Here is a 57,671-nt window from a genome sequence, read left to right on the forward strand (position 1 = left end):
ACTACTTTAGAAGCTTGTTTTAAACGGATGATGAGTGTTTACGATGACAATTGTATCGTTAAAACTTGTTTATATCCTGGCATTGCGGAACTTCTTACAGAACTGCAAAAAAGAGATATTAAAATTGGAGTATTCTCGAATAAAGCAAATGAATTAACTCAAAAGGTTGCGAAAGTCTTGCTTGCCGACTGGCCTATTGAAATGGTAATTGGTGCTGGTGGAGATATTCCCAAAAAACCGAATCCAAAAGGTGCAATACTAATTAGTACCAAAATGCGTATTTCCCCTGAAGAATTAATTTATGTTGGTGATTCGGGTATAGATATGCAAACTGCAGAAAATTCGGGCATGTATGCTGCAGGTGTATTGTGGGGGTTTCGCGACATGGAAGAATTACTTGAGAACGGAGCAAATGTTCTCGTTGAAAACCCAATGGATTTATTGGAATCATTCAATTAAAATAGCAGTTAAAACGGGAAAGAAAATAAACTAATGAATGTGTTTTCTTTCCTGACTTACTAAACTCTCATCTTCGCAAACCCCACTTAACTCAGGTTGAATAGTTACATGGTTAATTTCAAATTGATCATGCAGCAAATGCTCCAATTTGTGCAATACCCTATTCACTTCACTCAGTACAAGATCCTCTTTAAAACTAATGTGAGCTTCGAAATTGATTTGCTTATCATCCAATTGCCAAACATGAACATGATGCATGTTTTGTATTTCCTTCAGCTCTTTAACTTTCGTATGAATTTCCTCCAAATTGATTTGAACAGGAGTAAACTGCATTAGAATACGAACACTCTCCTTTACCAAACCCCAACTTGAGTAAACCAAATAAAGAGCAATTAAAATAGAAAGCACACTATCGATCCATGGAATTTCCCACAAATACATTGCCAATCCTCCCAAAACTATCGCAATTGATGAAACCATATCCGATAATAAATGCAAATACGCAGATCGCATATTAATATTATCAGCAGCATCATTTTTTACCAGCAATACACTAAGACCATTCAAAACAATTGACAATCCACCCAAAATCATCACCAAACCCGATTCTATATCCTGAGGTTCTGAAATCCGCTGGACGGCCTCTTTCAACAAAAAGAATGCAATTACAACTAAAGATATTGCATTAAATAAAGCTGCTAATATTTCTGCTCTCTTATAACCAAAAGTCTGTCTGCTGGTTTGTTTTCTTCCTGATAGCTTACTTGCAAACCAACTTATAATCAGCGCTAAAACATCACTGAAATTATGCATCGCATCGGACAAAAGAGCCAAACTACCCGATACAATTCCACCTATAACCTGCGCCACTGTAATTCCAACATTCAATAGAATTGCAATACCTAAATTTCGTCCTTTTAATTCACCGTGATCGTGATGCGCATGTGCATGATGTCCTTTCCCCATTTACTTTTACTATTAATCAGACTATAAATATAACAAGGAATTCTTTTTTTCTTAATCAAACTAATTCTAAATAACAGAATTAATTTCGGGTTTATTGAAAAAGAAGAATACAATCGTTTCCATTTTAAATCCTATAAAATTACAGGCTTTCCGAACACATAAACTTACTATACCATAAGCCGCTTTTCCATCTTCTTCCAAATCTTCACACATACACATTTGTAGATTCATTAATATTAATACCTTTACCTTTAAAATAAAGTGATCTCCGAGTTTAGTATTTCTAAACCATTACAAATGGAACGAATTCTAAACCGATGGGTAAATTGGGAAACGAATTTGCCTCCCGTTGGGTGTAAACCCTAAATTTGGAAAGGAGTGTTTTTGTGATTTAGAGGATACCGACAGTTAAGTTATTGTGCTTTACCTTAGCAACTTACATACTATCGGGACTAAATACATAAGCCTCCTATTCAGTTCAGAATTGGAGGCTTTTTACTTTTAATTATGCACGCTGGAAGAAAGAACATATTACTAATTGCAGGAACCGGCAGAAATGTTGGCAAAACCCTATTTGCATGCCGATTAATTGAAACATTGGATTGTAAAAATAAGCTTGTATGTATTAAAGTATCGCCTCATTTTCATAATTTAAACGAAGAATTGGAAATTGTTTTAAAAACCGAAAATTTCGTAATAACAAAAGAGAATAACAAAACTGGCAGTAAGGATAGCAATCGATTATATCGAGCTGGAAGCAACAAAGTGTATTACGTTCAGAGCAAAGATGATTTTCTTACAGAGATACTCTCTTATTTTGAAAAAATACTGCCTCCAGAAACCCCAATAATCTGCGAATCGGGAGGATTAAGAGACTTAATTGTACCTGGACTTTTTTTAATGATCAACAAAAAATACAATAACAACATAAAACCCAGAGCTATTGGCTACAAGAAACTAGCAGACAAATGGATAGAATTTAATGGTGAGAATTTTAATTTTGCTGCAAATAAAATTGTTTTTACAACTAATGGCTGGGAAATAAAAAACTAACAATATGATTACGTTTAACGAGGCTTTACAAACGGTTAAAAATGCCACTAAAAAATTAGACACTGAAATAATTCATCTATCTGATTGTTTGAACCGGGTTCTGGCAGAAGATATTCTCTCGGATATGTCGATTCCCCCATTTAATAAATCGGCCATGGATGGATATGCCTGCAAACAGGCTGACTTAGCTAATCAACTTGAAGTTTTAGAGGTAATTGCTGCAGGAACCGCTCCCACTAAACTTATTGGAGACAATCAATGTTCTAAAATAATGACCGGAGCTATGGTGCCTGAAGGAGCCGATACGGTGATTATGATTGAACACACCGAAGAAATTGATGCGAACCATATCCGGTTCACGAAAGAAAAAACAAAATCGAATATTTGTCTTAAAGGAGAAGATATTCTTGAGAATGAAGTGGTTCTGAAAAGAGGAACCCGATTAAAAGCACAACACATTTCGGTTCTTGCCACTGTTGGATGTACAAATCCTCTTGTTTTTAAACAACCAAAAGTTGCTAGTATTGCTACGGGAAGTGAATTGGTGGAACCAGATCAAAAACCAAAATTATCTCAAATTAGAAACGTTAACTCATGGCAATTACAAGCACAATTACAAAAAATGGGCATTAAAGGCAATAGTTTAGGCATTGTTTCGGATTCGAAAGAAGCTACGAAAAAAGCCATGATTACTTGTCTGGAAGAAAATGATGTTCTTATTATTTCGGGTGGCGTTTCGGTTGGTGATTTCGATTTTATTCCTCAAATACTAAAAGAACTTGGCTTTAACATCTGGTTTCATACCCTTATGGTTAAGCCTGGAAAACACACCGTATTTGCAACCTGCAAAGGAAAATATGTCTTAGGATTACCTGGCAACCCAGTCTCCTCGTTTGTGCAATTCGAATTACTCGGCAAACCATTGCTTTACCGACTTATGGGACATGATTACAACGCGCCAATGGTAAAAATGCCAATTGCTTCGGATTACCAACGAAAAAGAGCCGACCGGCTTGAATTTTTGCCTGTTCGCTTTAATGCTGATAATCAGATTGTACCAATTAAATATCATGGATCGGCGCACATTAACGCTTTTACATTAGCAAATGGAATTATGGCCGTTCCGAAAGATGTTGATGAATTTACAGAAGGAGAATTTGTTTATGTTAGACAATTATAATAGGAATATAAATTACCTGCGAATCTCGGTTACAGACCGTTGTAATCTTCGCTGTACTTATTGTATGCCCGAAGAAGGCATTGATTTAATGGCTCACGAGGAAATATTGAGTTTCGAGCAAATTATTGATTTTGTTAAAGAAGCTGTTGCCAGCGGGATTAATAAAATAAGATTGACAGGTGGTGAGCCTTTGGTTCGAAAAGGAATTGTTGATTTGGTGAAACGACTGTCGGGCATTCCAGGAATTGAAGAAATTGCCATGACTACCAATGGCATATTACTTGAAAAATTTGCAGCTCAATTGGCCAAAGCAGGCTTAAAAAGAGTAAATATCAGTTTGGATACTCTTCAACCTGAAAAATACCGGGCAATAACTCGCTTAGGGAATATCGAAGATGTTTTTAAAGGAATTAAAGCTGCTCAAAAAGCTGGTTTGCATCCTATAAAAATAAACTGTGTTCGAATGCCGGATGCAGATTTGGATGATTTGGAAAATTTACGGCAATTTTGTAAAAACAATAAGCTAGAATTACGATTTATTAAACAAATGGATTTGGCCAGCGGCGAATTCTCGGTTGTAGAAGGTGGCAAAGGTGGAAACTGTTTGGAATGCAACCGGATTAGACTTACCGCCAACGGAAAAGTAAAACCTTGTTTGTTTAATGCCAGCGAATTCGACATTAAAGAATTAGGAAATAAACAGGCAATCGATCAATCAATCAATCAAAAACCGGAGGCCGGGACAAAAAATAAAAATGGTAGCTTTTACGGTATTGGTGGATGATTGTAACAGGGAACAGTTCGCTGTAAACACTTATCAGTAAAGAAATTTTAAATTTATGGAAGAATTTAGTCATATAGGGAAAGATGGGAAGGCCAATATGGTTGATGTGGGCAATAAAACTCCACAAATACGAGAAGCCAAGGCATATGGTATCATTAAATTAGAGCCTCGCACCATTGAATTAATACAGGAAAATGCATTAAAAAAAGGTGATGTGTTAACTATCGCTGAAATAGCAGGCATTCAGGCAGCTAAACGCACAAGTGATTTAATTCCTTTGTGCCATACGCTTCAAATTACTAAAGTGGATGTAAAATGCGACCTTATTAAAACTGGTGTGCAAGTAAATACACGCGTTAAATGCATTGGACAAACAGGAGTGGAAATGGAGGCTTTAACTGCGGCAAGCATAGCCTTACTTACCATTTATGATATGTGTAAAGCTGTTGATAAATCAATGACAATAAGCAATATAACACTAAAGGAAAAAACTAAAACTGATTTGAAGTGAAAATAGATTATTAGAATTAAGATGTGAGATATTAGACTAATAACAATTAATTCACCCTTAATAAATTTGAAATGAGCAATAAACCAGTCACCGTACTCTCTGTAAATATATCCGAAAAAAAAGGAGTAATAAAAAGACCTGTAGCCTCTATAGAATTAAATTCCTTAGGCGTATTAAATGATGCACATTCAGGAAACTGGCATCGACAAGTTAGCCTGTTAGCAAAAGAAAGTATTGATAAATTTTCGAAACAAGCTACTCGTAAAATCGATTTTGGAGAATTCGCCGAAAATATAACTACAGAAGGTCTTCTGCTACATCACACCGCTCCCTTAGACCGTTTTATTATGGGAGATTTGGTATTGGAAGTGACACAAATAGGTAAAAAATGTCATGGTGACAGCTGTAGTATTTTTCGCGAAATAGGTAACTGTGTAATGCCTAAAGAAGGTATTTTTTGCCGTGTTTTAAAAGCTGGCAGCTTAAAAGCTGGCGATATTCTTTCTTATCACCCACGAATTATCAAAACAATGATCATTACGCTTAGCGATAGAGCTAGCCGTGGTGAATACGAAGATAAAAGTGGTCCGTTACTAGAAAAATTAGCCGAAGAATTCTTTCAATCTAAAAATCGACATTACAAAATAGAGAAAAATATTATTCCTGATCAGGAGGAAGATCTTACTAAATTATTGGAAAGGGCAAAAAAAGAAAATTTCGACCTTGTTTTCACTACTGGTGGAACTGGAATAGGACCTAAAGATATTACTCCTGATGTAGTGAAAAAGCATCTTACCAAAGAGATAAGTGGAATTATGGAATTAATTCGAATAAAATACGGTATGGAAAAACCAAATGCATTGGTTAGTAGAGGAATTGCCGGTGTAATGAATAAAACTTTAGTTTACACCATGCCTGGCAGTCCAAAAGCAGTAAATGAATACTGCACCGAAATTTTCAAGACCATTGAACACTCTCTTTACATGATGAACGAACTGGATATTCATGGGTAATTAAAATTAATTGAATTGAAGATCAGATCATTTCAAATTAATTACTCTCTGAAGTAAAATAATGCTTGGACGTAAGTATTTTTTGCCATATATTTGCACCCGTTATCGAAAGAGATAGCAGAGCAAGCGTTGAAAAACAAAGCTCGTTTAATTACTGGAGAGATGGCAGAGTGGTCGAATGCGGTAGTCTTGAAAACTATTGTGCGGCAACGTACCGGGGGTTCGAATCCCTCTCTCTCCGCCATGCAGAAATGCAATAGAAGGAAAAGCCTTGTAAACTTAACGTTTACAAGGCTTTCTTCATTTAGTGCCAAGGCAATCTAAACACCTAAAACAGCAATAAACAAGGTGTAGAATTCGGTGTAGATTTTAAGGCTTAATTTTGCTGCACCTCAAACTGGCACTAATGCACTGCTATTCAATGTTTTACTCCGCTAAAAAATCACTCGTTTGCTAGTTTTTACAAATCGTTTTAAAACATTCAAAAACTAGTAAAAATGAGACAAACTACTTCTATTTTATTTTTTGGTAAGTATGATTATTATAAATGAAAACTTTATCTTGTGCCAAATTTTTCATTTTTACTCAAACAAAAAGGCAGCTTTTGCGATTTATGAACTATAAGATATTGACCTTAGGCCTATTGTGTAATTTACATCTATACGCCGTTTCACAAACACCTGATACATTAAATATCATCGTAAATGCTGGCCAAACGGACTCTATTTACAGTTTACATAAAGAATTGCCAGTGGATTCATTGATTTTGATGGATGATATGCTGTATCAAAACAACTGGAATCAGGCGCAGATTAACTATCCGGCCAATCTTAGCAGACCTAAGGATGAAATACTTGTGATTAAATTGGTGAGTAATCAAGATAATCCATTTACAATTCCGCACAAAGGCAAAGTAATTTCAAAATTTGGTATACGCAACAGAAGATTGCACACCGGCACCGACATAAGACTTAACTCAGGCGATACGGTTGTATGTGCTTTTGATGGCAGAGTGCGAATGGCAAAAATATCTAGTGGTTATGGAAATATGGTAGTCGTGCGTCACAAAAACGGATTGGAAACCCTATACAGTCACTTAAAAACGATTTGCGTACAGGTGAATGACACGATTTTATCCGGCGAATTAATTGGACTTGGTGGACGTACTGGTCATGCCACCTGCAACCACCTTCACTTCGAAACCCGTCTGTTAGGACAAGCCTTCGACTCGGACAAATATATTGATTTTGAGACCTCTACACTCAAAAGCAATCTATTATATTACAAAAACAGGCAATTTGAAATTGATTTTGCAAAATTAAAAGTCCCGGCATCCAAAAATCAACATTCGATTTCCGCTCCAAATAATCCCGATGGCATTTACATGATACAAAAAGGGGATACTCTTTGGAACATAGCCAAAAAGCATAATACTTCAGTAAGCAAAATTTGTACCGATAATCGCATTGCAGCACGCACCATACTTAAAATTGGTGACGCACTAAAAATAAACTAATTCAAGACTAAATTCTGTTTTTTTTCAATTAAGAATTGCTATCCTATTTCACTTTTAAAGCATCGTGTAACTAATTTTAGCAAAATGGCTTAAGGCTAACTTTTTAGTTGATAAACACCCTGAAACTAAACAAACTTATGATTTATTACAATCTCTTCGAACCATCTTTTCTACTACCAAAGAAAAAGGCATTGCCTATGCAAAATTAGCTAGATGGTCTCGATTTAGTTGAGAAAATAGGATTGAAATCTTTTCGTATTGTTTCCAACACCATACAAACTCACTTTCTAAAATCCTTCACAAACCACACGAAAGATTCGTACGGGAGCGGGGGGTTATCAGTGGGAGATGATTATAATGTTTTCAACTCAAGTTTCTGTATGCTACAGATTTTATTGATCTCGTCAATCACCTTGTTAAGATCCTCCTCAATTTCATTATTGGTAAAACGGATTATTTTAATTCCCCAATGATTTATTTCTGCTTCCCGACCAATATCATATTCCTTTTGTTCTGAAGATTGATGTATCCCACCATCCACCTCAATTACCAATTTTAATGGGTAACAATAAAAGTCGGCAATGAAAATATCTATTGGATGTTGAGCTCTAAAACGCAAGTTTTGTACTTGTTTTTCTTTCAATAAATCCCATAACTTTAATTCAGCCAAAGTCATATTTTCTCTCAGATACTTTGCCTTCTCAAAAATGTGTGGCTTCGCATTATAAAACATTGAAACTTGATCACTCATTGCCATTTTATTATTCTTTTTTCCTTTTTATTTTCACCCCTACCTCCTCCACCCCTAAATCCCCTAAAGGGGACTTTCTCAAACGGACTACTCTCTTAAGCCCCTTTAGGGGTTTGGGGTAATGCAAAACTTACTTCGACTTCACTGCTTACTACCCTTCATATCTACTATCCCTTCTATCCTTTACCCCTAAATCCCCTAAAGGGGACTTTCCCAAACCGCACCAACAATTCTTTTGAGATATATCTAAGCACAAAGGACTCAAAGTACATTCACAAAGAACTCAAAGTCTAAATTCTAATTCATAACTGTCTTATTTTTAGGCTTTCCTATCCCTCATCTCTTACCCCTAAATCCCCTAAAGGGGACTTTCCCAAACCGCACCAATAAGCTACCTTAAGGGTATTGGGGTAAGAGAGATAAAATTTATAATTACGACTCATCTTATAATTTACTCTAAACAATTAATCATTAATACCTAATTACATTACCTACCACATATCTTTCACAAACCACACGATACTATCGTACGAGGGAGTACGGTTGCTTTCTTATTTCTTATTTCTTGTTCCTCATCTCATCTCATCTCGTCTACCCCTAAATCCCCTGAAGGGGACTTCCCAAAACCGCACCAACAATTCTTTTGAGATATATCTAAGCACAAAGGACTCAAAGTACATTCACAAAGAACTCAAAGTCTAAATTCTAATTCATAACTGTCTTATTTTTAGGCTTTCCTATCCCTCATCTCTTACCCCTATATCCCCTAAAGGGGACTTTTTCAAACCAACTACCCTTTTTAAGCCCCTTTAGGGGTTTGGGGTAATAGGGATAAAATTTATAATTACCACACCTATCCGAATTTACTCTAAACAGTTAATAATTAGTTGCTTACTACATATTTTTAACAAGCCACACGAAAGATTCGTGCGGGAGCGGGGAGTTATTTGGGTAGGCTATGGACATATTCTCCTTTATAATAATACTTATAGTTTTTAGCTCTACTAATTTCGTCCGAACTAGGAAAATAATTTAATACATCATATTGGCCTGGAAATTTTATAGATTCAATAAAAAGGACTGTATCTCCATTAAATAATCTTTTTTGTACATTACCTAGGATGTGGTCTACAATTATTTTTTTGTTTTTTAAAACTTGAAAAGTTCCTTCGCAACCAGACTTTCCCATATGATTCTTGTGAACTAAAACTGTAATATTTACATTTCCTCCTAATTCTCGATTGCTTCTATGTCTAATTTCTTTATTAATGAAAAAGCTAATGAGAATTAGAATTAACCAAAGAGCAGAAGCCAAATATAAGTTGTACTTTTTATATTTCGTTTTAGAAATAAATACAAAAGTCAAAATAAAAGTTATACCTCTAATAACAACCCTCATAATCCAATTAACTTCAATATCTAAAAAAAGATTTTGAATAGTTAAAACCCAAGAAATAATACTTAAAACAATTAAGATTACTAGTAGCTTATTAATTTTTTTCATATCCTTTTATAAATTCTATTCCACTATCGATGGATTTAATTATGATAATCTTACCAACAACTTCAATCCCATCTTTAACTAATATTAAAACCCCAATATTTGATAGTTCATGAAATTTACTAATATATCTATATTTAGTTCCTACTTCGTGATAATAACCGTATGCATCGTCAATATCATTAAAGAATTCAGAAAATTTCATCTTCTTCCCTGAGATAGTAATTGTACCAGCAAACATTTTCGGATCATTTGAGACTTTTTCTATAAATCTCATATATTCACCTAATGTTTCTCCTGAGTTCTCCATCACAGATAACATACGATTCACATCTTTCGAACCTGTAAAAAAGTCTCTAAATTGCTTATCAACTCCATACTTATCAATAACATTGGTAAGTCTTTGAAAATTCTCTGCAGATAGTCTGTTAATATCAAATTTAACATCTGCTAAAAAATCAAATGCTTTCGCACCTTTAGCTGTTGACAGTATGTTTGACATTACATCTTTATATTTTATTCCTCTTTTTTCTAATTTATCAATACCACACAACTCAAATATATATTTCCCTTTGTCTTTAATACCAAACTTTTCAATAAAATTCAAAACTCTAATCAACTTAAAGCTTTTCATATTGAAAAACTTCCCTGCTTTATTAGATGCTATCTTAAAAACAGGCCCTGAAACTGCAGGAATAACACATTGAATTCCTAAATCAAGAAAATCAATATTTTGATCATTTTCTATTTTACTTAGTAAATCAAAGATGTCAATTCCAATTATACAATCTACAGCCATCTCAGCGTATAGTTTTTCAGGAGTATATACTTCTTTTAATCCTGAACTAACCATATCTAGGATCAATTCGGGTATTTTCATTTCAATTCCAAAGGCTTCTTCTGCGATATACTGTGATGCAAATTCAATTGACGCACCTTTAAGGAATTTACTTGTAGCATCTTCTGAGACACTTTTTAAGTATTGCTTCAAAATCTCCGGACCAAACCTATATGCCATATAGGCTTTCATAGGTGCTTCGGCTACAGAGGATGCATATTTAGTAAAACCGAACAAGGCTGAATCTGAACCATATCTCGCAAGATCCTGATCATATCCATCTTTCACCGAAATAGGTTGTGCGTTACCATCATTTTCAAATTTTTCAATAGCTGTTTTAAAAACATTTTCATCCCTAAAATACTTTTCACGAGTTATAAGATCGGATAAAGAATATTTATACTTACCTCCTATTTTATAATCTGTACTTGCCCTATTATAATCAGGTTTAATTCCAGCCCATAAATCTTTTTCAGAAAAAATATAATCATAATCTCTTGCTTTTGTAATTCGATGTCGAAACTGTGTTTCAAACTCCTCCTTGCTGTAAATCTTATTATCCCTGAAATACTTCAAAGTCTGTGGATGAAAAACCACCTAACAATTTTGCTTGATTAGCCCCTCCACCAAACCTTCTAAAAACAGTTAAACTTTCCATAGTTTCTGCAGTATAATAGTAACTATCCGCGAAACTTTCTTTTATCCACTTTGGTGTTTTTCCTCCCAGTATCCATTGCTCATTTGCACCTAATTCATTACCGTCAGACATTCTTAATCTAGAAGAATAAAGTCAAACCTCTTTTCAAGTAATACTAGAATTCGATTAATATTCGAAATATCCCCAACATTCTTTAAGTCTATAATCTTATTACTGATAGCTTTTTTCAAATCTAAGGATATGTTCCAGTTAGTCTGAAACCTACCTTCTTCTATTCGATATATATGATAGAACATTATAATTCCAAGCAAATTAGTAAACTCTTTAATTGACAATTCTTCAAGCATTGTTTGCTTTAAGTCATGATCCAGTTGTTCATAAAGCTGTTGTTCTCCATTTTCTAATCCAAAATTCAATAAATCCATATACACACTAGATATATCATGGTCGCCATAGTCTCTATTCAAAATAAAATATTCACCTCTTCCTAGCAAATAATTAGAAACATTACCTGAATCTATCGCTTTTTGATAATCATTCATTATTTAAGTTTTTGTACATTTTCTACTCCAAAGAAATCAACAAGATTCTTCCAACTATTACTGTGCTCAAAAGAAGCCGAATTCGAAAGCACAGCCTCTGAAGTTCCATGTTTAGTTTTTCCTCCTGGTACCCATAACCCATCATAAGCACCATTTTCATTGCCACTCGGCATATCAAATTCAAATCCTTTATCGGGTTTAACTGTTATTAAATAGACTTCATCATTAGTTTTAAAATATTTATCTCCCAAATCAAGCTCATCAATTAACACTTGAGTATCATAATTAGCACTATTAAATCGAGCAACAATTTCATCCATTTCACTTTTCAAGCCAATAAATTTTCTTGGTGCAATTGTTGTGTAATTAGGATTTAATAAATCACTTTTTCTAATTATAAAAGCTCCTCCTTCATTTCTAAACTTATTCAAATGATTTGCAATGTCCGCTTTGCTCATATACAGGCTTGGACTTGGTCTATAATCTTTCTGTATTTTAACAATCTGCTCGTTTGTAATTTCAAGCTTATTATTTACAATTCGCCCTAGTTCATCGCCACTCTCGGCTTTTAATATTAGTGTTTTTCCATCTGGAAGAGTTTCTACTTTTCCTGACAGTTTAAAATTAGTAGCAAAATCACGTAATTCACCTGACAATTTACTAATTAAAATATCATCTACCACGCCAGGCATACCCCTCTTCACCAAAACCTCATCACTCTTGGCAATCAAATCGTCCAATCGTTTTGCTTCAGCTTCAGGTAAATCGCTTAAAACATTGCTTACAGACTTACTGTTTTTAACAAAATTAGTCAAAAGTTCAGTACTGATTTGTGTTAAATCAATAGCAGTACTAATAGTTGGCCAGACATCTAAAAATGCCTTTCCTTCATCCGTTTGTTTCAGCCTCTCAGCTAAGATTGGATTTGTGATAAGTGTATTCAAAGCAAAATTCGATAGTTCAGCAATTGCAAGTACTTTAGCAAGATAGGTACCTCCCTTAAACAATACTTTACTTGCCGAACCTGCCCCAACAAAATTTAAGAAAAAGCTAACAGATTTTATTCCATCTTCAGTGTCCTTATTATCAGCTACCCAATACAAATAAAGAGCCGGTAAATAAACAACCTTATCATCTGATGCAACTTCTCCATCGTTATAACAAATGGCTAATGCTTCAAGTGGATCGAACTTCTCATTATTAATCGGTATTGGATTTTGACTTAAAAGCGAACCGGGCATTATATGTGACCAAATATTAAGTACATCACCTTCTATTCGCCCTTTAACGTCAACAGAACTATCATTCCATATATAGTAAACATTTCCATCTACATCCAAGTTATCTTTACTCCATGAGTCTACTGCCAAACCAGATAAAACCTGAATAAATTGCTCTAAATTATCTCCTCCAAGATTACCGTATAGGTCAATAAGCAGTTTATTCTCATTTTCCAGCTTATAGAACAAAGCATTTTTTTGTTGCTCATCTTTTGTTTTCAGTAGATTTAAAACTGCTAAGCCCTCATTGGTGTCATTTTCAGTACCCCAAATCCACCTTCCGTTAAAAATTGAACAACCAGAGATCGTTTTCAGATACTTAATCCTATCTTCAATTGAAATTGTAGCATTTACAAAATCTGGTATGTTCTCAAAGACAACATCTATCTTATTACAATCAGCTCCATTTACTTCTAAATATTCTTCATAACTGGCAACTATTTTCGTTTTAAACTTATCATCTAAAGGGTACTCTAAATCTTTAAGCAGCAGTTCAAAATCTGAATAAGAATACGTCCATATTCTAACTGCATCTTCACTTTTGCCTTCATACTTATAAGAAAGGTAAAATCCTGAATGGTAATCTTCATTTATAACAAAATCAACATGTGGTGTTTGCAAATCTATTTTTCCATCATCAAAAACCTCAGAATACACCCATGCTTTTTGTCCCGCAAGTTTTGTTTCAAGGGCTTTGTTCCCCCAAACATTGAAGTTGTAAAATTTGTTTTGTACTAAATCTAAATGACTCCCTTTGTTGCCCTTAATCCATGTAATTAGTCCATTAATATTTACATCATGACTCGCATTCCCCTCTTCCTCCTGTCCCCACAACTTCACATCCCTTAGGTTATGAATGTCGTCCCATTGGTATTTGCGCAGTTGTTGTCCGTCGGCATAATCCATTAGGTTTTGAGTAGAATTTTCGGGAATGGAAGGAAAATCCTGAAAAGGATAACTTAAAAAGTACTTTCCAATAGAAGATATAGAACTTACCGATTCTTTTTCACTCATATAGCTTTTTGAATTCACACTGTTCAAACGCAAAGTCTCATAATCGATAATGTAAGGGATGATATTTTATCCTCACCGGCTTCGGTATATAATTCCGATGCAATAAAGGGTTGAGATTTAGATTCACACTTATTGAGAAAAATATAATTGAATTCTTTCTAAGCCTTAAAACAACAAAGAGGGTGTCCAAAATTAAGGACATCCTCTTTTTCAATTATCAACTCAAAAAGTATTTTTTAGTTGATAATTTCTAATTCAAATTTATCATGGGTTATTTTTGATATAAATGCTCTAAAAAATGCTTCAATACGATTGAAAAATTGACTCTTACAAGATCTCCGCATTTTCCTAGCAATTTTAGCCAAATTGAAGCCGATAGCAAGTAAACCAAACTCTAGGTTTATACCGTCTAATCCTTTCATTGTAAATCTATTAAAGCCCTTATTGTATTTTATTTGTCCAAATACAGCTTCGGGTTCTATTGGTCTGTTACTCCTGTGCTTTAGACCTTTATCACTCATCAAATTCTCCCTGGCCTTTTGTTTATAGGTTCTAAGTCTGTTATTTATTTCGATTGTCCTATTGCCTTTACCTTTGAAACATCTGCCTCGGATTTGACAATTCTTACAATTCTTAGCTCGGTATTTTCGGATTGTGCTTATATACCCAAAGCCATTACTCTTTTCATATTCTGAAACAAAATTCATATGTTGGCCCATTGGACAAACAAAGTAATCATCAACCTTGTTATAATGCATATTTTCAACTCTATACGGATCTAGTTTGAATGCTTTTTTTTGCTCCATATGAAAATAATTGAACTTCACATAATGCTCAATATTTTCTTCTTCTAGATATTGATAGTTTTCCTCACTTCCGTATCCGGCATCAGCAACAACTTCTGCTGATTGCTTAGCATATCTTGCTCTAAACTTGTTCAGGTAATCGATAAAAGTACGTGTGTCTGTTGCGTTTTGATAGATTCCAAAATGAGTTATAAATTGATTTTCTGTACTGATTTGTACATTGTAAGCTGGTTTAAGTTGCCCGTTTTTCATGTGATCTTCCTTCATTCGCATAAAGGTGGCATCTTTGTCTGTTTTGGACATTGAATTGCGATGCTGTCCGATATCAGAGAGCTTTTCTTCGTACTCTTCTAGCTTAGGAAGATGCTTTTTTGTAAGTTCTTTTAAAAGACTCAATTCTTGTTTTGTCTTTTCTTTATTATTTTGATTGAGTTGTTTGATTTTCTCCTGTAAAACATGTGAATTTATTGGCTCGGGTTCTGGTACATCTTCAGTATTATCCAGAATGATACCTTCTTCGACCTGAGATAAAATCGAATCAATTTTCTTTTGTAAATTGGCTTTATAACGCTCAATGGATTTACGCCAAACAAATCGATAACGATTAGATGAGCTCTCAATTTTAGTCCCATCAATGTATTGAACTTCTAAACTCACATATCCCATCTCAACCAATATTAGGACCACGTCTGTGAATAACCTATTGATTTGGGTTTTGAGTCTTTTGCTCCTAAAGTCGTTAATGCAACTATGTTTGGGAAACTGTTTGCCTGAAAGCCACATATAATTGATATTTTCTCGCAACGCTTTCTCCATCTTTCTGCAAGAAAAATCATTATTCAAATAGCTGTAGACAACTACTTTCAATAACATACGTGGGTGATATCCCTTACAACCTCCTGCTTTGTAACCTGTCATTATTTCGGAAATTTCTAATTGGTCAACAATAGAACTAACTAATCTAACAGGAGAATTTTCTGGAATGTAGGAATCAAGTCGTTCAGGAAACATACTTACCTGACCTTGATTATACTCTTTGAAATTAGGCTTTTTCATGCCCTAATATACTAATAATTAATGTATTAACAAAACAAAAACAGCTTTATTTTCTTGATTATCAGTTGATTACATAAAAAAAAGAGAGTATCCATTTTTGGACACCCTCTTTGAAATTAGTAAGCTTATCCACAAATATGTTTTAGCTCAGTTCTTAATTTCTTCATCTTATTTTCGCTTAATGCAAATGCGTCTAATAAATGTTCGTTTTCCTTTAACTGAAGACAAGTAAGAATACTCTGATCCATTAATTCCTTTTTTTGAATTTTGGTGAGTGTATCTAAAATAGTAACTGGGTACAAACGAAATTCTTCAATGCATTCTTTCAATCCATTTTTTCGAGGATAATCCCACGCCAAAAGATTCAAACCACTACTAGTTCCGTATTGAATTGAATCTTCAGAAAAACGAGTATTGGTAACAACCCATCCGGTAAAGGAAAGACCTTTATATTCGGGCATATCCTTTCTTTTTTCGATAATATCGTTTACGCGAGAGCGAACGTAAAGAGGCACTTGTACACTAACATGTTTTCCTTGGTCTTTATGATATTTGCACTCTACCAAATGCTGCACTTTATTGTGGGTTGCAATTACATCCATTTCGTGTGTAACGCAAACTCCATCCACCACAACACCTACTTCAATTTCAAATCCTTGCTTTTTAAATAGTTGACCAATGAACTGCTCGAAAGGATATCCCGTTGGACCAAGCTCCATTATAGCTTTTTTTAAGCGATAACGCATGGCCGACGTATTTTTCTCCCTTCGCAAAATAGAAAAAGCTCTTGAATATATTTGCTTGGTACTTACCCCTGTAAAAATCCAAGCTTCGATATTCTTAAGAATTTTATCGATTGCAAAGGTACTTGCTCCTGCATTTTGCAACGAACGCTCTAACTTTTCAATTTCAAAAGCTTCTTCATCGCCCGAAGCCTTTCTCACCAAAATCAATTTATTGGAAGACGCATTTGATAGCTGACTATCTCTATTTTCGACACTAACCGAATTATTCATATGATTATAATTTGTTTTTTAGTTGCCATATGGAACTTACCATGCTGGAATAATCATCTCACTGTGTGTAGAAAGCTTTATACATGGACGTTTCATATGATTATAATTTGTTTTTTAGTTGCCATATGGAACTTACCATGCTGGAATAATCATCTCACTGTGTGTAGAAAGCTTTATACATGGACGTTTCATATTTATTTATCCCCTTTATTTTTTTATACTAATGACTACAGCTAAAATAAGTTGTATTATATTCCGATTGTAAATTTGACCATTTATATCCTTGTAATTTCTGTTTTACTCACGAATTGTAAATAAAAACTTACAACCACTTCTTCTTTTTAAAATAAAGTAACATCCCTACTGCCACAATAATCATAACGGTTAGCAAGCTAAAGTAGCCATATTTCCATTCCAATTCAGGCATATTAGTAAAATTCATCCCATAAATTCCTGCCAAAAAAGTAAGCGGAATAAAAATGGTTGCTATTAAGGTCAGCAACTTCATTGTTTTATTCAGCTGATTGTTTTGTTCCGACTGAAAGGTATCCCGAATATTGGAAAGATAATCACGAAGATAATCCAACTGATCGATCACAAATAAAATATGGTCTTGTGTGTCGCGAAAAAATTTCACATTTTCTTCTAAAAACAAATTTGATTCGCTCTGAATTAACAAATCGTAAGCCTCTTTTAAAGGTAAAATACTGCGACGTGCTTTCATCAACTGCTTTTTGAAATTTTCTATTTTCCGCGGAACCAATTCTGAATTTTCCTTAGCAATAAACTCTTCTAACTCATCTAACTTATCGTTCCAATTTTCAATTAAATGAAAATAATTATCAACAATCGTATCCGCAAGTGCGAAAAACAAATAATCAACTCCTTTCGAGCGTATTCTTCGAGTACTATTCTCTAAACGGGTAAGAAACGAATTCATGATAGGATGATGCGAATCCATGAAGGAAATCACATAGTTTTCTCCCAAAATAAAATTAACAGGTATCGATTTAAATGCATACCCTTCTAGGTTAGGAATCATTAGTTTTAATGATAGAAAACTATAATGATCCAAATCTTCAAATTTGGGTCGCAGGTGTGAATTAAGTGCATCTTCTAAAGTAAGATTGTGAATATCCAGCTGTTTTCCTAAATTCTCGTAAGCAGCAATATCGATACCCGAAAAATGAATCCAATAAACAAAATCCTTATCTTTGAAATCATATTTAATCTGATCTAATTTGACCTTGTATTCGGATCGCTTTATTTCATCGGAATTGTATTGTGTCACTTGAACGGAGGCATCCTTAATTTCTCTGTATCCAATGTGCAATAAGGTACCAGGAGCCATTCCTGTTTTTTCGGTGATGCGACTCGATTTTTTCGTTGCCATATTAAAATAGGTGTGATTAATTTTATCTTTAAATTAAACAAATCATTTACTAGTTAACAAATATTTTACAATAATGATAGAAACACTTGGAGCTTTATTAAAAAACCTTGGAATTGGTTACAAACTTCTTTTTATAATTATCACAATTATTTCCGGTTTTTTGATATCCAAACTAATCCAATTCTTTATGACACGAATGTTGAAGAAAGCTTCGGATAAATTACACGTAGATCCTACCAACTATAGTTTTCTAAAAAATGCGGTTAGTTTCCTGATTTTCATTATTATGATGATCGTTATTTTTTATTCGATACCAGAACTAAAAAGCGTTGGTTTAAGTTTAATGGCCAGTGCTGGTATTTTTGCCGCCATACTTGGTTTCGCTTCACAACAAGCATTTTCAAATATTATTAGTGGTATTTTCATTGTAATTTTTAAGCCTTTTCATGTTGGCGATTTTATTAAAATAGGCGAATTACATCATGGTACAGTCGAGGATATTACTTTAAGACATACCGTAATTAACAATCCAGAGAATAGAAGAATTATTATTCCCAATTCGGTGATAAGTTCCGAAACGATCTTAAACTCTTCAATTACTGATCCTAAAATTTGTACTTTTTTAGAAATAGGAATTGGCTATCATTCCAACATCGATAAAGCGATACAAATTATTCAAACATTGGCTTTAAATCATCCAAATATTTACGATAACCGAAGCGAAGAAGATAAGAAGGAAAATAAAGACCAGGTAGGTGTTCGCGTAGTTAACCTTGGCGATTCGAGTATTACATTACGCGCCTACATTTGGGCCGAAGATTCGGGAAAAGCTTTTGTTATGAAATGCGATTTGCTAAAATCAATTAAAGAACAATTTGACCGCGATGGAATTGAAATTCCATTTCCTCATCAAACCGTTTACCTTCGACAGGAAGAGCCTATCAAAATCACTCAAGTGTAAAATCGATAAACAGCCTCTCCGAAATTTGATATTCTGCAAATAATATGGGCAATGGTAAATGGAAATTAACCCTTAACCACGCCCCTTGGTACTATTTTTAGTCGTAACCTGATATTTACAGCTTGCTTATAGTCAGAATACTACGGAGTGCTAAGCAAATACTTACTACTTGTCCCTTTTTTCTTTTCTCTTTGTCCTTGGAACTTGTTACTTGATACTTGGTACTTGTCCCTTGAACCTTTGTGCGCTTCCGACGCAAATAACAATTGTATTCCAACCGGACTGTTTCCCTGCGTCGGTATGATGGAGAAATCCACTCATACCCAGGGTGGCACTCGCGATGCTCCTTTACCCCGGGCTATTAATGTTGGAGCCCTTCAGGCTCTCCTTTTTTCTTTTCTCTTTTCTCTTTGTCCTTGGAATTTGGAACTTGTTACTTGATACTTGGTACTTGTCCCTTGAACTTTTGTGCGCTTCCGACGCAAATAACAATTGTATTCCAACCGGACTGTTTCCCTGCGTCGGTGTGATGGAGAAATCCACTCATCCCAAGGGTGGCACTCGCGGTGCTCCTTTACCCCGGGCTATTAATGTTGGAGCCCTTCAGGCTCTCCCTTTTTTCTTTTCTCTTTGTTCTTGGAATTTGGAACTTGTTACTTGATACTTGGTACTTGAACTTTTGTGCGCTTCCGACGCAAATAACAATTGTATTCCAACCGGACTGTTTCCCTGCGTCGGTATGATAGAGAAATCCACTCATCCCCAGGGTGGCACTCGCGATGCTCCTTTACCCCGGGCTATTAATGTTGGAGCCCTTCAGGCTCTCCTTTTTTCTTTTCTCTTTGTTCTTGGAATTTGGAACTTGTTACTTGATACTTGGTACTTGAACTTTTGTGCGCTTCCGACGCAAATAACAATTGTATTCCAACCGGACTGTTTCCCTGCGTCGGTATGATAGAGAAATCCACTCATCCCCAGGGTGGCACTCGCGATGCTCCTTTACCCCGGGCTATTAATGTTGGAGCCCTTCAGGCTCTCCTTTTTTCTTTTCTCTTTGTTCTTGGAATTTGGAACTTGTTACTTGATACTTGGTACTTGAACTTTTGTGCGCTTCCGACGCAAATAACAATTGTATTCCAACCGGACTGTTTCCCTGCGTCGGTGTGATGGAGAAATCCACTCATACCCAGGGTGGCACTCGCGGTGCTCCTTTACCCCGGGCTATTAATGTTGGAGCCCTTCAGGCTCTCCCTTTTTTCTTTTCTCTTTGTTCTTGGAATTTGGAACTTGATACTTGGTATTTGAAACTTGTTACTTGATACTTGTTCCTTACCATTAAATCGAATTCTCGGCACTAATAATTTTACACTCCAACAATTCTTTAATTACATTTTCGGTTAGTTCGCTTTTAAAAGCAAATTCAAAACGAATATCCATTACGTAAGCTTTTAATCGCATTTTGTAACAAAGCTTGTTGTATTTAATATCGTTCACAAAAATAACGGCAATTGGTTTCGCCAAATATACATGGTTGGCAACCTTGGCCACCTCTATTGCAATTTCACGAACCCGATGGGTGTCGATGGTTATTGGCAAATAAATTTCGGCAACTACCTGACAGTTCGTTTCGCCCGAATTCGAATTGGAAATTGACTGATTCATTAGATCGCCATTAGGCAAAGTAACAATGGAATCGTCGGCAGTTTGAACTCGCGTAGATCGTAAAGACATATCGAGAACCTCCCCATAGGTACTTCCTACCTCAATTTTATCGCCAATTTTAAAGGGCCGGTCGATAAGAATTACAAACCCACCAAATATATTCTTAATAATATCCTGCGCCGCAAAACCAACAGCAACACCAACCGAAGCGCCAAATGCAATAAGAGACGTCATGGGTGGATTAAATATTCCCCTTACAATTAGGTAAGCAATTATCATCCAGCAAATAATTTTTACTACCGGAACAATCGCTTTTCCTTTCACTCTTCTATCCGGACTTTTTTCGGACCAAATTTCAATGGTTTTGGTTAAAAAACCGACTGTAAAATATCCTATCATTAGAAAAATTAATGCCCAAAAAATCTTCGAAAAAGAAACAATATTCGAAACGTCTGGAGCATCGAATTTATCCCCGATGGATTTAATCATATTATCGGCGGTAAGATTTGCAGAATCTCCCACTATCGTATCCATTTTCACGATATCTGTCTTTACCAAAGAGTCGGCAATCTCATTTTGAGCGAATAAAGTTTGAGAACAAACAAAAAGGCTCACAATAACGAGTAGTATGCTTCTATATTTTTTCATCTTATCAGATAATTATTTTCGATTTGTTAATGCCTTTAGTGTATGTAATTTAAAACCGCTAAGTGATCGGAAATTTGCCTGTAAACCAATGGATTTACCAGGTATACTCCATTTTTTTTGATTAAAATTCCATCGTCGGTAAACACCATTAAATGGGCAAAACTCTCCTCTTTTTTCCATGCAAAAATAGCTGCATGCTCCTCCAAACGTAAGCCTCCGTGAAGCACTAAAGCGTGTAAAGTAGTAATTTGAGCCGTGCTTAGTGTGTTAAAAAAAGAATACTCCAAATGTTTGTATTGCATGTAAAAATTATTGTCCTCGATACTTACTACCGAACGCATCCAGAAAACAAGTGCCAACGAAAGATTATTTTGAGCAAATTTGTACAAGCGATTGAAATAATCTGCCTCCAAATAGTTCTGTTTCTCGACTTCGGACATTCTTTTGTAATTCCGCTTTGGATGAAAATATTTAGGCGGTAAAAAATGAAGTTTGAATCCGCTAAACTTATGCCGTTTAATAATAATTTCGGTTAATTGCTCCCTATTTAAACTATCCAGATTAACTACATATCCAAAATGATCGCTCATTTTTAAAGTATAATTCAGGTACTTATAGGTATAAAGCAAACAGGTGCTTAACCAAAAAATTTGAGAATTGGTTTGCGATATCAGCCTAAAAAATTCAGTTAAATTTTTAAATCCATGCAGCTTGCGTAAAAACAACTGATGCACATTTTCAATGACAATAATTCTTCGTCCCTTTAAGTGCTGCACCTTTTCAATTAATTCGTCCATTGAATTAAATTCCAAATCGGCAAAAACAGTCTGCAAAAATTGAATAAACTCCTCCTCGCTACTAATTTTTGTCTCCAGATCGAACCTGTAAAATGCGTATTGATGACCAAATTTTTCTTTAAATACGTTTACCATAGAGGTTATGCCACTACCCGCTTCTCCAACCAAACAGGTGGGTGCAAACTTTCCACTTGTCCAGTTACTATACGCTATTTCCAGTTGTTGAATTACCTGCTCTCTCTCAATACGAAATTTAGCATTTGTAATAGGCGCCACTTTAAATAAGCGCTGATACATCAATGGCAATCGTGCAATAGAAATTTCTGTTTCCGACAGGTAATTAGACAACTCGCTGCCAATGGTTTCCTTTTTTTCGGATAAGCCTAAAACTTCGCGATAAGCAGTGTATTTTTGATGAGCTTGTTTGCTTACATCCAGAACCTTTTTGTAAGAACTACTCAAAATTACTTTGAAAAACAGCAAGCCACTAATCAACCTGTTTTTTGCATTCCGGATTCTTCTTTTACGAATCATCTCGGTCTGTTTCTCGTCTAAATTCTCCGGCGATATTGCAGAACTAATTTCGGTAATAAAATTGGAGTTAATCGTGTTAATTTGAGCAACGGCATCGCGCGAAAGTTCGATATTATGCTGCTTATTCTCTTTTGCTTTTTGCACCGCCCGCTCAATACCTGCGGTAAATTCTACCAGCTGATCTCCTCCTTGCTCATGATCCTTAGCATTAAAATATTCCAAAGCATAATCGACAATACCTGCCAGTTCGCTTGTGTTCGATAAAGATTTTTGAATGCCATTTACCAAGGCCTCTTTTTGTGTTAAAAGTGGAGTGTCGATGGCTTCTTCGATACATCCGCTTACAATATCCAACACATTGGTTTCCCGAAGCTTTGGAAGACTTGATACATTGTGCCAGCCTTTTTTAGATGGCAATAAATAGTTCGACGAAACATTCGCGAATGCTTCGGAACAATCTAATTTCAACTGATCGAAATGAGGAGCAAAATCGGTTTCTAATAATTTTTCGATGTAATTAGGTACCCTCTCGGCAAGTAGTTGCTTTGCCAGTAGATTATCCTCAACATCTTGTAAATCTTTTTCCTCCTGAATTCTGGCCAAAGCCTCCTCTAAAATACTCACAAAATAAGAATCGGAACTAAGCAACACCTCCTGCAAAGAGCTTTCGAGCTTTGCTTCGCGCTGATTAAAAATAGCTGTAACGGATAAATTGGAGAAACGAACCTCGTAAACCAAACGCCAATGCTCAAATACTGCAAAGGCACGACTATTAAAGGTGTGAAACAATTTCTCGTGACGCTTGATGATTCGTAAGGCTTTGCGATTTAATTTGCTTGCTTGAATTTTACCAACCGAAAATTCGATTGTACCTGTTTTTGCGTGCAATTCGGTATAATGAGCATCTAAAACCTCCTTCAACTCCTTAAAATTGATGTCAAGCTCTATCTTTTTTGCACCAATTTGCTGGCTTAATTCGATTAATGCTTGCTGAAAATCATTTTCGACCCATTTGTCAGCACCCAACAAGTTGGTTTCCATTTGCTTGTCGATTGCTTTAAGACGCTTAAAAATTTCCTGACGGAAGGAAAGAACATCTTCTACAATAGGAGTAACATCCTCTAAAAAGCGAACAAAATAAACAAGTTCGGCCAATTGCTGACTTGGTATTTTGTGTTTCCAATAGTTTTTAGGGATTGGTTCTTTTTTAAATAAGGTGCGAAATTTATTTCTTACACTTAACAACCCCCAATTGGTTTTAAGAAAGAATCGTTTCCCAAACTTCCTTGTTTTCAAAACAAGGCCATCGGCTGGTAAAGAATAAAACCGATCCTTATCCTGAAACTCTACCACAAGCGCTTCAAAACCAGCAATAGACTCTTTTATTTCTGCATACTGATCGAAAAACTCCGAAACATCGAAATTATTTATGGCTTGAAAATAGGCTTGAACGCATTTCTTAAATTCCTCGCTATGTTTTTTATAGGCGGAATAATCATCGGAAACACCCTTATTTTCCTCAATAGAATGGAGTGTTGCCTGTAAAGTAGAAATCATGCTCTCTATTGGTTGAAGAGAACTGATTAGTTTTGTAGAATAGTTGGTATACATAGCTAAATGGTCTTGAGTAACTTTTAATGAAAATACAAAAAAATACCTGATATACCAACATCATGAGAAGTAAGAAAACGAAAGGGATTTAGGGGAAATTCATGCAAAAATAAAAGGCAAAAATAAGGGTGACATTATTGCCACCCTCTATCCTTTTTTTTATTGAATAACCAAGATTCGTTTTGTTATCACAAACTGGTCTGTTTGAATGGATATAAAATAAGTTCCAGAAACTAAATCCTGAACATTTATCCTATGCTTTTGTTGTGGCTGAACGGTTTTAACAACTTGACCACGACTATTCAAAATTAAAATTTTAATCACTTCAACCTCCGGCAAATTTATCGCAATGTAATCTCTGGTTGGATTCGGATATATCCTAACATCTTTCTCAAAAACCTCTTGTAATCCCGTTGTTTGACTCACCGTAAAAGTCTGTATAGCTTCTGCAGATTCAATATTATCAGTTCCGCCCTGATAAGCTCTCAAGCTAAATTCACCTGGTGAACTTGGTGTTAATACAGATCCAATTATTTCCCCATCCCCTTCTAACATTTCAAAAATAATGCTTAATCCTTCCGAAGAAGTAGCGATTAACTGAAGAGGTTCTCCAACAAGCACAACTCCTTCTATTGGATCGAAAGCGATAGTCTGAGAAGCTTTGTTTACGGTAAAGGTTCTACTTACCGACTCTGCTGCTTCATAGTTCTCGTTTCCTGCTTGCACTGCCTTTACAATAATCTCACCTGCACCACTAATACTCACTTCTTTTCCGGATAAAGTTGCTGGTCCCGAAACCAATTCGAAACTAACTTCTAATTCTGATGATGCACTTGCTACTAATTCGAAAGCTGCATCGCCGTAGATTTTATCTGTTAAATCAGCGAAAGCGATAGTCTGAGAAGCTTTATTTACAGAAAAGGTTCTACTTACCGACTCTGCTGCTTCATAGTTCTCGTTTCCTGCTTGCACTGCCTTTACAATAATCTCACCTGCACCAGTAATGCTCACTTCTTTTCCGGATAAAGTTGCTGGTCCCGAAATTAATTCAAAGCTAACTTCTAATTCTGATGATGCACTTGCTACTAATTCGAAAGCTGTATCGCCGTAGGTTTTATCTGTTAAATCAGCGAAAGCGATAGTCTGAGAAGCTTTATTTACGGTAAAGGTTCTACTTACCGACTCTGCTGCTTCATAGTTCTCGTTTCCAGCTTGCACTGCCTTAACAATAATCTCACCTGCATCAGTAATGCTCACTTCTTTTCCGGATAAAGTTGCTGGTCCCGAAACCAATTCGAAACTAACTTCTAATTCTGATGATGCACTTGCTACTAATTCGAAAGCTGTATCGCCGTAGGTTTTATCTGTTAAATCAGCGAAAGCGATAGTCTGAGAAGCTTTATTTACGGTAAAGGTTCTACTTACCAACTCTGCTGCTTCATAGTTCTCGTTTCCTGCTTGCACTGCCTTTACAATAATCTCACCTGCACCAGTAATGCTCACTTCTTTTCCGGATAAAGTTGCTGGTCCCGAAACCAATTCGAAACTAACTTCTAATTCTGATGATGCACTTGCTACTAATTCGAAAGCTGTATCGCCGTAGGTTTTATTGGAAATATCGGCAAAAGAAATTTCTTGTGATTTTTTAACCGGAACATCAGATCGTAATTTTAAACGCAACAGTATAGGGTAATGATCGGATATGTTTACATTATCTTCCTGTGTATTATTGGTTAACACCTGATATTCATCGTACAATTCATTGGAGATAGTGATGTGATCGATGTTAGTGCTCGAAGTCAGTACGTGATCAAAATTATCTTTTGTTTCGAACCACGATTCATAAGGAGAAGAAGCTCCACTCGTCATACTTCCTTCTAAATAATCGTTATAATCTCCTAGAATCACCAAATTATCGGTTGAATAATTTGTATTTAGCTCATTCATCAGGAATTTAGCATCGGCTAATTTTCTGGAATGACTATCCTGGCAACATTTGGCATGAATATTCACCAACTTGACATTCTCTTTTTTGCCATCGATAAACACCTCTGCTTCGAACAAATATGGCAATCGTCCCGAAGACCAAAAACTAGATGCATCACCTGTATATCCATCAATGGTAGAAGTGGAAGAATCGGGATATAAATCTGAAAACATCGAAAAATCGCCTAAATTACTTACGGTTGTTTTATTATAGATGTAACAAACGCGCTGAGCCGGATAATCTGTACTTGGAGCCTCATCGTCGTGCGAATATCTTGGTGCCATGCTTGCTGCATACAATTCATCTCCTGCCAAAACATTTAATTTATCAACCAAAGGTTGCAGAAAATCACCATTTAAGTCATCAGAAACTAATTCCTGAATGGCATAAATATCAGCATCCAGTTCAATAATTTTTTCGGATACGGCTGTTAATTGCTGATCGAAAGAAGTAGCATGTTTCGACATATTTGGAGATCCAAACCACTCCACATTCCATGAAACAATATCCAATGTTTTATCTCTACCCAAAGTAGTTGCATCGGCAATTTCGGTTGATGCCAAAGAACTAAGTGCCACTACAACTGCTTCGGCGGCTTTTGCCTTATGGGTAATAGTTCCTGCCGAGCCATTAAGAACCGCTGTTTTAGGAGCAAAACGGAGCATAATAGCCTGTGGAGAAACTTCTGTTTTTGCAATGCTTAATTTTGATTGCCAGACACTTCCATCTAAAGAGATTTCGAAATTATCACTTGCCTGAACACAGATATCCCCTTCTATTTTATCGAAGCTTAATTCGTAAATTTTAGGGTCGCTAACAGCTCCAACTTCGGTAAAGGGAAATTCTAAATCGGCAATAAGATTAGTGACCAAAGTTCCGGTTAATGGAATTTTATTTCCTTCTACCACCACATCATCAACCTGATAGGTTGTGGTTATGGAGTTGCCATTACCGGAATATTTAAACGCAATGTAAGCCGTTCCCTCGTAAGCAGATAAATCGTTATCGCCCGATTCTACAAAATCAGTTGCATACGCAGCATTATCTCGCTCGTCGATTGTTGCGGGCAATTTCTGCCAAGTTGCGTTTGTAACATCGCCACCTTCGTAATCGGTAGAAATTAAAATTTCTAAGGCAAGTCCTTGAAAATAACCATTCTTGGTTTTAAATTTTAGCTTCTCATTATCGTAAGCATCCAAATCTAAAGCCGGTGTAATTAACCACGAAACCACTTCACCTGTAGCTTTATAGGCCGACATTTGCATGTATTTATTACTCGAAAATTCTGTTACCTCCCAATTTCGAGCACCTATTTCCGATTTCAAGATCCAATTACTATGGGTATCGGTTTCAAAATCTTCCTGTAAAAAGGCAAGAGGAACCAATGCAGGATCGCCCTCGGTAGCGGTCACAGCTATCGATTTGGAATTTTCACCGCTTACTATTTGCAGATTTCCCGACACCTTTGCTGCAAGAGTAGATTCTGGAACAAATTTTACAGATATTGTGGTCTCGGCAACAATTCCGTCAGTAGCTATCAAAGCTAAAGAAGAAGAATAGTTTATGCCATCGTCTGATATTTGAAAATGCTGTGGTGATGTTATGCTTATATTTTCACTTACTGAATTTGCTGACACTGTAAATGTCTGCACCGCTGATTCCTCACCAAATTTAATTAAACCAAAGTCTACCAAAGAAGCATGTACTGTGATTTTCTGAGGCTCGGTTCCAATTCCTCCATCCCAAACTTGCGCAGTGGCTTCTCCAAAAATGTATTGAACCAATTCCGGATGATCAACAAATGGATTTCTATTGTGCTGATATCCGTAAATTACATTGTTTCTTCTTACTTCGTAAGGATCAACAGGATCTTCCTCGTGCCATTTTAACAAATCGGACAACTTACCGTGACGAGCGGCGCTCTCCGTTTCCTTACACTGATCGTCAACCGTCATTTCCCAGCGTGTTGCCATGTAAAAAATCATTCGGGCAACATCCCCTCTTGCCGATTTAGGAGGCGTATATCCTGGAGCATCGTTCCCAAAATCACGACTGCCACGTGCACTATTTTCCTGAGCATCGGTGGCTCTTAAGTGGTGACCATCAGTTCCTGGTCCGTTTGCGGTACCAAAATCGCCATGCGACTTTGCCCAAGTATGTTCTCGATTCCAACCAGTACTGCCCGAAACATGAGCTGATTTCGCAATTCCTTGTTCTACATACATTTGCCACACCTGTGATGTATCTTTCGGATTTTGATCGCCATCGGCACACATGTCCCAAACCGTACTGTACGACTGTGCTTCGGCTCCAGCTTCAATAATTGTGTGAATTTGATTCCGTAAAGTACTTCCGGTAGATCCAACAGCAGTACTGTAATAATCGGCCGGAATTTTCACACTTCCCATATGATGACTCGGACTTACTGTTTGCACATATTCTTTTGGAGTTAAATTGACTACAATACTTCCATCACCAATAGTTTCCGGTTCCAGATAGATGTAATTGGCCAATATATTTCCTGTACTTCCATCATTATCAGCAATACTAAGAGTTGCACTTACGCTTGTTCCCAACTGAATTCCTGCAGAAGGATTCGTAATGGAAACCATCATGCTCTCTGTTCCCTCAACATCAGCATCATCAAGAATAGTAAGGCTTGCACTTGCAGTACTTTCGCCAGCAACGAATGTAAATTGATTTGCTGACAAGCTATAATCATCGGCAGTAATTCCTGTTCCGGCAATAGTTACATCAATAGTTTGGGTTTCGCTTACAGCCTTACTTGTTGTTGCGGTTAAAGTAATTACTGTTTGATCGGCTTCGCTTGCCGATGTGGCAGACAATGCCAACTGAACAGTTGGCAAAGTAGATGCGCCAGACAAATCGATAATAACCGTATTTCCTTCGAAAGAAGCGTGAGAACTGTAATTATCTCGATAACCATTGAATTTAATTTGTTTGCCCAAATTTTCAGGATGATCTTTTAAATTCCATAAATCGCGATTTTCTCCTGCTTCTAATTTCAGATTCAGACAATTATCAAAATTAGTGTCATCCTGCGAATCAGCAATAGAAATATAGTATGCATTTGTAAATGGTGTTTCGAAATCGGTTCCTACCGAAACAATATAACCATAGGCATAATACTCGGTAGAAGTTTCGGCCAAAGCCAAAGCTTCGGTTATGGTGAAAGGACTGGTTTCCGATCCATCATTACTTGCATTGTCATTATCAGCAATACTAAGAGTCGCACTTACCGTTGTTCCTAACTGAATTCCTGCAGAAGGATTCGAAATGGAAACTATCATATTTTCAACTCCTTCAATATCAGCATCATCGACAATTGTAAGACTTGCACTTGAAGTACTTTCGCCAGCTAAAAATGTGAATTGAGTAGCTGAAATTGTGTAATCTTCAGCTGTAATTCCTGCTCCCGAAATAGTTACATCAAGAGTTTGGGTTTCGCTTACAGCCTTATTTGTTGTTGCGGTTAAAGTAATTACTGTTTGATCGGCTTCGCTAGCAGCTGTGGCTGATAAAGCCAATACTACTTTTATTGCCGAACTACTGCTTGTGTTTGATTTTCCAGGCGTTGGAATTCCTGCAATAAAAGCAGTAGTATTTCTCGCTCCGCCTTCTCCGTCGCTTGATCGATATATGGAATGATTCTCCTTATCGCCCGAAGCATTCTCATTAATTTGTTCGCCCATTGTTAAGCCCACCAACAATCCTGCATCATCAGCATCATCGGTATCATACGCTACAAAATCGACTAAACTCTCGGTTGTTAAGGCTGTATTATTAGGAAAATTTGCTGCCGGCGCTTTATATAATGCAACCGCATCGGCACCATTCTGAAGAGAATTATCGGAAATTACCATACCTACATTTGCTACAGCCACATTTCCAATTACAAAAAAGCCATCTGTATTTGTAGTCAGCCCCGTAAGATCGTAAGTTGCATATGACAAATCGTTACTTCCATTGTAAAAAACCAAAATATATCCTTCTAAAGATGTATTTCCGGCTCCTCCATCGTACAATTCAACAAACTCAAATGTGTCGGTACTAAGCTGATCGCAATCCAATTCATTAATCAGAATGTTTGAAACTACAGGAACTTCTATACTGACTGTCACCTCGTATGCCTGGTTAGATCCATCTTCGGCAGTTACCGTATAAGTCACCGGATTTGTAAAATCTTGAGATGTAGCACTTGCGGGTAAAACAGATGCTTTATCGGATATTTCGATTACCGGACTAAGCTCTGTTATAATCGTAGATTCTGGCAAACTAATAGCAATTGTATGTGCGCCTTCGTTTAGAGTGGCCGCTTTACCATCAATTACAAATGATGTGATGGCCTTTGCTGAACTTTGAGTCGGAGCCGTTCCATAGGCTGTCCATTGAATATCATCCAAACTTACCTGTTTCCCTCCACCTGATATATTCTTTATTTCGAGACTAAAAATGCCTTCTATATTGATATCATTCACAATAAAATCCTGCAATCCGGTAATTTCTTCGGATTGAGCCACAGAAACTCCATTAATGAATAACTCCAATTTTCGAGTATCTGAAGAAGTAAATTCTTTTTGAACTTTACAGCTAAAACTGCTAATTCCATTGGGAATATTTTCCCCTTTTAATGAACTGTCTGTTTTACCAAAACAAATGGCTTTGTCATTTATCGGTCGGTCGCCTCTGGAATTTACGTAACTCCAGCTTTGTGCGTTGTTCCCTTCGAAACTTCCTGTTTGGTAGGAACTTCCTGAAAGAGGCAAATTCGTAAAATCTTCTAATCCCTGACCAAAACTGATTTGAGCAGACATCATAAATACAGTAAGCAATGTCAATAGACACCACTTTTTACATGTGTAAAATGAAAACATAGGCTTAGTAGTAAATAAAAAATAATTTGAAAATGATCTTTTCAAGAAGCTTGTATAAAAATGGTTGTTTTGAAGATCAAAAATATACAAAATATTACACAACATAACTCTTTAAACTTAAGTTTATGTATTCTTAATATTAACAATTATTTTTTATAGGTAACCTATGCCTCAATAGATACCAATTGTACACCGCACAAAACAATATACCAACAAATCTATTAGGTTAAGAACAAGAATGAATAGTTTTACACAAAGCTTACTAAACTAAATATATTGCGTTTTTTATCGAACAAAAATACAAACACACTACTCTACTAACGATAGAGCAACGAAGCACGAAAGTTATGAGAGGGAATAATTAATAAGATAAAACGATAAAAAAATTATAACGTAAAGTAAGAGAATGAATATAACTAGTGTGAGACTTCAAAAAACAAATCGCTCATTGCCCAACTCCTTCTGATAAAAGAGAAAAGAGCGTGATTTGTGTTCGAAAATAAAAAATGCGAGTTCTTTTAAAAGCCCAATGCAATATTAATGGAAGTAACTGATTCGGTAATTTTGCTAATTAAATACTCTCCCGATTCATTTTTAGAAGAAATACTGGTTAAACTTGAAATAGCTAGAGTACTAAATATTCCCGATTGAATATCCCCAACCGGTACCGCAATATCAGTAACTCCAATGGTAATTTCGCTTTTCCCGAGCTCATAACCACGCTCTTTAATTTTTTGCAAGCGCAACAATAAGTCCGATTTTTCCTCCTTCGATAATTCGTTGTATTCCTTATCTTCAGATAAAATCTGTTTTTGCCTGTCCTCATTCATAAATGCTAAAATCACTTTTCCCGAAGTAGTTTTTATTAAGGAAAAGAAACTGCCTTCTTCTATGGATAGTGAAACTGGTCCAGGACTACGCATTTGCGATACCACCATTAATTTTCCATGGTACAATATTCCCATATGGCAAGACTGTTTTGTTTCGCTGGACAATTTTTCCATAAAAGGTTTTGATGTTTTCACTAACTCATCAACTGGACTGTGACGATGACTGAGATGATACAATTTTAAGGACAAAGAATACTTTCCCGAGGTAGCATCCTTAATTAGGTAACCACGTTGTTCCAGGCAAACCAGCATCCGGTAAATTTCGTTTGGCGATTTTTCCAATCCTTGAGATATCTCCATTTGCGATTGAGGTATTGCTTTCATCGAAAGGTATTCAATGATATCCAATCCTTTATCTAATGCTGGTGCTAAGTACTTCCCCATATGGCTCCTTTTTTTATTGAGATGGCTAAACTACAAATTAAAATTCTGAATCAATTTCAAATTTAATAAAAAGAACTTGTAATATTCATATATAAATACTTTATTTACATTTGAATTTTAAAACGATTAAAGATGTACAAAAGGCTCAACTATCCATACTTTATAATGAAGTTATTGGCTCTGGTATTATTAAGTGTTGTTTGCTTTCCAGCTAAAGCACAACCAAACACAACCTTTTCTCATGAAGAATCTAGTCAGGCTGTTCGTGATTTAAGTGGAATGAGGTGGAGAATGAAAATGATGCTACCTGGCGAAGGAGTAAAAAAAGGATTGCACAAATTACCTTCTGAAGATATTGAAACTTTGGTATGGAACAATGCCAGAGTTCCTGGCGATGTGTATACCGATTTATGGAAAGCCGGCGTTATTGATGATCCTTATTTTGGTCGAAATAATGTAAGGGCTCAATGGGTTCAGCAATACGAATGGTGGTACACTCTTCAGTTTGATGTGAAAGAAAAAGTAGACAACGAAGTGGTTGATATCGTTTTTGAAGGCGTTGATTATGCCTGCGAAGTTTGGTTGAACGGCCATTATTTGGGAAAACACGAAGGTGCATTTTCAAAATTTTCATTCAATGTAAATGAATATTTGCGAATTCACCCATGGGATGGGCAAAAAGGCCGTAACATGCTGGTTGTAAAACTAGATACACCACCACAAGTGAACGCTTTTGTGGCCGAAAAAAAAACACCTTGGTTTGGTGATTATACCAGAGATTTAACTCCAATTGGTATTTGGCGACCGGTAAAAATGGTGCGCACAGGTAAAATGCGTTTTAAGGATGTATATGCTAATAATACCATCAATAAAGACGGATCGGCAGATGTAGATTTGGAACTTACGGTTGAGAATACCACCACTTTAGCAAAAGAAATGACTTTTACCGCTTCTTTAGAAGGGAAGAACTTCAAAATGAAGGAAATAAAAGTGGAGTTCAATAAAACCGTTGAACCTGGCTCGCACAAAATTAAAAAGAACATTCATGTTAAGGATGCAAAACTTTGGTGGCCATGGGATTTAGGGGATCAAAATTTATACACTGCAAAAATTACCTTAAAAGAAGGCGATACGAATCATGATGTGAATGAAACGGTATTCGGAATTCGTGAAGTGAGCTCGAAATGGAATCCCGGATTTATAAAGGATGTAGATGTTACCTTCCCTCGATCGACTTATATTAATGGCAAGTTCCATTTTATTCGTTCGGCGTGTTGGGGTGGACCTCCAGATATTTTTACCGGACGTACCTCGCCTGCTGAGTACAAGGAATTAATCCGCTTGGCGAAGGAAATGAATATGAATAACATTCGGATTTTCGGATGGCATCCTCCAGAAATACCTGAGTTCTATCAGTATTGCGATGAAATGGGAATGACTGTTTGGCAGGATATGATTCCTTTAGGAACTGGAAACATTCCTACGGAAGAAGAAAATCTGGCCGAAATATTCAACGAAGGCGTTAAGGTGATTAAGGAGCGTCGAAATCATCCTTCATTAATCATGATGGAAGGTGGCGAAGAAATGATGTTCAGAACTCGCGACCCTCAATTTGGAAGAAATTTTCTGGAACGTTTAGGTGATTCTCTGCAAGCTTATGCTAACCTACCTTATGTGCCAGATTCTCCGATGATTGATCCGGTTGCACAAGAGGCTGGTTTTAAACCAAAAGAAGCAGTTCACGCATTACGATATTTTTACGATATGGGTAAGTGGTTGCACGAAGATTGGTATCAAACACATTGCGATGGCTATCCAATTGTACCTGAATTTGCAATAACTTCAGTTCCAAACGTAGAAAGTTTAAAGAAATTTATTCCCGAAAAAGAAATGTGGCCTCCAGGATTAAGTTGGGGACACCATTGGGCCGACCTTACCCGTTTGCGCATGCAAAACTGGGATGTGTTTGGTAGCGAAATGAAAGGTTCTTTAGAGGAATTCGTAAATGCAACACAAGATGCTCAAGGAATCATCTTTCAGAATGGTATTGAACACTTCCGTCGCGATAAACCAAGCCTAAGCGGTATTGCTCTTTGTCACTTTATTACCTATTGTCCCGATATGAAATGGGGAATTGTTGATAATTATCAGCAACCAAAAAACTCCTACTATTTTGTTCAGAAAGCTTACCAACCATTATTGGTGAATTTTGAATTCAAAAAACGTCGTTGGAGCACCAAAGAACCATTTGTGGGAAATATTTGGGTGATTAATGATTACTATAAGGAGTATACCGATTGTAGTATCAAATTTGAAATTAAAAATGACGCCGGAGAATTACTTTCAAGCAAAAATTTTGATGTAGCTAAAATCGCAGAGAACAGTGCCAAATCTTTCTTCCCAATAGAGGAAAAAGTATTGAAATCTGTAAAAGAAAAGTTCTACGTTAGCTTAGAACTTACCGACAAAAAAGGAAAAATTATTTCTAAGAATGACTACTTCTTCTTAATCGGTGATCAACAAGCTGCAACTAAGAAATTTAAAGAATGGGGAGAAGAAAGAGTTAAGCAAGAAAATATACATGGCACATATGGCTCCTACTATCATTTCTTTAAAGAATTTACCGAAGAAGGTGGGCAAAAATACGATAGCGATATTCAAACACCCCGAGCAATCGGTTTTATAGAAGAATAAGAATGTGAAATTTTCAGTAGACCGTTAACAACTTACCAATGGCCTACTGAAATCTTTATCTGTTCCCTATAAAATTTAATAATAAATAATTAATGCAACTGATGACAAATAAAAGAATACAACTAAAAGGAATTACTTGGGATCACAGTCGTGGCTTTACTTCTATTGTAGCTACCTCGCAACGCTTTCATGAATTGAATCCAACGATCGAAATTAGCTGGGAAAAACGTTCTCTTCAGGCTTTCGCCGATGAACCAATTGGGGAGTTGGCAAAACGATACGACCTATTGATAATTGATCACCCGTGGACCGGCTTTGCGGCTAGAACAGGTGTTATCATTCCCCTTAACTCTTATTTATCGGATGCATATCTGCAAGATTTAGCAGACAATTCGGTCGGGAAATCGCACGAAAGCTATTCTATAAATAAGCAACAATGGGCATTAGCTATTGATGCTGCTACTCCTGTTGGAGCAAGCAGACCAGATCTTTTAGATCAACTACCTGAAACCTGGGACGATTTAATACAACTAGCCAAAGAAGGTAAAGTGGCAATTCCTGGAATACCGCAAGATACATTAATGAGCTTTTACATGATTTGTTCTACTTTGGGCGAAAGTGTTTGTGCTACAAAAGAGTATGTTATCTCCGAAGAAATTGGTTTAAAAGCCTTAGAAATGCTTCGCGATTTAGGACAATACATTGATGCGGACTGTTATAATATGAATCCTATTAAAGTATACGAAGCAATGAGCTCGGGAGACAAATACTCCTATTCGCCTTTTGCCTATGGCTATTGCAATTATTCGAAAAAAGGATATGCACGAAAATTGCTCAAATTTCATGACATGGTTTCTATTCATGGTAAAAAATTAATTACCACTTTGGGAGGAACCGGTCTGGCCATTTCAAATGATTGTAAAGAAAAAGAAGCAGCGGCCAAATTTATGGAATATACTGCCTCTCCAGAAGTTCAGTCTACTTTATTTTTCGACAACGGAGGACAACCAGGACACAGAAAATCTTGGGAGAACACAACAACAAATTTTAATAGTCTAGACTTTTTCAAGGATACATTACCAGCTTTAGATCGGTCCTTTTTACGACCAAGATACCATGGACACATGTATTTCCAAGATAATTCCGGAGAACCAATCCGACAATACATGATGAAAGGTGGAGATGCTAAAGAAGTATTAAAAACCTTGAATAAATTGTATATTGAATCCTTAAAAAAAGAATAACCTTATGTTACCATTAGAAGGAATTACAGTACTAGAATTTGCCCAATTTATGGCAGGTCCTTCGGCAGGTTTAAAAATGGCTGATTTAGGAGCCAGGGTAATTAAAATAGAACGCCCTGGTAGCGGAGAAGCCGGCCGACAAATTGCAATTAAAAACCTATTTATCGACGAAAGTAGTATGGTATTTCATACTGCCAACCGAAATAAAGAATCGTATGCAGCAAATCTTAAAGATCCTGCAGACCTCGAAAAGGTTAAAAAACTGATTGCACGTGCAGATGTTATGACGCATAATTTTCGCCCTGGTGTAATGGAAAAAATTGGTTTGGATTTCGAAGTTGTTAAAACCATAAACCCTCAACTAATTTATGGAGTTGTTTCGGGCTATAGTTCGAAAGGCCCATGGGCAAAAAAACCAGGACAAGATTTGTTAATTCAATCTTTATCTGGTTTTAATTACCTAAACGGTAATGCAAACGATAATCCAACTCCCAGTGGTTTAGCAACCTCCGATATTTTTACCGGTGCTCATCTTGTGCAGGGTGTTATAGCTGCTCTTATTCAACGCTGTAAAACAGGCGTGGGATCGAAAGTGGAAGTAAGTTTATTGGAATCGACTATCGACATTCAATTCGAACTAATCACCACCTATTTAAACGATGGGGAAAAATCTCCGCAAAGAGCAAAAAAAGGAAATGCACATGCCTACTTAGATGCCCCTTACGGGATATACAAAACAAAAGACAATTACATTGCCATCGCTTTAGTACCGCTTACTAGTTTAACTAAGGCAATGAATATTTCCCTTCCTTCCGAATTTTCTTCGAAAGAAACATGGTTTCCAAAGCGAGATCAAATAATGGAATTTTTATCGCCTTACTTTGAAAAAGAAAGCACACAATATTGGTTAGATATTTTTGAGCCTTTGGATTTTTGTTGCTCTGATATTTATAGCTACAAACAATTTTTAAATCATGAAGGCTGTAAAGCCTTACAAATGATTCAGGAAGTAGAAACATCCGACGGCATAAAAATGAAAACTACCCGCTGTCCTATTCGCATCGACGGGGAACGAATTTTCAAACGAAAATCGGCACCAAAACCTGGTGAAAACAATGCAAGCATCGAAAAAGAATTTAATCTTAACTAGCATGAACAAACCATTAGAAGGAATATTAGTTATAGACTTCAGTCAATATTTATCAGCGCCATCGGCAAGTTTACGTTTAGCTGATTTGGGTGCTCGCGTTATTAAAATTGAACAACCAAATACGGGCGACCTGACCCGTGGCCTGTTTTTTTCGAATGTGGTAATGAACGAAGAATCATCGATGTTTCATGCCATTAATAGAAATAAGCAAAGCTATCAAGCCAATATGAAATCGGCTGTAGAAAGAGAAAAAGTGTATCATTTAATTCAAAAAGCCGATGTACTAATTCATAATTTTCGCCCAGGTGTGGTCGAGAAACTAGGAATTGAGTACAAGAAAGTGAAAGAATTGAATCCTGAGATTGTTTACGCCGAATTATCGGGTTACGGAAAAGAAGGCGTTTGGAAAAACAAAGCAGGTTTAGATTTACTCATTCAATCCTTATCGGGGCTTACCCAATTAAATGGAAACGAAGGTGCTGGGCCGGTACCAATTGGCTTAGCTGTTGTTGATATTCTATCTGGAGCACATTTAGCTCAAGGAATACTAGCTTGTTTGTACCGTAAAATTACTAAAGGGAAAGGTGGTCGCGTTGAGGTATCAATGCTGGAATCTGCAATAGAATATCAATTCGAATCTGTTACTGCTTTCTTCCGCGACGGCGGAGAACCAACCATACGTGCAAAAAGCAATAGTGCACATGCCTATTTGGGAGCACCTTATGGCGTTTACAAAACTAAAAATGGATACATTGCCTTAGCTATGGGGCAAATTCCCTTTCTAGGAGAACTACTTGCTTGCCAAGCTCTTTTAAAATACACCGAGGTAGAGTCGTGGTTTACTCAAAGAGATGAAATTAAAGATATTTTGGGCGATCATTTACTGACCAAACCAACCGAAGACTGGCTGGCTGTATTAGAACCTGCTGATATTTGGTGTGCTGAAGTTATGGATTGGAAAACTCTTTTCGATACCGAAGCATTTAAAATATTACAGCTAATTCAGGAGGTGAAGATGAGCGATGGCTATTCATCCAAAACAACTCGTTGTCCTATTGAAATTAACGATTCCTATCTTTTATCAGAAATGGGTTCTCCAAAATTAGGCGAACACACAGAGTCAATTTCCAATGAATTTGCATTGTAAAACTCAACCAATAAAAACACATTACGATGAACGAAAATACATCTGAAATAGTAATAAGAAAAAACGGTAGAACAGTTTATATCAGCTTAAACAGACCATCTGCCAACAGTTATTACGAAGGTTTTTTAAAACAAATTTCAGAAGCAATAAAAAAAGCAAGTGCCGATACAGAAACTAAAGTAATCGTACTAAACAGCACATCCGAAAAATTCTTTTGTGCTGGGGCTGATATTAAAATTTTTAGTTCGAATACAGTCGAGCAGAATAATAAAATGGTAGTTGCTGCGCGCGAGGTGTGCGCGGCTATCACCGAAAGTAAAAAAATAATTATCGCAGCCATAAAAGGACACTGCTTAGGAGGTGGATTAGAAATGGTTATGGCTTGTGACATCCGTTTGGGCGCGGAAGGAAATTATTTAATTGGTTTACCAGAAGTAAAACTTGGATTAATGCCTGGAAATGGCGGAGCTCCTCGTATGATTGACCTTTTAGGCACCAGCCGAGCAATGGAACTTTTGGTAACCGGGAACAATATAAGTCCTCAAAAAGCATATGATTTTGGCTTATTCAATCAATTATTTCCTGCTGATGAATTTGATGAAAATGTAGCTAAATATGTTGGAAATTTATCCAAAGGTGCAGGCGAAGCAATGGCTGCTATTAAGCATTACGTGCAGCATCATAAAGGAATGAATGCCCAACAAGGTCTCGATTATGAAACTGAATGTGTGAAAAAACTCTACGATACACCAGATGCGAAGGAAGGATTTCTGGCTTTTGTTGAAAAACGCGACCCAAAATATATTTAATCATCACCTAAAATAAATACCAATGAATCAGGATATAAAACATTACCCGTGCTTTATTAACGGCGAGTGGTTAGACTCTACTATTCGCGAATCTATTGCTGTTGAAAACCCTGCAAACAATGAAGTATTTGCAACCGTTACTGCATGTACAACAGAGGATGTTCAATATGCGCTCGAAAGTTCTGAGAAAGCACAATTAGGCTGGCAATTATTACCTGCACAAACTCGGGCAAATTATTTATTTGCCATTTGCGACAGATTAAAAGCAGAACGCGAGCACTTTGCCAAACTATTGGTAATGGAGCAAGGGAAAACATATCCTGAAGCATTGGGTGAAGTAGATGATACGGTTCGTTACATCAGCTATTCGGCGGAGGCTGCCAGAAGAATTCAGGGAGCAATTTTTCCAACAGAATTGCCAAACGAGCGATTAAGTATTTATAAAGTACCTTATGGAGTAACAGTTGCTTTGTGTGCTTTTAATTATCCTCTAGCACTAATCGGACGAAAAATTGGTCCGGCATTGGCTACCGGGAATACCATGATTATTAAACCTCATGATTTAACTCCTGTTACCGCTTCGGAATTTTGCCGTTTGGTAGAAGATGCTGGAGTGCCCAGAGGTGTAATTAATATGGTTGCAACGAAAACAGCTCAAGCTGCATCTTTACTGGTTGAAAGTCCTATTACTAAGCTAATTAGTTTAACAGGAAGCACAAATGCCGGGCGCGCTATGTACCGTGCATCGGCCAATAACATTACGGGTTTAATTCTAGAGTTAGGTGGCAAAGCTCCATTTATTGTTTGCGACGATGCTAATATTGATAAAGCAGTTGAAGCTGCTGCAATTTCGCGTTATGCCAACTGCGGTCAGGTTTGTATCTGCAACGAAATGGTTATGGTCGATGAGAAAATTGCTGATGAATTCACCGAAAAATTGATTAAGCGCGTGCAGCAAATAAAAGTGGGTGATCCTTTCGCTGCCAGTACCAATATGGGGCCAAATGTAAGTAGCCTTGGTTTGGAACGTGTTCACAATTTAGTAAAGGATGACGTAGCAAACGGAGCCGAACTTGTAATGGGTGGCGGAAAACCAGATGGAGCACAATTTGAAAATGGAAATTGGTACGCGCCAACAATCCTTACCAATATCAACAAGGATCATTCCACCTTAAAATCGGAACTTTTTGCTCCAGTACTTCCCATCATGAAAGTTTCAGGATTCGAAGAAGCTTTGACACTATGCAATGCACGTGAAGAAGGATTATCAGCTTATTTGTATACCAACGATTACAAACGACACCAATTGGCGATTGATCAACTGCAAGTGGGTACCATCTTTATCAACAAACATATTGTAGGCTACATTCAAGGCTATCACTCTGGACACAAAACTTCTGGTCTTGGTGGTGAAGATGGCGTTTTCGGCATGGATGAATATTTACAAAAACGTACAATTTATCTGGATTACTCAGAATAATTTCAACTAAAAACTTTCAACTATGGGTATAGGTATTATTTGGGTTTTGTTAGCTGCAATCCTATTGGGGTTTTATGCACTACCCAGCAAATCGGTAAAAAGCTACTCACTAGAAAACTTGTGGGGTGCATTTTGGATGGCTGCCATGTTTGTGGTTCCAGTTTTAGCAGGTGTTCTGTTGGTAAACGGATTGGGTGCTACTTATGCACAAGTTCCCAATAACATTTTTATTAGTATTTTGGCACTTAGCGTTTTATGGGGTCTTGGGAATTTACTTTGGGGAATCAGTATTTCAAAAATTGGAATGGCCTTGGGCTTTTCACTTTTAATTGGAATCTCTACTTTGGTAGGATCAATACTTCCCTTTTTTATGGGCGGATTTGATCAACTTTCCACTCCTGGTGGTCTAGTTATTTTAGCAGGTATTTTTGTGATTATGCTAGGAATTATTGCCAATGGGAAAGCCGGACTCTTGCGCGAAGAAGGCAATGAAAAAGATGCCGAATCGAGTAAGAAAAATATGCGTATTGGAATTATCATGTGTGTAGTTGGTGGTATTAGTGCTGCTGGTTTTAATCTTGCCTATCATGTAGCCGATAATATTGGACACATTGGTGCTATTTCGCAAGAACAATATGGTAACGCTCCTTGGATTGCAAGAATTGCTGTTATGCTTCCCTCCTTTATTGGTAGTGGTTTAGCTACAGTTCTTTACTTTTCCTATCAGCTTTCTAAAAATAAAACTTGGGGACAATTTAAAGCTCCGGAAAGCTCAAAAAATATTTTTCTGATTTTAATTATGGCATTGGTTTATTGTGCCTCCCTTATTATTTATGGTTTGGGTGCTTATAAACTAGGTGCATTAGGAACATCAGTAGGTTTTGCAATTTTTCAAACTAGTTGTATTATGGTAGCTAATATACTTGGTATATTTACAGGAGAATGGAAAAGTGCAGGCTCGAAGAGTAAAAATTGGATGTACTCTGGATTAGCTGTTATGGCAGTAGGTATTGTTATAGTTGCCTACGGAAATTTCATGCTAGCCTAAATAAAATTACCTCTTCTGGTTAGAAGATAAAAAATAAAATTGCCATCCTTTGAGATTTCTCAATTACGGATGGCTTTTTTATGTTCCAACTTTTCACGACCTCATCCCTAATTCATTTTGCTAGTTCCCTCTCCTGCAGGAGATGCTTAGACTGAGATTTTACATCTAGTAAAGCCATTCTTTTCCAATCAATTTTCATATATCGCCAAACGTATGCTCTCTAACAATTTGCTTCTATTATCTTTGCATTTTTAATACAAGATAAAAAGGAATGAATAAATTGACACTCGACAGGTTTCAAGGGAAAGGATGGTACGAATTCTTAGTTAAGAATTTGTGGAGGTATCCCAACAGATTACTTGCCTTAAAAGCCGCCATTGCAATGGGACTTTTGCTAATTCCTTTTCTTTTTTATGGAGCTGGTTTTATGGGAGTTACTCTTGCCTTAGGTGCACTGGCAGGAGCTCTTTCCGAAACCGACGATCATCCCAAAGGACGTGTAAAAGCACTTGCGCTCACCATTATCAGTTTTATGATTTCGAGTGCTTCGGTTGAAATATTGCGTCCTTTTCCCATTCTTTTTGGTATTGGATTAATTGGTTCTACCATTACATTTATTATTGTTGGTGGATTGGGGGAACGATACCGAGGCGTTACTTTCGGAGCCTTATTGGTAGCCATTTACACCATGTTGGGTGCCGATTTATCCCCAAATTGGTACTGGCAGCCCTTGCTTTTGCCTGCGGGAGCTTTGTGTTACGGATTGCTCTCTCTCCTATTACTTACCTTACGTCCAAACCGATTGTTGGAAGAACAACTTGCTCAGGCGTTCGAGGATCTGAGCTTGTACATGAAAGAAAAAGCAAGACTTTTCCCGAGTGATTCTAAATCGCAAGAAAAAATTCGCGGTCGATTGGCTACCTTAAATATTCAATTCATTAACTCACTGGAAAGATGCAAAAATGTACTCAACTCCTACTCCGATGCTGTCGACGATCCGAATGCACTGCGCCCTTATCTGCATAAATTTGTACTCCTACAAAGTTTGCACGAAAGAGCCTCATCGAGTCACGAACGTTACGATTTAATAAGCGATGAAGCCGATAATACCGAAATTTTAGAAGGCTTGGGGCAACTACTATTACAATTATCATTGGCGACTCATGAGGTTTCGAAAAGTTTACTGATGGGCACTATCTACCAGCATCCAGTTGCTCTAAAATGGACAATTGCTGCCTTAAAAGATAAAATTGCCAAACAAAGCCATACCACTAAGAGTACAAACCTTAGCCTACTGCTCCAAAATCTCACCCAGTCCCATTTTTCTTTGCAAAATATGAACTATTATGTGGATTCGGGATTGCTTCCAAAGGTAGATAGAGACACAAAAAATTTGTGGCAAAAACTAAGAGAACAGTTAAGTTGGACACATCCTCGATTTCGTTATGCCATTCGCCTGAGTACTTGTTTTCTGATTGGCTACCTTCTTATTTTGGCTTTCGATCTTGAAAAAGGATATTGGATTTTACTAACTAGCTTATTTGTATGCCAGCCTAGTTACAGCGAAACAAGACAGCGTCTTTTTCAACGAATTGTAGGCACTTTAAGCGGTGTGGTAATTGGCGTTTCCATTGTTCAGTTATTACCTACCGTTGCAGGACAGGCAGTACTTATGCTAGTTGCCGCTTATGCCTTTTTTGTTTGGTTGCGAAAAAACTATGCAATATCGGTTGTGTTTGTTACCATTTTCGTGATTGCAGCTTTTAATTTAATTGCAGGCAAAGGTGTAATCGTTATGGGTGCAAGAATGATGGATACTATAATTGGGGCTTTACTCGCAATTGCTGTTGTTCGGTTTATGTGGCCCGATTGGCAATACAAACGTCTGCCTAATCTTCTTTCGTCGGCATTGGAAAAAAACCACAACTACTTTAGTGCAATTCTGCTTGATTACAAAGAATCACAAGAAGATGATTTGAACTATCGAATTGCCAGGTATCGGGCACATCAGGCCGATAACGCACTCGCATTATCGTGGCGAGGAATGAGATTGGAACCTAAAAAACATCAGAAATTTCAGAAACATGCCTTTACATTAACCTATCTCAATCATGCTTTACTGTCGTACTTATCGGCTTTAGGCTCGCATCGAGATATCAAAAACTACATTAGCGACGACCAATGGGAAATGTTTCTTAGTATCGAGATCGAGCTAAGAAAAGCTGTTAGTGGATTGCAAAAATCGGAATCCTGTGCTTCTACACAAAGCATTAAAACGTTTATTGATGATTTAGGACAAAGAATCACAGATGTGGAACGAGGTACCGAGCGTCAAAAATTGGTTTTGCTATACAATATTGCCGAGGTTACGGAACAATTATTACAAGAAGCATCGGAATTATTTCAGGAGTAAATTTCAACCAGGCATGAACGAAACCGAATACTCAACCCAACAACCTAATAATCAGCCATAAGAAAGTAAAATGATTACATTAATTCTTCGATGGCTGTACGCCTAAACTTAAGAACATTTAATTTTGTTACTCCACGCATCGCTTTTTAATTATGCCGTAGTGCAGAATTGAAACACCACCAGCAAACAGCATATTTATCACAACTTGTTGTTTTTCAATTGGTGTTCGTAATTTACGAAAATGTATACATTTTGAACCAAAATGTTTAAGTAGAAAACACTCTTCATTAGCGAACTTTGTACCAAGATAATTTTATTAAAAAGAATTGAATTATGACTAATAATAAAAAATTTGGAACAAAAGGATGGACACCGGACTTAATGAAGGTGCAGAAAGGCAAAATATTTTTAATCACCGGTGCTAACAGCGGTACGGGATTTGAGGCTTCGAAGATACTTCTATCTAAAGGGGCAAAAGTAGTGATGCTGAACCGGAATCCTGAAAAATCAGAAAATGCCATTGCTACATTAAAACAAAAGCTTGGAAATAATATCGATGTGTCTTTTATACGTATGGATCTGGCAGAACAGGCTTCCATAAGAAAAGCAGCAGAAAAGATTCTTGAAGTGATTCCTCGCATAGATGCACTATTGTGCAATGGTGCCATCGCCCAAGTGCCTAAACAAAAATTCACTAAGGATGGCTTCGAAAGTCAGATTGGGGTGAATCATTACGGTCACTTTTTACTTCAAGCCTTACTCTTTCCTCTGATTGAAAAATCTAAAGGGAGAATTGTAGTTGTAGGTAGTGAAGGGTATAAAATGGGTATAAAAACAATCCAATTCGATGACATAAACTGGAATAAGAATTACAGCCCTAATGATGCCTATAGCCAAAGTAAATTGGCACAGATCATGTGTGTTTACGAACTGCAGAATCGGTTAAAAAAGGCGGGTAAAAAGGATGTCAAAATTTATGCCTGTCATCCTGGTGCTTCTTCTACCTCATTGATAAAAACCAGCGGTAGCTTACTAACACGCTTCATATGGCAACTGATGAAACTGTCTCCATTGGTACAATCAGCAAAAAAAGGCTCCTATCCCGAACTCATGTGTGCCACCGAAGAAGAGTTGAATCAGAAAGGATTTTATGGTCCTACAGGTCGAAATTATTGGACTGGTGCAGTAGGCGAATGTGAATTAGAACCTCATGCCACAGATAAAACAGTATCGAATAAGCTGTGGACCCTATCGGAAAAAGAAACAGGTATAAAGTGGAATTTTTAAAAACATAAAACATGGAAATACTAAAAACAGCTACCGATTGGGCAAAAGCCGAAGTTTTTTCAACCTCATTCTTTATTCTTTTCGGAGCCATCTTTGTTGTAGTAAGCATAGGCTTTTGGCAGTTAGGAAAAACAGATTTAGCGAAAGCATATATCGTTCCCACCTTGGTAGCCGGTGCTATACTTTTAACCATTGGGATTGGATTATTTTTTACCAATATATCAAGAATTTCAAACTTTACAGACGACTATAATCAGGATGCTTCAGCTTTTGTGCAGTTAGAAATTGATCGTGTCGATAAAACTTTAAAGGAATATAAAACCGTAGTTTTTAAAGCCATTCCTCTAATTATTGCTTCATGCGCGCTATTAATTCTATTCGTGAATGCCCCAATTTGGCGAGCGAGTATAATTACTAGCATTGCTATGCTAATCGTTATTTTATTAATAGACGGCACTGCCCATGCAAGAATTGAAGTCTATAAAGAACAATTAGCAGTAGCAAAAACCAGCATAACCAAAACGTATACACAGCATACACAGGTAAAAGATTGAGAAGCTTTTAATCGCCCTTACTGCAATGCGTCTAGCTACTATTTTTTAAATATTTGATAAGATTGTATGTTACAAGCACAGCTAATCCTTTATACCTATCGGACTTGCAACAAATTATAATTTTACATTAAATTTGTAGTAATAAAATGAGCATTCCTATTTCTTCAGGTAGCAACAAGCCCCTAAATGCGAGTTCCATGAGTCATCATTAAAATATTAATTTTAAACAAATGAATCATATAAACTTTAAAAATATTACAGAATTCAATCTGGCTCAGAATTTACCTGAACCTGAGAATCCTCTTTTTAGTATTGGTAGTAAAACGATGAATGTTAACAAGATACAAAATTGTGTTTCGTCGAACAAAGAAGTGAACTACACCAACCATTTTTACATTATCAGTCTTAAAAATATTGTTTCGGGTGAAATAATTTATGGCAGAACAAAATATGATTGCAATACAGGAACCTTGTTGTTTTCAGCTCCTAATCAAACGTATACTGTAAAGGATGTTGTGATTAGTTCTGAATCTTGGTTTATGGCTTTTCACGAAGATTTTATTCGAGGATTGGATATTCAGAAGCGAATTAAGAAATACAATTTCTTCAATTACAATGTTAACGAAGCTTTGCACCTTTCTCCAAAGGAGGAACAAACCATAAAAACAGTATTCCGAAATATTGAAACTGAGTACCAAAATAATCAGGATGAGTTCAGTAAAGAAATCATCATTTCTCATTTGGAAACACTTTTAAAATATGCCGATCGCTTTTACAAACGTCAGTTTCTAAATCGTAAAGAAATAAATAAAAGCCTGATTACTAGATTTAAAGATATTTTAGGTGCTTACTATGATAAAGGACAATTATCGGAAAAAGGAATTCCTACAGTAGAATGGTTAGCCAATCAATTGGGAGTGAGCCATCGTTATATGAGCGACACGATTAAAGCAGAAACAGGCAAGACAGCAATAGACCAAATTAACCTGTATTTGATTGAAGAAGCTAAAAATTTATTACTTGCACCTAACGCTTCCATTTCCGAGACTGCATTTAAATTGGGATTTGAATATCCACAATACTTTTCACGCCTATTCAAAAAGAAAACAGGACTTAGTCCAAAAGAATACATCGAATCGGCATCTTTGAACTAATTCTAAAGCCTTAGAATTAATAAGTAAACCATAGAAACCTGCACATGGCTTCCCCTGTAAAATATAAATTTCCTCTTAACAATCTATTTAAATTCAATTTTCACTTTATCGGTTTGTGCCATCGCTTGACATGTTAAAATCATTTTGTTCTTCCTATCTTCAGGACTCAAAGCCAAGCTTGCTTTCATTTTCACTTCGCCTTCCATCACATGAGCCTTACAAGTACCACAAATACCACTTCTGCATAAGTAAGGAACCGGCGCACCAACTCGTTCCAATCCTTCTAAAACACTTTCGCCTTCGGCTAGTTGAACGCTATAATTTTCCTTCTCAATACTTGCATCGACTATGGCATTTCCACTTGCAGTTAATCCTTCATCGCTCTCCTTATCTGGATTGGAAAAATACTCGAAATGGATAAATTCTGCAGCAACTCCCATCTCCATCAAGCTATCCTGAACCATTTGATTCATTCCATCTGGTCCGCAAATATAATACTCAGAATTTTCGGTAGGTGATGGATTTTCATGAAGAAAAGCTTTCACCATATCCACATCTATCCTGCCTCTTTTCCCCTCCCAAGGAGTTATGGTAAAATCGAGAAATCGTTTCGAAAGTGTTTGTATAATTTTCAAGCGATTGGGGAATTTAGCTTGCCAAGCTATCAATTCATCGTAAAACAAAATTTCGTGCACACTCCTATTTCCATATAGCAAAAACACTTTACTTTTTGGTGCTGCCAATAGTATAGATTTTAGCATGCAGTAAAAAGGTGTTATTCCACTTCCTGCTGCAAACAGGTAATAGATTTTGCTATCGTTTCTATCCAAATTTACCAGGAAATCGCCTTGTGGAACAGAAACCTCAACAAAATCTCCAACTTGTAAATTATTTGCAATATAATTGGAAATCAATCCCTCTTTTTGAATTTTCACACTTACCTGATAAAATCCATTTTTGTAGGGAGTATTATGCAAGGAATACATTCTTAACTCTTGCACTCCATCAATAATAAATCGAAAACATAAATGTTGCCCCGGACGAAACTCAAAAATTGGCAATAATTCATTTGGTATTTGCATACTTAATGTGATAGCTTCCTTTATTGGCTTTTGAATTTCCACGATGGGAATACGATAAAATTCTTGTTCCATAATTTTCCTGTTTTTCGGTTATTATCACTTTAAAGTACGGAGATTTTGGCAATTTTCCCCATAAAAAAACCACCTTGTAAAAAGGTGGTTATCTATCTTGTTGAATTAGTTATTAAACTGCTAACTCGTTTTTAGCATCTAATTTTCTGGTAATTCGTCCGTAAATGATTAAGGCTATAGCCGATGTAGTGGCAATGGCAACAAAGTAGTACCAAATATAATGAGCATGAGCCGAAGCTTGCTCCCATTCGGCATGATCGGCAAATAGTTTTGGATCCGGACAGTATTTAGACAATAAATATCCTGATAATCCAAACCCTAAAATCGACGAAATAAATGAATGCAGATGACTAAATCCCAAATACATACCTTCTTCTCCTTTTGGTGCTTGCAAAGAGAAATATTCTAAAAATCGCGGCGATATAAAGGATTCGGCAAAGCCTTGAAATACAATACCTACAATCATCATAAATGCAACCGGGTGCAAATCAAAAACACCTAAATTAATCGATTCAACTTCCAATAAATTCCCTGCGGCCATACACAATGCCGACACTGGCATAATAAACATACCAACTGTCATGGAAAAAAGCGCGGTTTTCTTTTGCATTAATTGTGTAATTAATCCTACAAAAAGGAATACAATTAATGGATTTACATTGGCATACCACGATGGTGAAGCTCCTTCACCTGCCATACGCAATACATATTTAGGCATGGTAGCATACAGTTGATGTTGTACCATCCAAAATCCTGTTACAATTAGGATTAAAGCAACCAATCGTCCGTTGGCAAGTACTCTTAGCAAGGCGTCCCAAATTTCCGACATGCTCTTGCCTTCTCCATCGTGACGAGTACTCTTGAAAAAGAAATAAACAGCAATTAATCCCAATAGAGTAGCTCCGGCCGAGAAATAATTTAAGGTAATTAAACCTTCGTTCCCCATGGCTTCGCGCAAAGGTTTCACAATAGTTTTTCCGGAAAATGCTCCAATATTCACCATGGTATAGAAGATAGAAAATCCTCTTGCACGATTGGCTACTGTTGTTTCCTTGGCAACGGTTCCCGTTATTACCGATTTTATAAACGAACCTCCAATCATGATTAGCATGATTATTGGAATAATAAACCATTTATGAGAACTATCCTCTAATCCGGTAAACACGGTAATCTTAGAATATTCGACTAATCCTGCAGCCTCCAACATCGTTGGAAAAATACCCAAACCTGCATATCCCAAACTTAATAAACTAAATGCAAGTAGTAATGCATTCTTAAATCCCATTTTATCGGCTAAAGCACCACTAAATGTTGGCAATAGATATAATCCTCCCGAAAACAATCCGGATATTAAAGCGGCTTCCACATCTGTAAAACCAAGTATTCTTGATAAATAAATGGTTATTACAATAAATACTCCGTAATATGCCGCTCTTTCCAATAACTCCACCGAGTTGGCTACCCAAAAGGCTTTGGTAAACTTCTCCTTTATCTTTTTCCCTTTTTCACTACTCATACTTCTTTCTTTAATTATATCTTAAGATGATCCCTTTTTTCTTTTAGGATCCTAAAAATAGTCTTACTTCGTGGATTTAGCAAGTAGGAAAAAGCAGATATTCAATAACATTTATTTTTAAACGATCGAAATGCGGAAAAAAAAAGGAGCCGCTACTGTTGTAACTGCTCCTAAAATAAATTTTATAATCGAGTATTTCGAAAGAAACTTTCTTACAAATTCTCAATTGCTGCTTTCAAATTCGTAACAGAAGGATGCGTATTGTTTCCGCCGGCTCTGCCATTTTCCTCAAAGAAAATAGTAAAAGCCTTTAAAGCTTTTGCCTTTTCTTTTTTATGTAGATAAATATTTGCTAGCATTAAATTACCCATAATTATTCCATTTTCTTTATCGGCAGCAAAATTTTGAGCAATTTTAAGAAAATCATCTACAATCTTTTCAGATGCTGCCAATTTAGGTGTTCTCAAAATTTCATCACAAATAGAATTGTAATTGTAGATGTATTTTCTCTCTCCTTTTAATACTTCAGCATCTTCAATTTTAGAATCGTACCATTTTTGCAACTGATTATTAGCAATATAAAAAGTGTATTCCACACCTTTTTTTATACGATCCAAACCATCCAAAGGAAACTCCTTGTTGCATTTTTGAATTTCAGCATCAAGTTCCTTTAAGTTTTTGCATTCTTTAGCATACTGGTTCAAATGAGCATAAATATTATTTCCAAATAAAGAGCTATACTCATACTCTTCCACAATTTCTTTTACCTTATCCTTATTCTTTAACAAGAAATTGAATTCCTTAGATCCATACGGAAAATTTGCTGCTGAAATAACATAGAATAAATCTTTTGTGAGGTATTTTTCTAAAGAGCTTTGCTTAATAATTTCTTTAGATACAACGGCCATATTTTCTTGATCGTACTGGGCTTTTACGGCTCCTAAATAGGTCATTAAAAACTCAAGGTCACGATTTCCACTTTCGAATTTAGCTTTAAGTGTACCAATGCGCATGGAAGGATCTAATGCTGCTTTTGCACCTTTAATTAAATCCTCAGCCGGCATTCCTCCCACTAACTTATGCACCGCATTTCCTTCTCCATCGATAAAAAGTAAAGTTGGAAAAGAAGTAACCTGAAACCTACTGCAAAGCTCCACACCTTCTCCTTTTTCCATATCCATTTTAATGCTTACGAAGTTCTTATTAAAGAACTCTCCTACTTCTTGTTGTGGGAAAATTTCTTTCGAAAGCCACTTACAGGGTCCACACCATGTGGTAAAACAATCCATAAAAACTAATTTATTTTCTTGCTTTGCTTTTGCTACGGCTTCGTTAAATGTGCCATGTTCAAATTCAATTCCCTGAGAAAATAAATTTCCACATAGAAATATGGCTACTACTAGTATTAATATTTTTTGCATCGGAATTATTTTATTTGTGAATATTACTCTTGTTTAGCTTGAATTTGCTCTAAATAATCAAATAATGACTTAACGTAGTTCTTCTCCATATCGTTCTTAGCCATCTTCTCCAATTTTGAAGCTACAATCTCCGCTTCCTTAAATTTACCACAAGCCGATAAAGCACTCATTAAAACACCATTATTTTTAAAAGAATCATCCGTTTTCAACGCTTCTTTAATCCACTCTTCTGCTTTTTGAGCTGCAATTGGAAATTCACTTATTTCACCATAAACAAATGCTCCTGCACAAGTTGCCAAGGCATTCGATTTATTTGTAGACGTCTCAATTTCAACCTGAGCTTTAGGTAGTTCTTCTTTGGTCAACGTCAAGGCTTCATCACGTCGTCCTTGCTTGATTAAAATGTTAATATATTTTACGCGCCACTCAACTGTATTCTCCAATTCAATACCTTTTAAGCACCATTTCTCAGCCATTTTTAGCTCATCAGGAATATCAACAGGCTTTTTTTGATAAAGCATAAAATCGATGTAGTTATTAATCTCCCATGCAGTTGCATAGTTAGCCACATGACTATCCACTTGATCACGATATTCTTTCTTGCTATAAGCATCCATTCCTCCTAAAACCACATCAAAATAAGTAGTAATATGATTTCTTAAAGACGGATTAACTATTTTGCTAGCTTCCTTCAACTCATCAGCTACTTCTGGTCCTTCGGAATTTACTCTTTTCACAAAATTCATTTTGTAAACCGTAAAAATCGCTAGGTCAATATCTGCACTACTTGCGTACTTTTCGAATTGACTTTTATTTTTTGTGAAATAGGTAAAAGCAGGATTTTTATAATCATCCAAGTATCTTGAAATAATTTCATAAACAACTTTAGAGTTCCACTTATCAGACTCCAATTCATTTAAATAGTTAGAAATAACATCTGCATAATTATTACCTGCCTCTTTTAAGGCTGATATATAGGATAGAACTGTAGCATCATCTCTCCTACCTGCATCATATTTTTCCTTAAGATTGGTTAATTGTTTTGTTGGGTCGTTAGCATTTTTTGCCAGATCGATAAATTCTTCACTATTTTTGCCACCTACTGCTTTGTATACTATTTTCCCATCACCATCAATAAATAATAAGGTTGGGAATGCTTTCACTTCATACTCTTTAGCAAAAGCGATGCCTTCCCCTTTTTCAGCATCTATCTTCATTGAAATAAAGCTGCTATTCATTAGCTCTCCAACTGTAACATCTTTAAAAACACTAGCTGCCATACGCATACATGGCCCACACCAATCGGTGTAAACATCTACAAAAATGACTTTATTTTCTGCTTTTGCTTTCGCTTTGGCCTCTGCCCATGTTCCATGTTCAAAATTGATTCCCTGTGAAAATAAATTTCCACCTAAAAATGCAGATAGAAGTACTAAAAGTATTTTTTTCATCTATAAACTATTAAATCGAATTTCTAGTTAAAAATCTCCTTCATTTTATTTCTCAAAATCTCACCATGTAAGCCTTTGTCTATAATTTTACCATTTGGATCGATCAAATAAATCATAGGAATATAAGTAATGTTGTAGGAGGCACTCACAGATTTAGTGTCGCGTACCTGAATCCAAGGCATTTCTTCCTGTTCTACTGCCTTTAACCAAGCTTTTTCATCGGCATCGGTACTTACACTTAAAACCTCTAATCCTTTTTCCTGATACTCTTTATAAACATTTTTCACATTAGGAATTTCGGCTCTACATGGTCCACACCACGATGCCCAAAAATCAATTAATAGGTACTTTCCTTTGTACGCTTCAATGGAAATGTTTTCTCCCTTATCGGATGGCAGATTAAAAATTGGTGCTGAATTTCCAATAGCAACTCTTTGCTGATTGTCTCTCCGAGATATCATTTTATTAATATAGTAGGAGTCATGAATATCTTTCGAGAAAGAGTTGATAATTTTATTAAAAGTTTCAATATCAGCAGCCCAATATTTCTCGTAAAATAATCGGCTTAAAGGAACACTAGCGGAATACTCTTTAGTTAAGCTCCAAAGAGTAGAATTGTAAGTATCTACTATTTCTTTTTGCTCTGCGGTAAGCTCGTGAGTATACTTTAATTTCTCGTAAGCCTTAAAATTTAATTGTCCCAAAAGTTGATGGTATTCATCATTCAATGCAGATCCTTTTCCTACCAATTCTCCATCTTTTTCAGTAATCGTAATTACTCCCGGCTCGGAAAATACAGTATAGCTTTTAAAAACATCTCCCATTCTAATATGCATAGGTCTGCTAGCCAAAGCGCCATCCATTTCTATTTCAAACTTGCCATCCACAATTTTCGCGTTATAACTTAAGCTATCCGATTCTTCTTTCGACTTTACTTCCTGATAGGGATAAACGACAACATCGCCATCGCCACCTGAAAGTTGACCTTTAATAATACACTTATCCGTTACATTGCTACATGAGAATAGCGTTACCAGTGCCATAAAGGCAAATAGTTTGGAAAATTTCATCGTAAAATAATTAATTGTTAATAAAGTAAGATCAGAAGGAAGTATACAATACACCTCTGGTTCTTAAAATAAATTAAACCGAAGTTCTCAATAGATGGTTTTTGGGTAGTAACCCCGGAATAATTCCGGGGCTGTAATTTTTACAAAGGCAATGCCTTTTTTTAGTTGCAGACTAACGAGGATTTTGCTCGATTTCTGGATTTTTCTCGATATATTTTCTTGCGAATGGCAGAGCCCATCGATTATCGCCAGGAGCAAGCGTGAAATTTTCACCATTTACTGTATGAACGATAGAAATATTTGCATTATCATAAGCATTATAACGACGAATATCGGTATAACGGGTTCCCATAAATGCTAATTCTCTTCTTCTTTCTTCCTTAACTATTTCAAGAGCTTCTGTAGCATCTGCTGCACTTAATGGAGCATAAGCTGCAGTTGCAATTCTATTTTCGCGAATCAGATTAATATCATCCATGGCTGCACTAATACCAGTAGCCCCTTTTCGTGCATTACACTCTGCTCTTATTAATAACATTTCAGGAACAGTTAATCCATACGAACTTCCTGTGTTAGTGCTATAGTAATAATAAAGATTCGTTCCTGGATTAGACCATTCATAGGTAATTTTACCTGTATAACGTAAATCATTAACCTGATCAAATAAATCCATAAATTCTTGAGAAGGATACATCATATAATAATCTGACAATGGATTTTTCATTAATAATTGTTCTTTGTTCAGATATCTTTGTCCAAAATCAAGTAAAGCCGGATACCAGTTATGAGCAGGCAAATCATTATAATTTGTTAAATAAGAATATAAACCCAAAGAAATATCAGAATACTTTAGAGCATTTGTAAAATCTCCCATTATTAAATAAGTTCTAGCCAATAATGCACTAGCAGAAGCTTTAGATGGTCTCCACAATTCAATTTGAGTGTCAGGTAAATAATCATACACTTCATTTAAATCGGCAAGAATTAGATCATATACCTCCTGCACATTTCCTCGGCTTAATGAACCTTCCAAAACAGGCTTTAATTGCATAGGTAAACCTAAATCGGTACTTGCAGTAGCAGGATCGTATTGTTTGGCATAAATATTAACCAATTTTAAATAGGCAAATGCTCTATGAACCTTAGCTTCAGCATATAACTTCTTTTTCTCATCTTCATCTCCAATTGTTCCAAGTACCTCATCAATAACTGTATTAAAAAGATAAATTGTAGAATAAGCTGTATTCATTTTCCCATCTTCTTCTGATTGTAAAAAAATATGCTCTTCGAATCGATAAGCTTTTGGCTGATATTCAGAATAGTAAGAACCAATCAAATCATCTCTTAAGTCGATATCATCAGATAACCATAAATCAGTATCCGGAACATCCGTAACTGCTGAACCTCCCCAGCCCTGCGTATCATCCAACAATAATCTATAATCATCTACCTTTGATGGAATTACTTTTCCTTTAGGCTCAATATCCATCCAGTCATCGCAGGATGTTGCGAAGACCATCAATATTAATAAATATATAATATTTTTCATTTTTTATATTTTTTATCGGAAGTTGTGTATTCACAACTTCCATATTACTATCAATTAAAATCTAGCTTTCAGACTAAATGTATATTCTGGTCTTCTTTTACCAAAACCATCCACCCCAATAATATTCTCTGGATCGGTATTGGAGTCGTTAAATGTGATTACTCCCAAATTTCTAACCTGAGCACCTACATTTAAAGCATTAAGACCAGTAGATTTAAACCAAGATTTAGGTAAATCGTAAGATAGTACTACATCATTAAAACGAATATGAGATGCACTTTCCACATTATGACTACCATAATTAGTATAAGAACTCCAATAGCCTCCAATTTCAGTAGGACTATCTGGTAAAACAGGAATATCAGTTATCTTTTCATCTCCAGGGTTTTTCCATCTAGCATCGAAATCTTCATGAACTGAGTTTAAAGTAAACTTGCTTCTCAAGTCACTGTAATCAATAGTTGGTGTTCTAAATTTGTGTCCCAATTTATAAGTTATCAGCATACTTAATCGCAAACCTTTATAACTTACCACATTTTGTAAGCTTCCATAGTACTTAGGTGTTGTTGTACCTTCGTACTTTAAACCTTCAACCTCCTCCATTTCAGTGTTGTGATCTATAATTTCTCCTTTTTCATTATACACCTGAGGCATACCTTCTGCTGAAAGTCCCGCCCATTTATAAGAGTAAAGGTGATTCAATGGCTTACCAACTCTTGCAGATCCTGTTCCATAATAACCACCGAACGCTCCGCCAACTGACTCATCTGACAATTCCACCTTCTCAACTCTATTTTTATTATAAGAGAAATTTGCAATTGCATTCCATTTTAAATCTTTAGTAAGGATCCCAACATTTATTGAAAAGTCCATCCCTTTGTTAGACATTTCTGCAAAATTCATTAAAGCAGAATCAAATCCATAAATTGCATTCAAGGATACGTTTCCTAACAAATCAACACTTTGCTTATTATAATATTCAATCGATCCAGAAACTCTATTGTTCCAAAGTGCGTAATCCAAACCAAAATTGGCTGTGGATGTTTTTTCCCATCTCAAATTAGGATTTTTTGGGTTATTGATATACGCAAACTTATATTGTGTTTGATAATCTTGACCAATTGAAGCTGTTAAATATGGGCTGGTTGATTTGTCAATGTTACCACCTGTACCATAAGTCATACGAAGTGTTAAACGATTGACAAAATCAAGATTTATAAAATCTTCTTTATGCATTTGCCAGTTGGTACCAACAGACCAAAGTGGAACATTTCGATACTCCTTACTGGCTCCAAATAAATTTGAATCATCTAAACGTACACTACCGGTTACTGTATATTTATCATCTAAAGTATATCCAGCATTTCCGTAATAAGAAGCATACCTGTTTTTTTCATAGACAAAGGTTGTATTATCTTCAAGTTTAGAAGGCCAATAACTAAATGCTCTTGGGTAATCGGTGTCGTAATTCATACGCTTAAATTGCAAACTAACCGGATCGTATCCAAACTTTGTCATATTTGAACTTTCATATTCTGTTTGACGAAGTTCCGTACCTGCAATAGCATATACCTGATGTTTGTTATCATTAAAAGATCTGTTGAAATTCAATTGTGCTCTGCTTGTAAAAGACTTGGCATATGCATTTGCATCCGCTCTCGCTTCTCCCATAGGAATTGGGTATACCATTTGTCCATCACTTCCTATATGAGCACGCGTATTTACCATGTCACGTACATAATAGGTATCTTCATTGTATAGATTTTGACCTTTAGAGTTTCCCCATTCATATTGGTAACGGCCTTCAAAATCCAGACCTTTAAA

The 57,671-nt window shown here is 36.3% G+C and carries 41 protein-coding genes, 1 tRNA gene and 1 riboswitch (2 of these 43 cut by a window edge); of the genes, 20 read left to right on the plus strand and 22 right to left on the minus strand.

Features of this window, described 5'->3' with window-relative positions:
• On the plus strand, positions 1 to 459 hold the 3' portion of the coding sequence (locus tag BZG02_RS09805; RefSeq protein ID WP_101261258.1) for an HAD family hydrolase. The gene continues 192 nt to the left of window position 1, outside the view; only the last 459 of its 651 coding nucleotides appear in the window; its start codon lies beyond the left edge, outside the window; it ends in the stop codon at positions 457 to 459.
• 30 nt (positions 460 to 489) lie between these two features.
• Here BZG02_RS09805 and BZG02_RS09810 read toward each other — a convergent pair whose 3' ends face one another.
• Positions 490 to 1,425, minus strand: coding sequence for a cation diffusion facilitator family transporter (locus BZG02_RS09810; RefSeq protein WP_101261259.1), 936 nt, complete (start codon positions 1,423 to 1,425; stop codon positions 490 to 492).
• A gap of 66 nt (positions 1,426 to 1,491) precedes the next feature.
• Complete coding sequence (locus BZG02_RS20820; RefSeq protein ID WP_180335686.1) at positions 1,492 to 1,656, minus strand: hypothetical protein; 165 nt, start codon at positions 1,654 to 1,656, stop codon at positions 1,492 to 1,494.
• A gap of 23 nt (positions 1,657 to 1,679) precedes the next feature.
• A riboswitch (molybdenum cofactor riboswitch) is annotated at positions 1,680 to 1,820 on the plus strand.
• 112 nt (positions 1,821 to 1,932) lie between these two features.
• Here BZG02_RS20820 and BZG02_RS09815 point away from each other — a divergent pair.
• From BZG02_RS09815 to BZG02_RS09845, 7 genes are all read left to right on the plus strand, one after another.
• Positions 1,933 to 2,478 carry a hypothetical protein gene (locus tag BZG02_RS09815; RefSeq protein WP_101261260.1) on the plus strand — a complete coding sequence of 182 codons (546 nt, stop codon included), beginning with the start codon at positions 1,933 to 1,935 and terminating at the stop codon, positions 2,476 to 2,478.
• A 4-nt stretch (positions 2,479 to 2,482) separates the two neighbouring features.
• Positions 2,483 to 3,658 (plus strand): molybdopterin molybdotransferase MoeA, encoded by a 1,176-nt coding sequence (locus tag BZG02_RS09820; protein ID WP_101261261.1) that lies wholly within the window; start codon positions 2,483 to 2,485, stop codon positions 3,656 to 3,658.
• Positions 3,615 to 4,442, plus strand: coding sequence for a GTP 3',8-cyclase MoaA (locus BZG02_RS09825; protein WP_218972208.1), 828 nt, complete (start codon positions 3,615 to 3,617; stop codon positions 4,440 to 4,442). The genes BZG02_RS09820 and BZG02_RS09825 overlap by 44 nt, the downstream gene beginning before the upstream one ends.
• 55 nt (positions 4,443 to 4,497) lie before the next feature.
• Complete coding sequence (moaC, locus tag BZG02_RS09830; RefSeq protein ID WP_101261262.1) at positions 4,498 to 4,953, plus strand: cyclic pyranopterin monophosphate synthase MoaC; 456 nt, start codon at positions 4,498 to 4,500, stop codon at positions 4,951 to 4,953.
• Between the two features lie 71 nt (positions 4,954 to 5,024).
• Positions 5,025 to 5,966 carry an MOSC domain-containing protein gene (locus tag BZG02_RS09835; protein WP_101261263.1) on the plus strand — a complete coding sequence of 314 codons (942 nt, stop codon included), beginning with the start codon at positions 5,025 to 5,027 and terminating at the stop codon, positions 5,964 to 5,966.
• Positions 5,967 to 6,122: 156 nt separating this feature from the next.
• Positions 6,123 to 6,210 (plus strand) — tRNA-Ser (locus tag BZG02_RS09840).
• A gap of 507 nt (positions 6,211 to 6,717) precedes the next feature.
• On the plus strand, positions 6,718 to 7,482 hold the full coding sequence (locus tag BZG02_RS09845; protein ID WP_180335687.1) for a M23 family metallopeptidase: 765 nt from the start codon (positions 6,718 to 6,720) through the stop codon (positions 7,480 to 7,482).
• A 352-nt stretch (positions 7,483 to 7,834) separates the two neighbouring features.
• On the opposite strand, the gene BZG02_RS09850 is transcribed toward BZG02_RS09845, so the two are convergent.
• The 9 genes from BZG02_RS09850 to corA form a co-directional block, all read right to left on the minus strand.
• Positions 7,835 to 8,233, minus strand: a complete 399-nt coding sequence (locus tag BZG02_RS09850; RefSeq protein ID WP_245868077.1) for an endonuclease domain-containing protein — start codon at positions 8,231 to 8,233, stop codon at positions 7,835 to 7,837.
• 943 nt (positions 8,234 to 9,176) lie between these two features.
• Positions 9,177 to 9,737, minus strand: a complete 561-nt coding sequence (locus BZG02_RS09855; RefSeq protein ID WP_101261266.1) for a hypothetical protein — start codon at positions 9,735 to 9,737, stop codon at positions 9,177 to 9,179.
• Positions 9,724 to 11,148 (minus strand): hypothetical protein, encoded by a 1,425-nt coding sequence (locus BZG02_RS09860; RefSeq protein WP_101261267.1) that lies wholly within the window; start codon positions 11,146 to 11,148, stop codon positions 9,724 to 9,726. The genes BZG02_RS09855 and BZG02_RS09860 overlap by 14 nt, the downstream gene beginning before the upstream one ends.
• A complete protein-coding gene (locus BZG02_RS09865) occupies positions 11,129 to 11,341 on the minus strand; it encodes a hypothetical protein (protein ID WP_101261268.1) in 213 nt (70 codons plus the stop codon). Before BZG02_RS09865 ends, BZG02_RS09860 begins: the two co-directional genes overlap by 20 nt.
• 2 nt (positions 11,342 to 11,343) lie before the next feature.
• Positions 11,344 to 11,772, minus strand: a complete 429-nt coding sequence (locus BZG02_RS09870; protein WP_101261269.1) for a hypothetical protein — start codon at positions 11,770 to 11,772, stop codon at positions 11,344 to 11,346.
• Positions 11,772 to 14,066, minus strand: a complete 2,295-nt coding sequence (locus BZG02_RS09875; RefSeq protein ID WP_101261270.1) for a hypothetical protein — start codon at positions 14,064 to 14,066, stop codon at positions 11,772 to 11,774. Before BZG02_RS09875 ends, BZG02_RS09870 begins: the two co-directional genes overlap by 1 nt.
• Positions 14,067 to 14,302: 236 nt before the next feature.
• Positions 14,303 to 15,928, minus strand: a complete 1,626-nt coding sequence (locus BZG02_RS09880; RefSeq protein ID WP_101261271.1) for an IS1182 family transposase — start codon at positions 15,926 to 15,928, stop codon at positions 14,303 to 14,305.
• A gap of 125 nt (positions 15,929 to 16,053) precedes the next feature.
• Complete coding sequence (locus tag BZG02_RS09885) at positions 16,054 to 16,944, minus strand: restriction endonuclease (protein ID WP_101261272.1); 891 nt, start codon at positions 16,942 to 16,944, stop codon at positions 16,054 to 16,056.
• Between the two features lie 322 nt (positions 16,945 to 17,266).
• Positions 17,267 to 18,337, minus strand: a complete 1,071-nt coding sequence (gene corA / locus BZG02_RS09890; protein ID WP_101261273.1) for a magnesium/cobalt transporter CorA — start codon at positions 18,335 to 18,337, stop codon at positions 17,267 to 17,269.
• Between the two features lie 73 nt (positions 18,338 to 18,410).
• Between corA and BZG02_RS09895 the strand changes: the two genes are divergently transcribed.
• The gene (locus BZG02_RS09895) at positions 18,411 to 19,298 is read left to right on the plus strand and encodes a mechanosensitive ion channel family protein (RefSeq protein WP_101261274.1); all 888 of its coding nucleotides are present in this window, start codon (positions 18,411 to 18,413) and stop codon (positions 19,296 to 19,298) included.
• Between the two features lie 1,335 nt (positions 19,299 to 20,633).
• Here the strand turns inward: BZG02_RS09895 and BZG02_RS09910 are convergent.
• From BZG02_RS09910 to BZG02_RS09925, 4 genes are all read right to left on the minus strand, one after another.
• A complete protein-coding gene (locus BZG02_RS09910) occupies positions 20,634 to 21,608 on the minus strand; it encodes a mechanosensitive ion channel family protein (protein WP_101261276.1) in 975 nt (324 codons plus the stop codon).
• A 35-nt stretch (positions 21,609 to 21,643) separates the two neighbouring features.
• The gene (locus BZG02_RS09915) at positions 21,644 to 24,550 is read right to left on the minus strand and encodes a hypothetical protein (protein ID WP_143470447.1); all 2,907 of its coding nucleotides are present in this window, start codon (positions 24,548 to 24,550) and stop codon (positions 21,644 to 21,646) included.
• A 159-nt stretch (positions 24,551 to 24,709) separates the two neighbouring features.
• Positions 24,710 to 31,396, minus strand: a complete 6,687-nt coding sequence (locus tag BZG02_RS09920) for an endonuclease (RefSeq protein WP_180335688.1) — start codon at positions 31,394 to 31,396, stop codon at positions 24,710 to 24,712.
• Positions 31,397 to 31,950: 554 nt separating this feature from the next.
• Positions 31,951 to 32,706, minus strand: a complete 756-nt coding sequence (locus tag BZG02_RS09925) for an IclR family transcriptional regulator (protein ID WP_101261279.1) — start codon at positions 32,704 to 32,706, stop codon at positions 31,951 to 31,953.
• Between the two features lie 132 nt (positions 32,707 to 32,838).
• Between BZG02_RS09925 and BZG02_RS09930 the strand changes: the two genes are divergently transcribed.
• The 11 genes from BZG02_RS09930 (at position 32,839) to BZG02_RS09980 (ending at position 47,686) form a co-directional block, all read left to right on the plus strand.
• Complete coding sequence (locus BZG02_RS09930; RefSeq protein ID WP_218972209.1) at positions 32,839 to 35,400, plus strand: glycoside hydrolase family 2 protein; 2,562 nt, start codon at positions 32,839 to 32,841, stop codon at positions 35,398 to 35,400.
• A gap of 101 nt (positions 35,401 to 35,501) precedes the next feature.
• Positions 35,502 to 36,644: an extracellular solute-binding protein gene (locus BZG02_RS09935; RefSeq protein WP_101261281.1), complete on the plus strand. Its 1,143-nt coding sequence runs from the start codon at positions 35,502 to 35,504 to the stop codon at positions 36,642 to 36,644.
• Between the two features lie 4 nt (positions 36,645 to 36,648).
• Positions 36,649 to 37,794 carry a CaiB/BaiF CoA transferase family protein gene (locus BZG02_RS09940; RefSeq protein ID WP_101261282.1) on the plus strand — a complete coding sequence of 382 codons (1,146 nt, stop codon included), beginning with the start codon at positions 36,649 to 36,651 and terminating at the stop codon, positions 37,792 to 37,794.
• Position 37,795: 1 nt separating this feature from the next.
• On the plus strand, positions 37,796 to 38,941 hold the full coding sequence (locus BZG02_RS09945) for a CaiB/BaiF CoA transferase family protein (protein WP_101261448.1): 1,146 nt from the start codon (positions 37,796 to 37,798) through the stop codon (positions 38,939 to 38,941).
• A 26-nt stretch (positions 38,942 to 38,967) separates the two neighbouring features.
• Positions 38,968 to 39,750, plus strand: coding sequence for an enoyl-CoA hydratase/isomerase family protein (locus tag BZG02_RS09950; RefSeq protein WP_101261283.1), 783 nt, complete (start codon positions 38,968 to 38,970; stop codon positions 39,748 to 39,750).
• Between the two features lie 22 nt (positions 39,751 to 39,772).
• Positions 39,773 to 41,230 carry an aldehyde dehydrogenase family protein gene (locus tag BZG02_RS09955; RefSeq protein ID WP_101261284.1) on the plus strand — a complete coding sequence of 486 codons (1,458 nt, stop codon included), beginning with the start codon at positions 39,773 to 39,775 and terminating at the stop codon, positions 41,228 to 41,230.
• Between the two features lie 22 nt (positions 41,231 to 41,252).
• Positions 41,253 to 42,278, plus strand: coding sequence for an L-rhamnose/proton symporter RhaT (locus BZG02_RS09960; RefSeq protein ID WP_101261285.1), 1,026 nt, complete (start codon positions 41,253 to 41,255; stop codon positions 42,276 to 42,278).
• 271 nt (positions 42,279 to 42,549) lie between these two features.
• Positions 42,550 to 44,691 carry a YccS family putative transporter gene (gene yccS, locus BZG02_RS09965; RefSeq protein WP_101261286.1) on the plus strand — a complete coding sequence of 714 codons (2,142 nt, stop codon included), beginning with the start codon at positions 42,550 to 42,552 and terminating at the stop codon, positions 44,689 to 44,691.
• 333 nt (positions 44,692 to 45,024) lie between these two features.
• Entirely contained in the window at positions 45,025 to 45,978 is a 954-nt protein-coding gene (locus BZG02_RS09970; protein ID WP_101261287.1) for an SDR family oxidoreductase, read from the plus strand.
• A gap of 11 nt (positions 45,979 to 45,989) precedes the next feature.
• Positions 45,990 to 46,532 carry a hypothetical protein gene (locus tag BZG02_RS09975; RefSeq protein WP_101261288.1) on the plus strand — a complete coding sequence of 181 codons (543 nt, stop codon included), beginning with the start codon at positions 45,990 to 45,992 and terminating at the stop codon, positions 46,530 to 46,532.
• Between the two features lie 230 nt (positions 46,533 to 46,762).
• On the plus strand, positions 46,763 to 47,686 hold the full coding sequence (locus BZG02_RS09980) for a helix-turn-helix domain-containing protein (RefSeq protein WP_101261289.1): 924 nt from the start codon (positions 46,763 to 46,765) through the stop codon (positions 47,684 to 47,686).
• Between the two features lie 83 nt (positions 47,687 to 47,769).
• On the opposite strand, the gene BZG02_RS09985 is transcribed toward BZG02_RS09980, so the two are convergent.
• The 7 genes from BZG02_RS09985 to BZG02_RS10015 form a co-directional block, all read right to left on the minus strand.
• The gene (locus BZG02_RS09985) at positions 47,770 to 48,840 is read right to left on the minus strand and encodes a 2Fe-2S iron-sulfur cluster-binding protein (protein ID WP_101261290.1); all 1,071 of its coding nucleotides are present in this window, start codon (positions 48,838 to 48,840) and stop codon (positions 47,770 to 47,772) included.
• A 112-nt stretch (positions 48,841 to 48,952) separates the two neighbouring features.
• A complete protein-coding gene (locus BZG02_RS09990) occupies positions 48,953 to 50,356 on the minus strand; it encodes an MFS transporter (RefSeq protein WP_101261291.1) in 1,404 nt (467 codons plus the stop codon).
• Between the two features lie 212 nt (positions 50,357 to 50,568).
• Entirely contained in the window at positions 50,569 to 51,777 is a 1,209-nt protein-coding gene (locus tag BZG02_RS09995) for a thioredoxin family protein (protein WP_101261292.1), read from the minus strand.
• Positions 51,778 to 51,800: 23 nt separating this feature from the next.
• Entirely contained in the window at positions 51,801 to 53,228 is a 1,428-nt protein-coding gene (locus BZG02_RS10000; protein WP_101261293.1) for a thioredoxin fold domain-containing protein, read from the minus strand.
• A 23-nt stretch (positions 53,229 to 53,251) separates the two neighbouring features.
• The gene (locus BZG02_RS10005; protein WP_101261294.1) at positions 53,252 to 54,298 is read right to left on the minus strand and encodes a TlpA disulfide reductase family protein; all 1,047 of its coding nucleotides are present in this window, start codon (positions 54,296 to 54,298) and stop codon (positions 53,252 to 53,254) included.
• Positions 54,299 to 54,470: 172 nt separating this feature from the next.
• Positions 54,471 to 55,847 (minus strand): RagB/SusD family nutrient uptake outer membrane protein, encoded by a 1,377-nt coding sequence (locus BZG02_RS10010; protein WP_101261295.1) that lies wholly within the window; start codon positions 55,845 to 55,847, stop codon positions 54,471 to 54,473.
• Between the two features lie 54 nt (positions 55,848 to 55,901).
• Positions 55,902 to 57,671 carry the 3' portion of a SusC/RagA family TonB-linked outer membrane protein gene (locus BZG02_RS10015; protein ID WP_180335689.1) on the minus strand. 1,593 nt of this gene lie beyond the right edge of the window, so only the last 1,770 of its 3,363 coding nucleotides appear in the window; the start codon falls outside the window, past its right edge; its stop codon occupies positions 55,902 to 55,904.

The sequence above is a fragment of the Labilibaculum filiforme genome (assembly GCF_002843315.1).
GTDB lineage: Bacteria > Bacteroidota > Bacteroidia > Bacteroidales > Marinifilaceae > Labilibaculum > Labilibaculum filiforme.

Excerpts from the sequence above, each read along its gene's own strand:
- BZG02_RS09950 (WP_101261283.1), top strand. The coding sequence starts at position 38,968 with ATGAACGAAAATACATCTGAAATAGTAATAAGAAAAAACGGTAGAACA.
- moaC (WP_101261262.1), top strand. The coding sequence starts at position 4,498 with ATGGAAGAATTTAGTCATATAGGGAAAGATGGGAAGGCCAATATGGTT.
- BZG02_RS09850 (WP_245868077.1), bottom strand. The coding sequence starts at position 8,233 with ATGAGTGATCAAGTTTCAATGTTTTATAATGCGAAGCCACACATTTTT.
- BZG02_RS20820 (WP_180335686.1), bottom strand. The coding sequence starts at position 1,656 with ATGAATCTACAAATGTGTATGTGTGAAGATTTGGAAGAAGATGGAAAA.
- BZG02_RS09835 (WP_101261263.1), top strand. The coding sequence starts at position 5,025 with ATGAGCAATAAACCAGTCACCGTACTCTCTGTAAATATATCCGAAAAA.
- BZG02_RS09910 (WP_101261276.1), bottom strand. The coding sequence starts at position 21,608 with ATGAAAAAATATAGAAGCATACTACTCGTTATTGTGAGCCTTTTTGTT.
- BZG02_RS09995 (WP_101261292.1), bottom strand. The coding sequence starts at position 51,777 with ATGCAAAAAATATTAATACTAGTAGTAGCCATATTTCTATGTGGAAAT.
- BZG02_RS09895 (WP_101261274.1), top strand. The coding sequence starts at position 18,411 with ATGATAGAAACACTTGGAGCTTTATTAAAAAACCTTGGAATTGGTTAC.
- BZG02_RS09885 (WP_101261272.1), bottom strand. The coding sequence starts at position 16,944 with ATGAATAATTCGGTTAGTGTCGAAAATAGAGATAGTCAGCTATCAAAT.
- BZG02_RS09820 (WP_101261261.1), top strand. The coding sequence starts at position 2,483 with ATGATTACGTTTAACGAGGCTTTACAAACGGTTAAAAATGCCACTAAA.
- BZG02_RS09990 (WP_101261291.1), bottom strand. The coding sequence starts at position 50,356 with ATGAGTAGTGAAAAAGGGAAAAAGATAAAGGAGAAGTTTACCAAAGCC.
- BZG02_RS09925 (WP_101261279.1), bottom strand. The coding sequence starts at position 32,706 with ATGGGGAAGTACTTAGCACCAGCATTAGATAAAGGATTGGATATCATT.
- BZG02_RS09810 (WP_101261259.1), bottom strand. The coding sequence starts at position 1,425 with ATGGGGAAAGGACATCATGCACATGCGCATCACGATCACGGTGAATTA.
- corA (WP_101261273.1), bottom strand. The coding sequence starts at position 18,337 with ATGGCAACGAAAAAATCGAGTCGCATCACCGAAAAAACAGGAATGGCT.
- BZG02_RS09935 (WP_101261281.1), top strand. The coding sequence starts at position 35,502 with ATGACAAATAAAAGAATACAACTAAAAGGAATTACTTGGGATCACAGT.
- BZG02_RS09940 (WP_101261282.1), top strand. The coding sequence starts at position 36,649 with ATGTTACCATTAGAAGGAATTACAGTACTAGAATTTGCCCAATTTATG.
- BZG02_RS09945 (WP_101261448.1), top strand. The coding sequence starts at position 37,796 with ATGAACAAACCATTAGAAGGAATATTAGTTATAGACTTCAGTCAATAT.
- BZG02_RS09870 (WP_101261269.1), bottom strand. The coding sequence starts at position 11,772 with ATGAATGATTATCAAAAAGCGATAGATTCAGGTAATGTTTCTAATTAT.
- BZG02_RS09985 (WP_101261290.1), bottom strand. The coding sequence starts at position 48,840 with ATGGAACAAGAATTTTATCGTATTCCCATCGTGGAAATTCAAAAGCCA.
- BZG02_RS09865 (WP_101261268.1), bottom strand. The coding sequence starts at position 11,341 with ATGTCTGACGGTAATGAATTAGGTGCAAATGAGCAATGGATACTGGGA.
- BZG02_RS10005 (WP_101261294.1), bottom strand. The coding sequence starts at position 54,298 with ATGAAATTTTCCAAACTATTTGCCTTTATGGCACTGGTAACGCTATTC.
- BZG02_RS09955 (WP_101261284.1), top strand. The coding sequence starts at position 39,773 with ATGAATCAGGATATAAAACATTACCCGTGCTTTATTAACGGCGAGTGG.
- BZG02_RS09815 (WP_101261260.1), top strand. The coding sequence starts at position 1,933 with ATGCACGCTGGAAGAAAGAACATATTACTAATTGCAGGAACCGGCAGA.
- BZG02_RS09825 (WP_218972208.1), top strand. The coding sequence starts at position 3,615 with ATGAATTTACAGAAGGAGAATTTGTTTATGTTAGACAATTATAATAGG.
- BZG02_RS09975 (WP_101261288.1), top strand. The coding sequence starts at position 45,990 with ATGGAAATACTAAAAACAGCTACCGATTGGGCAAAAGCCGAAGTTTTT.
- BZG02_RS09960 (WP_101261285.1), top strand. The coding sequence starts at position 41,253 with ATGGGTATAGGTATTATTTGGGTTTTGTTAGCTGCAATCCTATTGGGG.
- BZG02_RS09930 (WP_218972209.1), top strand. The coding sequence starts at position 32,839 with ATGTACAAAAGGCTCAACTATCCATACTTTATAATGAAGTTATTGGCT.
- BZG02_RS09855 (WP_101261266.1), bottom strand. The coding sequence starts at position 9,737 with ATGAAAAAAATTAATAAGCTACTAGTAATCTTAATTGTTTTAAGTATT.
- BZG02_RS09875 (WP_101261270.1), bottom strand. The coding sequence starts at position 14,066 with ATGAGTGAAAAAGAATCGGTAAGTTCTATATCTTCTATTGGAAAGTAC.
- BZG02_RS09880 (WP_101261271.1), bottom strand. The coding sequence starts at position 15,928 with ATGAAAAAGCCTAATTTCAAAGAGTATAATCAAGGTCAGGTAAGTATG.
- BZG02_RS10010 (WP_101261295.1), bottom strand. The coding sequence starts at position 55,847 with ATGAAAAATATTATATATTTATTAATATTGATGGTCTTCGCAACATCC.
- BZG02_RS09970 (WP_101261287.1), top strand. The coding sequence starts at position 45,025 with ATGACTAATAATAAAAAATTTGGAACAAAAGGATGGACACCGGACTTA.
- yccS (WP_101261286.1), top strand. The coding sequence starts at position 42,550 with ATGAATAAATTGACACTCGACAGGTTTCAAGGGAAAGGATGGTACGAA.
- BZG02_RS09915 (WP_143470447.1), bottom strand. The coding sequence starts at position 24,550 with ATGTATACCAACTATTCTACAAAACTAATCAGTTCTCTTCAACCAATA.
- BZG02_RS09980 (WP_101261289.1), top strand. The coding sequence starts at position 46,763 with ATGAATCATATAAACTTTAAAAATATTACAGAATTCAATCTGGCTCAG.
- BZG02_RS10000 (WP_101261293.1), bottom strand. The coding sequence starts at position 53,228 with ATGAAAAAAATACTTTTAGTACTTCTATCTGCATTTTTAGGTGGAAAT.